Annotated in this window: 51 protein-coding genes, 1 tRNA gene, 4 pseudogenes and 2 other annotated features (1 of these 58 only partly in view); of the genes and pseudogenes, 20 read left to right on the top strand and 36 right to left on the bottom strand. The window is 37.4% G+C overall.

Going from position 1 to position 57,671, the window contains the following annotated elements; all coding sequences use genetic code 11:
- Window positions 1–153 precede the first annotated feature (153 nt).
- From MUB24_RS11140 to MUB24_RS11150, 3 genes are read right to left on the bottom strand one after another with little or no spacing between them, the layout of a single operon-like run.
- On the bottom strand, window positions 154–2,055 hold the full coding sequence (locus MUB24_RS11140) for a PTS fructose transporter subunit IIABC (protein WP_244703998.1): 1,902 nt from the start codon (window positions 2,053–2,055) through the stop codon (window positions 154–156).
- Window positions 2,056–2,089: 34 nt separating this feature from the next.
- Window positions 2,090–2,959, bottom strand: coding sequence for a ketose-bisphosphate aldolase (locus MUB24_RS11145; protein ID WP_244704000.1), 870 nt, complete (start codon window positions 2,957–2,959; stop codon window positions 2,090–2,092).
- A gap of 20 nt (window positions 2,960–2,979) precedes the next feature.
- Window positions 2,980–4,836 carry a BglG family transcription antiterminator gene (locus MUB24_RS11150; protein ID WP_244704002.1) on the bottom strand — a complete coding sequence of 619 codons (1,857 nt, stop codon included), beginning with the start codon at window positions 4,834–4,836 and terminating at the stop codon, window positions 2,980–2,982.
- A 544-nt stretch (window positions 4,837–5,380) separates the two neighbouring features.
- Between MUB24_RS11150 and MUB24_RS11155 the strand changes: the two genes are divergently transcribed.
- Window positions 5,381–5,453, top strand: a tRNA-Lys gene (locus MUB24_RS11155).
- A 130-nt stretch (window positions 5,454–5,583) separates the two neighbouring features.
- On the opposite strand, the gene MUB24_RS11160 is transcribed toward MUB24_RS11155, so the two are convergent.
- The 8 genes from MUB24_RS11160 to MUB24_RS11195 form a co-directional block, all read right to left on the bottom strand.
- Entirely contained in the window at window positions 5,584–5,964 is a 381-nt protein-coding gene (locus MUB24_RS11160) for a hypothetical protein (RefSeq protein WP_244704004.1), read from the bottom strand.
- Window positions 5,965–6,112: 148 nt separating this feature from the next.
- The gene (locus MUB24_RS11165; protein ID WP_244704006.1) at window positions 6,113–6,490 is read right to left on the bottom strand and encodes a hypothetical protein; all 378 of its coding nucleotides are present in this window, start codon (window positions 6,488–6,490) and stop codon (window positions 6,113–6,115) included.
- Between the two features lie 239 nt (window positions 6,491–6,729).
- Entirely contained in the window at window positions 6,730–8,529 is a 1,800-nt protein-coding gene (locus MUB24_RS11170; RefSeq protein WP_244704008.1) for a BlaR1 family beta-lactam sensor/signal transducer, read from the bottom strand.
- The gene (locus MUB24_RS11175; RefSeq protein ID WP_244704009.1) at window positions 8,529–8,918 is read right to left on the bottom strand and encodes a BlaI/MecI/CopY family transcriptional regulator; all 390 of its coding nucleotides are present in this window, start codon (window positions 8,916–8,918) and stop codon (window positions 8,529–8,531) included. The genes MUB24_RS11170 and MUB24_RS11175 overlap by 1 nt, the downstream gene beginning before the upstream one ends.
- Before the next feature lie 87 nt (window positions 8,919–9,005).
- Entirely contained in the window at window positions 9,006–11,048 is a 2,043-nt protein-coding gene (pbp4, locus tag MUB24_RS11180; RefSeq protein ID WP_244704011.1) for a penicillin-binding protein PBP4(5), read from the bottom strand.
- A gap of 414 nt (window positions 11,049–11,462) precedes the next feature.
- Window positions 11,463–13,631: an anthranilate synthase component I gene (locus tag MUB24_RS11185; protein ID WP_244704013.1), complete on the bottom strand. Its 2,169-nt coding sequence runs from the start codon at window positions 13,629–13,631 to the stop codon at window positions 11,463–11,465.
- A 61-nt stretch (window positions 13,632–13,692) separates the two neighbouring features.
- Window positions 13,693–13,927 (bottom strand) — a binding site (T-box leader).
- A 208-nt stretch (window positions 13,928–14,135) separates the two neighbouring features.
- Complete coding sequence (locus tag MUB24_RS11190) at window positions 14,136–14,828, bottom strand: AIM24 family protein (protein WP_244704015.1); 693 nt, start codon at window positions 14,826–14,828, stop codon at window positions 14,136–14,138.
- A 201-nt stretch (window positions 14,829–15,029) separates the two neighbouring features.
- Entirely contained in the window at window positions 15,030–15,581 is a 552-nt protein-coding gene (locus MUB24_RS11195) for a hypothetical protein (RefSeq protein WP_244704017.1), read from the bottom strand.
- A gap of 490 nt (window positions 15,582–16,071) precedes the next feature.
- Between MUB24_RS11195 and MUB24_RS11200 the strand changes: the two genes are divergently transcribed.
- Window positions 16,072–16,233: a DUF4177 domain-containing protein gene (locus MUB24_RS11200; protein WP_244704020.1), complete on the top strand. Its 162-nt coding sequence runs from the start codon at window positions 16,072–16,074 to the stop codon at window positions 16,231–16,233.
- Window positions 16,234–16,764: 531 nt separating this feature from the next.
- Here MUB24_RS11200 and MUB24_RS11205 read toward each other — a convergent pair.
- Both MUB24_RS11205 and MUB24_RS11210 read right to left on the bottom strand, forming a co-directional pair.
- A complete protein-coding gene (locus tag MUB24_RS11205; RefSeq protein ID WP_244704022.1) occupies window positions 16,765–19,923 on the bottom strand; it encodes an MMPL family transporter in 3,159 nt (1,052 codons plus the stop codon).
- Window positions 19,920–20,369 (bottom strand): MarR family winged helix-turn-helix transcriptional regulator, encoded by a 450-nt coding sequence (locus tag MUB24_RS11210; RefSeq protein ID WP_244704024.1) that lies wholly within the window; start codon window positions 20,367–20,369, stop codon window positions 19,920–19,922. Before MUB24_RS11210 ends, MUB24_RS11205 begins: the two co-directional genes overlap by 4 nt.
- 226 nt (window positions 20,370–20,595) lie before the next feature.
- Between MUB24_RS11210 and MUB24_RS11215 the strand changes: the two genes are divergently transcribed.
- Complete coding sequence (locus MUB24_RS11215; protein WP_244704026.1) at window positions 20,596–21,270, top strand: uracil-DNA glycosylase; 675 nt, start codon at window positions 20,596–20,598, stop codon at window positions 21,268–21,270.
- A 305-nt stretch (window positions 21,271–21,575) separates the two neighbouring features.
- On the opposite strand, the gene MUB24_RS11220 is transcribed toward MUB24_RS11215, so the two are convergent.
- The 3 genes from MUB24_RS11220 to MUB24_RS11230 all read right to left on the bottom strand — a co-directional run bounded on the left by MUB24_RS11220 (window position 21,576) and on the right by MUB24_RS11230 (window position 24,805).
- On the bottom strand, window positions 21,576–21,875 hold the full coding sequence (locus MUB24_RS11220; protein WP_244704028.1) for an RNHCP domain-containing protein: 300 nt from the start codon (window positions 21,873–21,875) through the stop codon (window positions 21,576–21,578).
- Window positions 21,876–21,966: 91 nt separating this feature from the next.
- Window positions 21,967–22,142: a sequence feature (16S ribosomal RNA rRNA prediction is too short), on the bottom strand.
- Between the two features lie 152 nt (window positions 22,143–22,294).
- Window positions 22,295–23,899: an amidohydrolase gene (locus MUB24_RS11225; RefSeq protein ID WP_244704030.1), complete on the bottom strand. Its 1,605-nt coding sequence runs from the start codon at window positions 23,897–23,899 to the stop codon at window positions 22,295–22,297.
- A 702-nt stretch (window positions 23,900–24,601) separates the two neighbouring features.
- On the bottom strand, window positions 24,602–24,805 hold the full coding sequence (locus MUB24_RS11230) for a hypothetical protein (protein ID WP_244704031.1): 204 nt from the start codon (window positions 24,803–24,805) through the stop codon (window positions 24,602–24,604).
- Between the two features lie 220 nt (window positions 24,806–25,025).
- On the opposite strand from MUB24_RS11230, the gene MUB24_RS11235 reads away from it, so the two are divergent.
- Complete coding sequence (locus MUB24_RS11235; RefSeq protein ID WP_280516957.1) at window positions 25,026–25,673, top strand: AGE family epimerase/isomerase; 648 nt, start codon at window positions 25,026–25,028, stop codon at window positions 25,671–25,673.
- 3 nt (window positions 25,674–25,676) lie between these two features.
- Here MUB24_RS11235 and MUB24_RS11240 read toward each other — a convergent pair.
- Window positions 25,677–26,577, bottom strand: a pseudogene (locus tag MUB24_RS11240) (SDR family oxidoreductase).
- Window positions 26,578–26,877: 300 nt separating this feature from the next.
- Here MUB24_RS11240 and MUB24_RS11245 point away from each other — a divergent pair.
- Together MUB24_RS11245 and pabB are read left to right on the top strand one after the other, a co-directional pair.
- Window positions 26,878–27,462, top strand: a complete 585-nt coding sequence (locus MUB24_RS11245) for an anthranilate synthase component II (RefSeq protein ID WP_244704036.1) — start codon at window positions 26,878–26,880, stop codon at window positions 27,460–27,462.
- Complete coding sequence (pabB, locus tag MUB24_RS11250) at window positions 27,455–29,197, top strand: aminodeoxychorismate synthase component I (RefSeq protein ID WP_244704037.1); 1,743 nt, start codon at window positions 27,455–27,457, stop codon at window positions 29,195–29,197. Before MUB24_RS11245 ends, pabB begins: the two co-directional genes overlap by 8 nt.
- Before the next feature lie 178 nt (window positions 29,198–29,375).
- Here pabB and MUB24_RS11255 read toward each other — a convergent pair whose 3' ends face one another.
- The 11 genes from MUB24_RS11255 to MUB24_RS11305 form a co-directional block, all read right to left on the bottom strand.
- A complete protein-coding gene (locus tag MUB24_RS11255) occupies window positions 29,376–29,549 on the bottom strand; it encodes a hypothetical protein (protein WP_244704039.1) in 174 nt (57 codons plus the stop codon).
- A gap of 52 nt (window positions 29,550–29,601) precedes the next feature.
- Window positions 29,602–30,099: a GNAT family N-acetyltransferase gene (locus MUB24_RS11260; protein WP_244704041.1), complete on the bottom strand. Its 498-nt coding sequence runs from the start codon at window positions 30,097–30,099 to the stop codon at window positions 29,602–29,604.
- A gap of 131 nt (window positions 30,100–30,230) precedes the next feature.
- The gene (locus MUB24_RS11265; RefSeq protein WP_244704043.1) at window positions 30,231–30,776 is read right to left on the bottom strand and encodes a methylated-DNA--[protein]-cysteine S-methyltransferase; all 546 of its coding nucleotides are present in this window, start codon (window positions 30,774–30,776) and stop codon (window positions 30,231–30,233) included.
- A 260-nt stretch (window positions 30,777–31,036) separates the two neighbouring features.
- The gene (locus tag MUB24_RS11270) at window positions 31,037–32,305 is read right to left on the bottom strand and encodes an Rpn family recombination-promoting nuclease/putative transposase (RefSeq protein ID WP_244704045.1); all 1,269 of its coding nucleotides are present in this window, start codon (window positions 32,303–32,305) and stop codon (window positions 31,037–31,039) included.
- A gap of 818 nt (window positions 32,306–33,123) precedes the next feature.
- A complete protein-coding gene (locus MUB24_RS11275) occupies window positions 33,124–34,305 on the bottom strand; it encodes an MFS transporter (RefSeq protein ID WP_244704047.1) in 1,182 nt (393 codons plus the stop codon).
- Between the two features lie 139 nt (window positions 34,306–34,444).
- Window positions 34,445–34,747 carry an ArsR/SmtB family transcription factor gene (locus MUB24_RS11280; protein ID WP_244704111.1) on the bottom strand — a complete coding sequence of 101 codons (303 nt, stop codon included), beginning with the start codon at window positions 34,745–34,747 and terminating at the stop codon, window positions 34,445–34,447.
- A 426-nt stretch (window positions 34,748–35,173) separates the two neighbouring features.
- Window positions 35,174–36,862 carry a hypothetical protein gene (locus MUB24_RS11285; RefSeq protein ID WP_244704049.1) on the bottom strand — a complete coding sequence of 563 codons (1,689 nt, stop codon included), beginning with the start codon at window positions 36,860–36,862 and terminating at the stop codon, window positions 35,174–35,176.
- A gap of 232 nt (window positions 36,863–37,094) precedes the next feature.
- On the bottom strand, window positions 37,095–38,192 hold the full coding sequence (locus MUB24_RS11290) for a sensor histidine kinase (protein ID WP_244704051.1): 1,098 nt from the start codon (window positions 38,190–38,192) through the stop codon (window positions 37,095–37,097).
- Window positions 38,189–38,875: a response regulator transcription factor gene (locus tag MUB24_RS11295; protein WP_244704053.1), complete on the bottom strand. Its 687-nt coding sequence runs from the start codon at window positions 38,873–38,875 to the stop codon at window positions 38,189–38,191. Before MUB24_RS11295 ends, MUB24_RS11290 begins: the two co-directional genes overlap by 4 nt.
- A 91-nt stretch (window positions 38,876–38,966) precedes the next feature.
- Window positions 38,967–39,527, bottom strand: coding sequence for a class I SAM-dependent methyltransferase (locus MUB24_RS11300; RefSeq protein ID WP_244704055.1), 561 nt, complete (start codon window positions 39,525–39,527; stop codon window positions 38,967–38,969).
- A 153-nt stretch (window positions 39,528–39,680) separates the two neighbouring features.
- The gene (locus MUB24_RS11305; protein ID WP_244704057.1) at window positions 39,681–39,929 is read right to left on the bottom strand and encodes a helix-turn-helix transcriptional regulator; all 249 of its coding nucleotides are present in this window, start codon (window positions 39,927–39,929) and stop codon (window positions 39,681–39,683) included.
- Between the two features lie 115 nt (window positions 39,930–40,044).
- Here MUB24_RS11305 and MUB24_RS23825 point away from each other — a divergent pair.
- A pseudogene (locus MUB24_RS23825) lies at window positions 40,045–40,155 on the top strand (TerC family protein); the annotation flags it as partial.
- A gap of 40 nt (window positions 40,156–40,195) precedes the next feature.
- Here the strand turns inward: MUB24_RS23825 and MUB24_RS11315 are convergent.
- On the bottom strand, window positions 40,196–40,945 hold the full coding sequence (locus tag MUB24_RS11315; protein WP_244704059.1) for a CPBP family intramembrane glutamic endopeptidase: 750 nt from the start codon (window positions 40,943–40,945) through the stop codon (window positions 40,196–40,198).
- 88 nt (window positions 40,946–41,033) lie between these two features.
- Window positions 41,034–41,480, bottom strand: a complete 447-nt coding sequence (locus MUB24_RS11320) for an NUDIX hydrolase (RefSeq protein ID WP_244704061.1) — start codon at window positions 41,478–41,480, stop codon at window positions 41,034–41,036.
- 317 nt (window positions 41,481–41,797) lie between these two features.
- Between MUB24_RS11320 and MUB24_RS11325 the strand changes: the two genes are divergently transcribed.
- From MUB24_RS11325 to MUB24_RS11350, 6 genes are all read left to right on the top strand, one after another.
- Window positions 41,798–42,163 (top strand): lmo0954 family membrane protein, encoded by a 366-nt coding sequence (locus MUB24_RS11325; protein ID WP_244704064.1) that lies wholly within the window; start codon window positions 41,798–41,800, stop codon window positions 42,161–42,163.
- A 4-nt stretch (window positions 42,164–42,167) separates the two neighbouring features.
- Window positions 42,168–42,806 carry a PspA/IM30 family protein gene (locus MUB24_RS11330; protein ID WP_244704066.1) on the top strand — a complete coding sequence of 213 codons (639 nt, stop codon included), beginning with the start codon at window positions 42,168–42,170 and terminating at the stop codon, window positions 42,804–42,806.
- Window positions 42,807–42,858: 52 nt separating this feature from the next.
- A complete protein-coding gene (gene liaF / locus MUB24_RS11335; RefSeq protein WP_244704068.1) occupies window positions 42,859–43,581 on the top strand; it encodes a cell wall-active antibiotics response protein LiaF in 723 nt (240 codons plus the stop codon).
- Window positions 43,578–44,624, top strand: coding sequence for a sensor histidine kinase (locus MUB24_RS11340; protein WP_244704070.1), 1,047 nt, complete (start codon window positions 43,578–43,580; stop codon window positions 44,622–44,624). Before liaF ends, MUB24_RS11340 begins: the two co-directional genes overlap by 4 nt.
- A 156-nt stretch (window positions 44,625–44,780) precedes the next feature.
- Window positions 44,781–45,416 carry a response regulator gene (locus MUB24_RS11345; RefSeq protein ID WP_244704072.1) on the top strand — a complete coding sequence of 212 codons (636 nt, stop codon included), beginning with the start codon at window positions 44,781–44,783 and terminating at the stop codon, window positions 45,414–45,416.
- Complete coding sequence (locus MUB24_RS11350; RefSeq protein WP_244704074.1) at window positions 45,417–45,854, top strand: hypothetical protein; 438 nt, start codon at window positions 45,417–45,419, stop codon at window positions 45,852–45,854.
- Between the two features lie 61 nt (window positions 45,855–45,915).
- On the opposite strand, the gene MUB24_RS11355 is transcribed toward MUB24_RS11350, so the two are convergent.
- From MUB24_RS11355 to MUB24_RS11370, 4 genes are all read right to left on the bottom strand, one after another.
- Window positions 45,916–46,950 carry a glycoside hydrolase family 18 protein gene (locus MUB24_RS11355; protein ID WP_244704075.1) on the bottom strand — a complete coding sequence of 345 codons (1,035 nt, stop codon included), beginning with the start codon at window positions 46,948–46,950 and terminating at the stop codon, window positions 45,916–45,918.
- A 134-nt stretch (window positions 46,951–47,084) separates the two neighbouring features.
- Window positions 47,085–47,321, bottom strand: coding sequence for a 3-keto-disaccharide hydrolase (locus tag MUB24_RS11360; protein ID WP_244704077.1), 237 nt, complete (start codon window positions 47,319–47,321; stop codon window positions 47,085–47,087).
- Window positions 47,322–47,666: 345 nt separating this feature from the next.
- Complete coding sequence (locus MUB24_RS11365; RefSeq protein ID WP_244704113.1) at window positions 47,667–49,847, bottom strand: type IA DNA topoisomerase; 2,181 nt, start codon at window positions 49,845–49,847, stop codon at window positions 47,667–47,669.
- Window positions 49,848–50,045: 198 nt separating this feature from the next.
- Window positions 50,046–50,414, bottom strand: coding sequence for a hypothetical protein (locus MUB24_RS11370; RefSeq protein ID WP_244704079.1), 369 nt, complete (start codon window positions 50,412–50,414; stop codon window positions 50,046–50,048).
- 333 nt (window positions 50,415–50,747) lie between these two features.
- Between MUB24_RS11370 and MUB24_RS11375 the strand changes: the two genes are divergently transcribed.
- The 5 genes and pseudogenes from MUB24_RS11375 (at window position 50,748) to MUB24_RS11395 (ending at window position 53,527) form a co-directional block, all read left to right on the top strand.
- A complete protein-coding gene (locus MUB24_RS11375) occupies window positions 50,748–50,930 on the top strand; it encodes a hypothetical protein (protein WP_244704081.1) in 183 nt (60 codons plus the stop codon).
- Window positions 50,931–51,117: 187 nt separating this feature from the next.
- Window positions 51,118–51,261 carry a hypothetical protein gene (locus MUB24_RS11380; protein ID WP_244704084.1) on the top strand — a complete coding sequence of 48 codons (144 nt, stop codon included), beginning with the start codon at window positions 51,118–51,120 and terminating at the stop codon, window positions 51,259–51,261.
- Between the two features lie 572 nt (window positions 51,262–51,833).
- A pseudogene (locus MUB24_RS23650) lies at window positions 51,834–52,295 on the top strand (NUDIX hydrolase); the annotation flags it as partial.
- A gap of 42 nt (window positions 52,296–52,337) precedes the next feature.
- Window positions 52,338–52,886 (top strand): annotated as a pseudogene (locus tag MUB24_RS23655) (nucleoside-triphosphatase); the annotation flags it as partial.
- 152 nt (window positions 52,887–53,038) lie between these two features.
- On the top strand, window positions 53,039–53,527 hold the full coding sequence (locus MUB24_RS11395) for an NUDIX hydrolase (RefSeq protein ID WP_244704086.1): 489 nt from the start codon (window positions 53,039–53,041) through the stop codon (window positions 53,525–53,527).
- 409 nt (window positions 53,528–53,936) lie between these two features.
- Here MUB24_RS11395 and murA read toward each other — a convergent pair whose 3' ends face one another.
- Complete coding sequence (gene murA, locus MUB24_RS11400; protein ID WP_244704088.1) at window positions 53,937–55,235, bottom strand: UDP-N-acetylglucosamine 1-carboxyvinyltransferase; 1,299 nt, start codon at window positions 55,233–55,235, stop codon at window positions 53,937–53,939.
- Between the two features lie 274 nt (window positions 55,236–55,509).
- Here murA and MUB24_RS23280 point away from each other — a divergent pair, with 274 nt between their 5' ends.
- Window positions 55,510–55,632, top strand: a complete 123-nt coding sequence (locus MUB24_RS23280) for a hypothetical protein (protein WP_280516958.1) — start codon at window positions 55,510–55,512, stop codon at window positions 55,630–55,632.
- Between the two features lie 275 nt (window positions 55,633–55,907).
- Here MUB24_RS23280 and MUB24_RS11405 read toward each other — a convergent pair whose 3' ends face one another.
- Window positions 55,908–56,396 carry a GNAT family N-acetyltransferase gene (locus tag MUB24_RS11405; RefSeq protein WP_244704090.1) on the bottom strand — a complete coding sequence of 163 codons (489 nt, stop codon included), beginning with the start codon at window positions 56,394–56,396 and terminating at the stop codon, window positions 55,908–55,910.
- A gap of 256 nt (window positions 56,397–56,652) precedes the next feature.
- Here MUB24_RS11405 and MUB24_RS11410 point away from each other — a divergent pair, with 256 nt between their 5' ends.
- Window positions 56,653–57,671 carry the 5' portion of a L,D-transpeptidase family protein gene (locus MUB24_RS11410; RefSeq protein ID WP_244704092.1) on the top strand. It continues 421 nt past the right edge of the window, so only the first 1,019 of its 1,440 coding nucleotides appear in the window; its start codon is at window positions 56,653–56,655; its stop codon lies off the right edge, out of view.

Below are 57,671 nucleotides of genomic sequence, written 5' to 3' on the forward strand. Positions count from 1 at the left end.
CTAATGTTTGGATCTAGCTCCAGCGCCTAGCCCCTCGAGGTCAAATAACCCTGAACCTATGAAGGGAAAGATCGCCCTTCCTAGGTTCAGGAACATTTGCTTGTCGGGGCTGAACAAGGCGCTTGCGCTTTTCTTATTAACTCATTCAATCTTTTAAATAATACTACTCATTTGTTTAGCACTGTTTCTTTCTTTCTCAGATAGAGGTTTTTTCATAAAACCAATCATTAAGCAAGTGATGAACGAGCCCAGAAGTATACATCCAATATAAAGTAATGGTTTATTACAGGCAATCGGGATAACAAAAATGCCACCATGAGGAGCCTGTAATGAAATATCCATTGCCATACACAATGCCCCACCTACTGCAGCCCCGATTATATTTGCAGGAATGATCCTTAATGGATCAGCAGCAGCAAAAGGGATCGCCCCTTCCGTAATAAAGCTTGCTCCTAATACATAGCTTGCTTTTCCTGCTTCTGCTTCTTGATTAGTAAATCTGTTTTTAAAAATGGTTGTAGCTAGTGCAATTCCAAGTGGAGGTACCATTCCGCCAACCATTAAAGCAGCTGATGGTTCAAAAATATTTGCAGCAAACATTGCTAAACCAAAGGCAGATGCTGTTTTATTAATAGGTCCGCCCATATCAGAGGCCATCATTCCAGCTAATAATGCCCCAAGAATAGCTGCACTAATTCCAGTAAGACTTTTTAACCAGTCTTCCAAAAATTCATTTAGCATGGACATTGGCGTATTTAATACAAAGAACATGAATGCACCAACAATAAGCGTACTTAGTAATGGAACAATGAGAACAGAAACTAAACCTTGAAAGGACTTTGGTATTTTAGCCATCGATTGACCAATATACTTCGCGGCAAAACCGCCAACAAATCCGGCTATCATTCCGCCAAGGAAGCCAGAACCACCTATGCTGGCCATCATACCACCAATCATTGCCGGGGCTAATCCTTGTTTGTCTGCAATACTATAGCCAATAAATCCAGCTAATATTGGAACCATTAATGCAAAAGCTGCTTCGCCACCGACTTGATTAAAGAAATCAGCGATAACATTATATTGATCACTCTTAGGATCTGCCGCATAAATACCGAACATAAAGGAAATTGCAATAAAAATTCCTCCGACAACGACGAATGGAATCATATACGAAACCCCACTCATAATATGCTTATAGAAATTCAATCCTGTTTTTTCCTCTGACTCCGGCTTGTCTTCTATCGCTGGCTCATCACCATTATTTTCTTTTATATTATAGGACAAGGCTTGATCAATTAATTGATCCGCATGACTGATTGCCTTTTTTACGGGGACATCAATATATCGTTTATCTCCAAAAATAGAGGTATCCACTCGCACATCATGAGCTATAACAATGGCATCTGCCTTCTGGACATCTGCTGTAGTTAGCTTATTCTCAGGACCATTGGCACCATTGGTTTGAATTTTGACCTTCATACCTCTTTTTTCGGCCGCCTCTTTCAAAGACTCCGCAGCCATATAAGTGTGTGCGATCCCAGTCATACATGAAGTAATGCCGATTAAATACTTTCCAGAAGCAGATTCGTCATTAGAATCTGCTTCTGTTAATTTTTCTTGTTCTTCAATGGCTGTCATAATCTCACTTTCTGATGTGGCTACGAGCAGCTTTGCTCGAAATGTTTCACTCATTAAAAATGTCGATAGTTTTGACAAGAGAGATAAATGTTCATTTGATGCATTTTCAGGAGCTGCAATCATAAAGATTAAATGGGTATGTTGACCGCCGTAATCTATTCCTTGAAGTGTTCGCCCCATTATAATAGTGGGTTTGATGACCGATTTATTTTTTGCATGAGGAATCGCTACCCCATAACCCACTGCAGTTGAAATTTCACTTTCCCTCTTATAAATTCCTTCTTTGAACATTTCAGGGTCATTTATAAGCTGGTTCTCATCTAACTTATTTATTAACTCATCAATGACAGCCGATTGATTATCTCCTCTAAGATTCAAAATTATATTATCATGGGTTAAAATATCGGTGAGTTTCATCTTTTTCCCTCCAATCAACGTTTGAACGTCTCAGTTATTTAAAATAGAGGCTCGCATGATTTGTCGAGTTAAATAAGTCCATTTTCCGTTTCACTACTTCTTTTGCTGCATTACGAGCACTTGGCATAATGACATCTGGCTCGTATGCTCCCGGATTATCCGTCAAAAAACGTCGCATTTCCTGGAAGAAAGCACTTTTCATATCTGTTGATAAATTAATTTTTGCTACCCCATGAAGATAAGTTTGTGAAATCTCCTCATCTTTATTATCACTTCCACCATGAAGAACAAGAGGAATTCCGACGTTTTGATTAATTTCAGCAAGCAAATCCAATTTTAACTCTGGTTTCCCAGCATGCTTATATTGTCCATGTGATGTTCCAATCGCGACGGCTAACGTATCTATGCCTGTTTCTTCAACAAACCTTTTTGCATCATTTACATCTGTATATAAGATTTTATCTGCGCCACCTTCAGAGCTTCCTTCATTTGAACCAATCGTTCCTAACTCAGCTTCAACCGAAACATTCACGTCATGTGCGATTTTAACAACTTCCTTCGTGATCGATATATTATCCTCAAATGAAGCATGGGAGGCATCAATCATAACGGAAGTATAACCATTTCGAATTGCTCTCATTACATCCTTTATAGATGCACCATGATCCAAGTGAATAGCCATAGGAACTTTTGTATTTCTACATTTTTCTCGAACATAGGCAATAAATTCATCTCCAACTAATTCAATCTCATTCGGATGAATTTGAATGATAGCAGGTGCATTTTTTTCCTCGGCAGATTCAATCACAACTCTGACAAATTCACTATTTGCCACGTTAAAGGAACCTACTGCAAATTTATTTTTGTATGCTACTTCCAATAGATCTTTCATATTCATTAACATATTTATCGCTCCTCGTTGTTTTATATTTGATTCCATGTTTCTCTAAATTCTTTTTCACTTACTGCATGAACAAGTTTTCTTACATTTTTAATACTTTTTGTTTTTTGAAAGACTTCAGTAAATGTGTACTCATTTCGTTCAATATCTGAGGAGGGAATGTAAATAATGATGAGCTGAACAAGTTCATCCCCCCATCTTATCGCTTTATTATTAATCCCAATAATCACCGTCTCTTTATACTCCTTCATCTCTAAATACGGATGAGGGATTGCCACTAAATTCCCAATAGACGTATAAGATATCCTCTCTCTTCTCATAGTAGGTTCATAAAAATGCTCCTGGTTATTGAGTGATAGCAGATGGCGAATAGCTTCCTCAGGGCTATTTTCATGAATCCAATAAATAGACGCCTGCTCAATAATTGAATTTTGTGCTTCAAGAAAGAACCTTATTTTTTTAATATCGCTGCTTTGGAAGCCGCTTTGGATTGCAATAAAATCTGCTGTGGTTTGGGGTGTAAACGATAAATTTATTCCAATGTATAGATAGGAAGGGTCAAAAACATAGTCCGTTGAACACTTTTCTATTCTACAAATTTCAAGTTCATCAAAATACGTTGCTATTTTAGAAGCAAGCAGCTTTGTTCGCTCATAGCTTCTACTATAGAGAATGATTGTCTTTATTTTCCTTTTATCCTTTGAGTCAAGAATAACTTGAATATGATAGGCTAAATAAGCAATTTCACTATCCTGAATTTCCACAAGAAACGCTTTCTCGATTTGCAAAGCGATATTAGAAGCGATACTAAATGAAAAGAAATATTGTGACTTCGCTTCTTTTACAAACGGATTATAAATAAGCAAATTATGTGAAGCAGGGTAGATAATTCGATAAATGTGATTGGATATGTTATTTCTAAAACGTTGTTTAGAATGAACAGGTACATGATAGGTTTGTTCTACTTGAAGCAAAATGGCTTCAATTTTACTGATAATTTTTGGATCCTTATTTTCTATGATCGATCCATTCAAACCTAGCTGTAACGATATTAAATAATTGGTTAAAAAAATGGCTTCCTCATCCGTCATCTTGACATAATCGCCTAACTGAGATCGAAAGGCTTCTTCAACCTCAAACTCTTTAAAACCCGCTAAATTAGTTAGTTCTGCATCCTCAATGCTAACTAGAGCGTGATGATTAATTTGATGAATAATGATAATTAATTGGGCCGTAATTTTTTTATATACCTGAAATTCTAAATTCAGTTTGAATCTTATATTGATTTCATCCACCATTTCAAAAACGTTTTCAATCACTTCCGCATCTACCCATGAGCGAAAAGCTTTTACGACAAAATCCTTATACACTTCCTTCTTTATAGAGATGGATGTAAAGAATCTTTCCAATAAAATTCTTTTTTGCATTTCTGTACCGATTAATTTAATGCCTTTAAATACCTTTGCATCTATCACAACATCAATACCTAAATTCTGAATATCCATTGTCAGCTTCTGAATCCGACTTCGAATTGTCTGGGGTGAATAAAAAAATTTGTCAGCAATTTCATCGTAAGTCGTATAGTTGTTTTTATTCATTAAGAACTGAATAATTTGAAACTCGAGAAATGCTTCTTCTAACTCTTTTTCATTAGCGTCTACCCTTTCTTGAACAATTGCACGATTGTCAACCGTGCTAATCGCATATCCCTGAGATGATGAGGTGATGACAACGTCACTAGAGCTATCGTTAATTTCCTTCACATAGTTTCTAATTGTACGATCCGTCACACCCAATATTTCAGCTAGTGTTGTAGCGGATACATAGTCCCCGTTTTGATTGAATAGAAAGTCAATTAATTGATTATGTTTTTTATGCAAACCAACCACAACCTTTCTATGTCTTTATTTTAAAAGACAGCAATGGGAAGTGCTATACCAGTATAATTTCCTATCCATAGGAAAATTAGTTTTCTAAAATCTTTTAGTTTTTTATCGGATATTAATGAGATAAATGGAAATGACTGACTTGCCCCATTGAAGGAGGAAAGAGTGGTTTTTACTTAAGTTGTAGTCAGTTCTTTATTGTCCTCGCGTAATTGTTCCCCTCGCCCATTTAATAGGTTCTGTCATTTTTTATTCGTGTTTTGCGGTATTCGTTTAGTTTTCTATCATTGATTTTCTGATATATTTTCTCCCATTTTGTATCTTCTTATGTATTGCATTTCTATTTTGCTCTAAATTCAGGATTCGTTATAGTTCCCCTTTCACTTCCCCATCAGTTTGAAATGGTAGTCTATCGTGTGTCAAACACTATACAAAGGATTAACATGAGCAAGGAACCGAACATGTTTAGTAATATACGGTAAAAGCAAAAAAATTATTGCATTTATAACGATATTGCGTTATTATAATATAGTCGAAAGGGGTATTAGCTCAGTTGGTAGAGCAGTTGACTCTTAATCATCAGGTCGTAGGTTCGATCCCTACATGCCCCATCATTAATTTTAAAGCCTAGTATGAGAATCTCATACTAGGCTTTTTCATGTACTTGGCATGCGCCGTTCTTTATTTATCGATCAAGTCCTGAATTCCGTACGCATCAGTAAGACAACGGTGCTTATAACGCTATAGAACCAATTTTCCAACTTCCACCGATTTTGGGCTCTTTGTCCGCGTTAAAGCGAGTTTGTGAAGTTCTTCCAGCAACCCCATAAGGGACTTAACCCCTTGCTCGATCACATCCAAGATTGAACGCCATTCCTGTCTGTCTTCTACCGTAAAAAAGAAGTCGTTCTTACTAACAAACAAACCAGATAGATCTGGCGTTTGCTTCGTTTTTATGCTAAATTTTGTGTCGGCGAGGATAAAAATCGGGGCGAGATTGGCTCTTGCAAATACTGAGAAGTCAAAAAAGTTAATCGGAAAAACGTTTGGCAATAACATAAATTCGACTGGGATCGGAAAAAAATCGGGCCATCTGTATTGACCTGTGATCGCTAACATCATCCGAAAGTGTTTTCCCTGCAAAGGTATTAAAAAAACTAAATAGCAGACAGGTAAATGAAGATAACACAATATACGAAACCCCTTTTATTTCCTTCACCTCTATTAGTATTTAGCTTTCAAATTTTGATTTTATTGGTTACGATAAGACCTAATTATTTTTTTTATGATGATAAACAGCCATATGTGATGAGCCCGTTAAAACAACAACCATTCCTAAAACAGCGGCAATGAATATAGTTGATTTCGCCGATACAATGACGGAATAAATAGGAATATATAAAATAAACAGAAAAAGAATTGTATAGAAAACGACTGACAGAGCATATTTTTTATCACCTGCAATAAGAATGTACAAGGCAATTGGCACAGCCACAACCAAAAGCAATATGAAATAGCTTAGGTCAAATAATCCATTTGCAAATAAAAAGGATCCTTTTATCCCCTTCATAATTAAAGCGGCTCCATAAATAAGAATGACCGAGCAAATAATACTTCCTACCAGCAAAGCTAACTTTGAAACTTTCATACTATCCCTCCATTGACTAATGGTCTTTAGATACAATCATACACAAACTATATGTAAAAACACTGCTAATTTATGAAAATCCTGTGAATTTCCCATAACAGGAGTATCCAACCTGATCCTTTATTCCACATAATCAACATCATATTGAAATACTCACCTAAAAACTACAAGGCAGTTTTTTAGGTGAGTAAAATATCCATAAAGGAAGAAAGATCCTTTGTAGGGTAATAAACATTCAATTAATGCGGAAAAATGTCTTTATCCTGTAAGATATGTTTCGCAATTTCCGCCGCCTTCGTTCCATTCGCTCCTCCGTTATTTTGAATATTAACCGCAAAATAATAATCATGCCCGTCTTTTTCCACGAAACCAATAAACCAGCCATTCACGTCTTGGCCATTTATTGTACCCGTACCGGTTTTTCCAAATAATTGTCCATGCTCATGCTTTTCAATCGAGAGTGCTTGCTTAACGGCTTGAATATTTTCCTCTTTAAAGGCAAATCTATTTTCTTTTAATGCAAGTAATAATTCCACCTGTTCAATGGGTGAAATTTTTAGTGAGGATTCCATCCAGTACTGATCGATCGGACCCGAAAGATTTTCGTTCCCATATTTTATTTTGTGAAAGTAATATTGTAACTGTTTTTTTCCAACTGCCTGATCAACGTTTTGGAAATACCAATTCACTGAACTTGCCAGTGCCGTATTTAAATTGTGATTTTTATTCCATTCTTTATAAGGATGAACATTTCCATCCCAAACCTGTTCATTGTTATTCGTAGAGATCACATTAGATTCCAAGGCAAATAAGGCAGAATAAATTTTATATGTGCTATTAGGAGAAACTCTTTGTTCACTCTTTTCACGATTATAAATTTGATATTGTTTTTCAGAGGCATCATATAAAACAAAACTACCTGTATATCCAGCAAAATAGTCACTTAAATCTTCATATATCATATTTCCCCCAGAAAATTTATACACATCATCTGAGCCGGCTGCAACATAGGTGAGGGGAGAAAGGCATAATACAAAAATTGCTAGAGCAGTACAAATGGCTTTGCTTTTCCATTTTAATAATGGAGAATCCTTGGAGTACTTAGCAATGTTCATAATTCTTTGTTTTATTTGCTTTTTCGTTCCCCCCATCCCTGAGGCAAACTGCCGATAATTCTGATCATATTTTCCATTTGCAAAATGAATGATTGTATACCCGTATTCGACATAACCACGCTCATCTATGAGATCCAGCACAGAGGCATCACAAGCCAATTCTCGGTCTATTTTCATACGTTTCAAGGCATACCAGACAAATGGATTAAACCAATAGATCATTTGAAAGATCCACATGATCTCATTCACAAGCACATCTTTGTTTTTTTGATGGTTTAACTCATGTAAAAAGACATATTTTAATTCATTGAATGAAAATTCCCCTCTTGTCTTTATTGGTAAAAGTATATACGGTTTAAAAATCCCCAGAGTAATAGGAGAGCTAATCAGCGAAGTCTCCCGCAAAAAGATGTCCCTTCTTACACCAACAATCGCTTTACACTCATCTAACAATTCATTAACTTTTTGATCATTTATACACGATGCTGACTTTTTTATCTGCTGGATTTTGTAATGTGAATAAATGATCCATCCAACTAAGATGAGCATTCCAATCACCCAAATGGTCATACCTGTATGGGACACGAAATCTGATGTCGGCTTGTGAACGGATATGGAGAAATCACGTAACAAATCACTGTTCTCCGCATGAGAGAGTACTGATCCATCCATTCTTTCTTCGTTCAGTGAGGTGATTTTATTTCGAGCCACTAAATTTGTCAAATATTCTGGTATGGCTCCAAGTTTGAAAAAGTCCCAGGGAAAAAAGGGGATAATTAGGGCCCCGGGTAGAAAATACCAGATTTGATAATGCATTTTAATCGACATGTGCTTGCTACATACTTTTTTTAGCAAGAGGATCGTTAAAGCAAGCAAAGTCACCAAAAGCGTACTTAGCAAAAATCGCTGTATAAAGGTATCCATTATTTTCCCCCTTTTTTCGTATCCCTCTCCGATAGTATTTCTCTTAGTTCCGCTAGATCTTCCTTCGACAACTGATCATTTTCAATAAAATTTAATACCATGGAATTTAATGCCCCATCAAAAAATTGTTTGAGAAATAATTTACTTTTTTGCTCCACATATTCATGTTCTGGAACAAGTGATGTGTAGATAAACACTCTGCCATCTTTTCTCGTTTGCAAGGCCTTTTTCTTTACCAGGCGTGTCAGCATGGTTTGAATCGTATTCGGTTTCCAATCAATTTTTTCCATCACCTTCTCCACGACTTCTGGAGTAGAAATTGGCTCATATTTCCAAACAATTTTCATTACTTCATATTCTGCTTCCGATATTGGTGGAATCTCTCTCATTACGATCTCCCCTACTCTTACATTTGTAGTATTTATTATATAAAATAAATAGGTAGATGGTCAACTAGAGTTCCTCCGCTTCTAACCTCATCTCCCCAAATTTTGGAAATATGAATATAACTGTTCCATAAATGTTTGATTTAACTGGGTTGCCGAATTCCCCGGTGTATAATTTTCCACAAGTGAAACAACCAAAAAATCGTCATTATCAGTATCGAAAGCTAGTAAAAAACTGTTTTCACTCCCCTGTTCGCCTTGTTTCATTTTTAATTCTGCCGTTCCGGTCTTAGCAGCTAAATGATGCTGCGGATTGTATAAAGAATGGGCCGTTCCATTTGGATCACGAACCACATTAACCAAACTTTCCTCTATTTCATTTGCTGTTGAACTTGTGAATGCTGATTTCGTTTTTCTTTCTTTTTGGTCTTTTAATAATCGCGGATAAACGATATCCCCATCGTTCTGAAAAACAGAATACATCACCGCCTGCTGAATAGGAGTCATTAATAATTCCCCTTGTCCATATGCCGTATCCGCTAGTAAGATGTCTGAATCGAATGAAGCTTGATTCGAAATTTGCGCGGGATTCATGGCGATGGGTAAATCTAATTCTTCGCCAAAAATAAATGGTTTTAAACCATTTCTAAACGTCTTCTCTCCCATTTCTAAGGCTTCCTGTGCAAAATAAATATTATCCGAGTAAATGAAGGCTTGTCTCATATCCACCTTTTTTACATCAGAAACACGGGTAACCGAATAACCTCCCCAACTTTCATCCTTCTGCCAATTTAAGCCATTTATTTCCCTAACCTTATCTGGGCGTGTCACATTCGCATCAAGACCGATGCCTGCGGTAATCGTCTTAAATGTCGATCCAGGTGCGTAACCAACTGCAAATCTAGAAATAAATGGCTTATCCTCATCATTCGCATATTGATTATATTCTTCTTGAGATACACCTTGAACCATTTTATTCGGATCAAATGACGGAGAACTAACTAATGCATAAAGACCCCCGTCTTTAGGGTTCATAACAACCGTTGAACCCGCTTTTCCCTTTAGATGTTCAAATGCCTCCTTTTGGATATAAGCATCAATTGTTAGCTGGATATTTTCCCCATCAACTTTTTCTACCTTTTGTATTTCTTGCTTTTGCTCCCCTTTCTCATCTACAATAATGAGTTCTCCACCATCTTTTCCTCGTAGCTCCTTATCATAGGCTCTTTCTAATCCCATTTTCCCAATCATACCCTCTTGAGGTAGATTTGGATTTTTTTCCAGATCCTCCTTTGTGACTTTCCCGATATAACCGACTAAATTGGCGGCTGCCTCCTTTAAAGGGTAATAGCGAAGTGTAACATTTTGATAGGCAACTCCAGGTAATTCTTTTACTTGGTCTGGTTCAATTACTTTAAGGGGAACAAATAAATCCTCTTTTACCCAGCTTTGCTGCAATTTTTCATTCAACTCATCAATGGGAATATTGAATTGTTCACTAATTTTTTGAAGTCTATTTTCTTTTTTCTTTCCTTGAGCTAATTCCTTCGGGACAATTCCTACCTGTTTAAAATCCTCATTGCTTGCCAATCCATTGCCTAAATGATCGTGAATCTCACCGCGTTCGGCGGGGGAAGTACGGAAAGCAATTTTATCCTTTCCTTCCATTCCCGGAAAAATAAGAGAAGGATCCCATTCGACAAAATAGTCATCATCCTTTTTAATAACCTTTGTTTGATAGTTTACATTTTCTAATTTTCCTAAAGGAGTTGTGAGACTTAATTGAAAAGAGAGCATTTGCTCATCGTGATTTATTTTTTCTACTGTTATTTTAGAGGCGTGTATGTTATCAATAGGGATACCATTAAAAATATGATCATATTTATCTACCACTTCGTCAAAAGTATAACCAAGCGAAGTGTATGATTGCTTATCAAGTACACCATGCAATTTTTCATACTCTTTCTTCTCTAAAATTTGCAGAAAGTTATGTGCCACTTCTTCAACTTGGTGACGATCATCCCCATTTATAAATTGAAATAAGCCAAACCCACCAGCTCCTATTAAAATGATGAACCCGATCACTACATAAGGAATAAATCTTCTCTTTTGTCTCTTCATTTGACGATTCATATATCATTTCATCCTTTTACTTTATCGACTTATTACTACATATGTAGTATTTTCCTCGAAACTACATGTGTAGTAATTGGTCTTATTATAGCATAGATTAAGTAAGGAGCCAACATAATAATTATCCCTGCCCTGTTATAATGAAGTGATCGCTCTCTTCCATATTCCCCAAAAAACAAATATTTACATCTTCATCCCTCTTAAGATATGCTTTGCTTATTCAAACAAAGTCAAGGACATCTCTATCCTTGACATTCAATAACGCTTTCTATAAAAGGGTTCTTTTTTCTTTGTGTAGGTGTGTGGATTGAAATTTTGTTTCTTTTTCCAAGCACAAGCATGATCCGGTATAATGCATCAGTCTTATCTATTCATTGGTCTTCTTCATCTTCTAGTAAAATGGGCATCCCCTTATCACTCTGTCGATATCCGTATGATGTTTTCAATTATTTTCAAGCCAATGTTATTACGAGTGGTTAGGATCGACTCGGGGTGAAATTGTACGGCCGAAATCGGTAACGTCTCATGTTCCAACGCCATAACGATTCCATCCTCTGAGATAGCTGTAACCTTTAAGCATTCTGGTATATTCTTTGCATAGAGAGAGTGGTAACGGCTTGCCTCAAACGGATGCTCAATACCATTCCAAAGTTTACTTGGTGCAGTAACAGATATAATGGATGATTTTCCATGTTGAGGGTACGTTTGATAGTCTAAAGTTCCCCCAAAGTATTCCACAATCCCCTGTAAGCCTAAGCAAACCCCAAATATTGGAATTCCATTCTGTATACACAAGTTTATCGTGTCCTTTAGAGAAAAATCACTAGGGGTTCCTGGTCCCGGAGAAAGGACAACTAAATCAAATTTCTCTGTTTCTTTTAAAATCTTTTTGGCTAAGGCAATTCTAGCCGTAAAAACTTCCGCACCCGTTTGTTTAAAATAGTTCCCTAGCGTGTGGACAAAAGAATCCTCATGGTCCACAATCAGAACTTTTTTCCCTTTTCCTACTACATGACTTGTAGAACTGGAAGATTCTGAATACTGTCTAGCCCCTTTAAGCGCTTGAATTAAGGCCGCTGCTTTCGTAATCGTTTCCTCTTCTTCGTCTTTAGGTATGGAATCAACAAGAAGCGTGGCGCCTACCCTAATTGTAGCCAATCCGTCTTTTATATTCATTGTCCTTAGCGTCAATCCTGTATTCAAGTTACCATCAAACGTCAAGTATCCGACTGCCCCTCCATACCAGCCACGTGGAGAGTCTTCATTTTTTTCTATCCATTTAATCGCATTGCGTTTTGGTGCACCCGTAACAGTAACCGCCCACATATGTGTGATAAAAGCATCTAATGCATCATGCTCTGGCTTCAAATAACCTTCCACATGGTCAACTGTATGAATTAAGTGCGAATACATCTCAAGTTGTCGTCTACCTATTACCTTGACTGAACCTGGAAGACAAATCCTAGATTTGTCATTGCGGTCAACATCCGTACACATCGTTAATTCTGCTTCATCTTTTGCAGAATTTAATAATTCAAGGATACGATCTGCATCCTCCACCGCATTGTTCCCCCGTTTTATTGTTCCCGATATAGGACAGGTCTCTATTCGATCCCCTTCTACCCGTACATACATTTCTGGCGAACAGCCGACAAGATATTCTGTACCTAAGTTGACAATGAATCCATATGGACTTGGATTAATGGACCGCAAATGAGCAAAGATTTCCGAAGGCCGATTGGAACATGTTTCATAAAATGAATGGGAAGGAACGACCTCAAACAAATCCCCTTTGCGGAAAGAATCGATTGCTTTTTCCACTAATTTTGCATATTTACCTTTTTGATAAGGTTTCTTTTCTAGACTGTTGTCATTATGGTTGTAGGGAATAAATGCTCCCTCTCTTGGTAATCCCTTTGTAGAGTGGTGAGATGTGTCAAAGTCATACGATAATGAATAGGCACAACCTCGTTGATGGTCCACAATCGTTAATTCGTCTGGAATATAGAGGACCAAATCAGGTTTCTCTTCATTTCTTTCATGATGTAACTCCATTGCTTCTAAATGAAAAACTAAGTCATAGCCAAAGGCGCCATAAAGACCTAGAAAATGGTCTTGTCCAGAAGCAAAAATATGTTGAATTGCTCTTATTACGGTAAAAATAGATGGTTGGCGAGTCCGTTCTTCCTCCATAAATAATTCATCACTTCTATTCACAACACCTGTCAGCAATGTTGGGCTACTCTCAATGAAGGTGATTTCCTTGATTGTATTTAACTTCTCACATATTTCTTCTAAAAGAATGGTCCCTCTCTGATTTAAGGCATGAATAGTAAATGTATTTGCGTAAGAACGTATTTCTATCACTGGATTAATAAAGCCAATATCCCAGCGCGTATATCGACCTGGATATTCATAGCTACTTGATAAAAGGGCTCCTTTTCGGTGATCGATTTGGTTTAGAATATTATCCATTGCTGTTTTTGGCGGAAGCGGGGTTACACTCCTGGTTACTTGAATCCCTGACTTCGTTGTATATATTTCTTCTTCGGATTGAACTTCAAAATTTGATAAAATACTCAATGGTATTTCCTCCTTTGTAGCGCAAATTTACAATCAAAATAAAAAAAGGCCCCCCATCCTGGTAAAGGACGAGAGACCCGTGGTGCCACCTTCGTTCGTTAAAAAACGCACTTATGTACAGAAACAAAGTGTTCGATACATTTTCTCTTTTATCGGTAAGATTTTCCGCCAAACCTACTTATCATTCAGTTTGGTTACTCAGAAGTCCATTCAACAAAAGTCCCACACTGATTCTCACCGACCATCAGCTCTCTGACGTGTTCTTCCTGTTTACTCCTCTTCTTCATCGCAAAAAATATGAACATGATCGTTTTTCATTTATTTTTTCTATCATATTGTATCGTTTGATAATAGTCAACTATATTTTTTTAAGTTTTTTCCGAAGGACTTGTTTGAGATGACGGTTCAAATCGCTCGTGTCTGCAAACACCACATAGGGAGTGGCTTAAATTCCCCCGGAAGCTTTAAGATTACTGGCTATATGACTTCCACGTAAACATCTCTTTAACTGTTGGAACTCATCTCCACCTCTTCATACGGTTGGACAACGACAAATCCGTCTCCTTCAAATTTCATTTGGATTGATTCGCCACTTCCCCGTCCTAAAAATGTTTTGAACGTAATATCCGTTTGAAATTTCGGCTCTAAATTGCCTGACCAAGCAACCGTGGCATTCGGATCCGTAATGACAGGTTTTCCAGGGGTTACCCTTAGTGTGAGTGGTTCATAATGAGTCGTAATCGCAATCATCCCTGTTCCCTCACATCTGACATTGAATAGGCCGCCAGCCATCATCCCCGCTACACGCTTCATTAATTTGATATCCCACTTGACACTTGGTTCAAAAGCTAGCAAATCATTCCCATTGACAAAAATCTTATCATTTTGCAGATGTAAAATGATGATTTTCTTCCCTGTGTCGGCAAGATACAATTTCCCTCGACCCGTTGCTTTCATTAAGGATGTTCCTTCACCAGTCAACGCCTTTTTGAACGTCTTTCCAAGTCCATGTTCTAAAATTCCTTCTCGCTCAAACTTGATTTTCCCTTCATAAGCCACCATTGAACCTGCTTTTGCCCAGACTTGATCTTCTAAATTCACTTCTAACAGGCGAGGGGTTTCTAATTCAAACAAACCTTCTCCCTTATCCTCCTGTTCCGTTTGCTTCAAAAACTCTTCCATCGAATATTTCGTCAATGCCCACACATCCTTTCGTTACGTGTATATATACGTAGAAAAGCTGTTTTGGTTTCAAAAATAATTACGTTACACCCACCGTCCATCATTCGCCACAACTTCTTTATTCCTTGGGGCCCGATAGTAAATTGGGGATGATCAATGATCCAATTAGAATCATGATACAGTTAAAAATGGTTCCACCCACGATACTCCCTCCCCTTAAATGGCATGTATCATTTTTGGATGTACCTCTGTATAAAAATCTGATAGTTTGCCTTGAAAGATCAATTCGAACCGGGGTGATGCTTGTAAATCATGGGGAGTTATAAGTGATAGAGGCTTATCAAATTTTATGACATTAGACTCCAACAATACCGTGGCAACAAATTGAGAACAGAAAAAGGCATTTCTTCTGTTAAAGGGCTTATTAAGAGCCACGGCAAATAACCCTATTAAATTGTAGCGATAGATCTCTGCCTGAGCCTCAATTCGATGAATATAATGATTCATTTTCTCTATTTGAGCATCTGTAACTGTACAACAGTAAATAGAACATCTTGCTTGTTTAAATAAATCCCCCTGTAGATCTTCCTTTACAAATCCACCCTTAAATGGATTATAGGGATTGATTCTACCAAAGCTGTAAACTTCCAATAAATTTTGATCAAAAGCGATTGAGGCATGATTATAGGGTTTCTTCGTATATAACTTGATCAATCTCGTAAAAATGGTTCCTGTATCTGAAAGGAGAATATAGACCCTTTTCTCCATCTCTGCAAATCCTCCTTCTAGGTAAAAGATGCTGGTTTTCGCTTTTTTGTCTTAATGTGATAAGTTAGTTTTCAATTTAAAATTTATCACATAGTACTATCCATAGCAAGGTACCTCATAGAAATTACAGTAGTTAGATAAAAAGAAGATGGACAAGCCCTTTATTAGACTATGCACATGACTTTCATTCAAAGTATTCCGTCACTTCCAACAACACTGTAGTTTTGTGGAGAGATTAATCTTGTTTTGAAAAGTAAAATACAAGAGAAAAGGTTCATTAAGGTATTAACGGGAGGTGTTAGCTTTTAGTTCTATAGAGGATCATGTTCACCATAAAACACTCTAAGCGCCCACCCGTCTTTGCGTGAGCTCCCTGATATAATAAACTCAAGCTCACTTTTAATGATGCAATCATTTTTAGTTTACCTCATATTAAGAATGATCGTTTCAAGCTATAATTGATCATCTGTAAACAATAGGGGGTTTTTAAGTGAAGCAATTTGAATACAAAGTGGTAGATATTCAGGTTCAATTAAAAGCAGATAATGATTTCAAAACTGCAATGACTGAAAAGTTAAATTTCTTTGGGAAAGAAGGATGGGAATTATCAGGAGTCAATGGAACCATTTTCTACTTTAAAAGACAAATTTAGTAATTCGTAATGGTTGGTTGTATGACGGCATACAATTGTAAATAAGGATAGATGTAAATAGGTATTCTTCTTTTCCATATTAAAAAATGATGTTAACATATTAAAAGATGACGTTGCCGTTTTAAAAAGTGATGTTGCCGTTTTAAAAGAGGATGTTGCCGTTTTAAAAAGTGACGCTTCTTATCTAAAAGAAACTCAGCAAAAACATGATGTGATGCTTGCTAAATTGGTTAAAGGCCAAGATAAACAAAATTTAATTCTAAAATCATTGGCATTAAGATCCATAGAACAAGAAAATGAAATCGATGAATTAAAGTTCATCACGTCAAAAAATTAACTTAGGTTTCTCACCCTATTTTCTCCTGCAAATATAAATAGCTTCGTTACCATTCATCTTGAGCTTAAACTTCTAATCTGAAAAACGTCTGCCATCGTTACCCTTGGAAAAACTGAATTTTCATTCAAACAACGCTTGAATCCTTTGAACCCAAGCGTTGTTTTTCTTTGATTGTCTTCTATTGTAGCATTTTGTTAATCATATTTCTTTTGAAATGGCCACCAATTGGCATTGCCGAATAGGCGAACCATGATCGGAATGAATATAGGTAACATGACAAAAGCATACATGAACAACCCGATCAGAACGACGGTAGCAATTTGCAAGATGGATAGGACGCCAGACGGTAGCATAGCCCCAAATGTTCCTCCCAAAATGACGGCAGCCGAGATGATGACCGTTCCCATATTTTTCATAGCCGTAAGAAGGGCTTCTTTGATACTACCATTCCGATATTCATTAAATCGGTCCATCAAGAAGATACTGTAATCAATTCCAAGGGCCATCAACATGACGAAGGAGAAAAATGGAATCGCCCATGTCAATCCGTCATATCCCAAAATATTCACGAAGATGATTTCCGTAAAGGCCATGGACGTAAAATAAGTTAAGATCAATGAACCTATGAGGTAGAGCGGCATAATGAGGGACCTGAGCATAATAATTAACATGATAAAGATTCCAGCAATCATAAGGAAAACCGTTCTGGAGTAATCTTCATCTGAAACATTTTGCAAGTCATTGTTCGTACTACTGATACCTGCTAATAATGGTTCACTATCTTCAAATATCGTTCCTCTTTTGGCCTCATTGGCTTTATCTTTGATTTGATCCACCATTTTAATCGCCTTTGTTGAATAAGGGTTGTCATCCAACACAACATCAAATTTGGCAATCGTTTTATCATCTGAAAGGTAAGGCTTTGTTCCTTCGATGAATGCCTCATTATCAAGTGCTTCTTGTGGAATCATGACAACAGGATTATTCTCATCCATATTAAAATCTCCGAGATAAGATTGAATTTCCGTTAATCCATCCTTCACTTGACCGAGGCCGTCTGCCCCTTCTGTTAATCCACTCGATAATTCACCAAGCAGATCTTGCATGTCGGAAAAAGCTGTTTTCAGCTCTCTTTGTCCACCGTAAATTTCGGCCAATCCATTTTGAAGATTAGGAAGGTTATTCACAACCTGCCCTTGACCATTTGCTGCCTGATTTAAACCAGATTGCAATTCATTTATACCATCAATAAGCTTCCCGATTCCAGCGGATAACTGTTTTTGTCCTTCAATCGTTTGGCTAAGGCCCTTATTCAGCTCATTCAATGGACCGAGGACTTGTTCCTGGAGTTGCGCCTGAGCACCGCCAAGTTTGCCTAAGGCGGCTTGAATTTGTTCAATACCCTGTAACGCTCCATCTATTTGTCCAATCGCTGTTTGGTAGGCGGTCATATAGTCAGGATCTTGTTCTAGTTCAGGATTCGACTCCAATGCCTTTTGATGGACAACTTCCATATTTCCTTTTGCGCCTTGTAACGCTCCAGATAATTTCTTTATATCTTCCCCATTAATGGATTCACCGCCACCAAAGCCCTTTAACCCTTCTGCGATCGCTTTATAACCCTTTAGTAATTCTTGGTTCCCGTTGATGGATTGGTCTAAATTATCTTTAATGGTTTGTAGATTTTTCTTTATTTCATTTGCCCCAGAAGAACCCGATTGAATTCCTTTTTGAATCTCGGTTAACGCCTTACTTATATCCCCGATGCCGTTTTTTGATTTGTTCGTTCCTTCCATAAGTTGATCGACACCAGATTTTGCTTCATTCAATTGAGGGGTTGCCTTCTCCATCTCAGATGCGGCTTCACGTAGCCCATTCTCCACTTCACCAATACCATCTGAACTTTTGCCAATTCCATCCGCAAGCTGGCCGGTCATATTATCCACTAAAAAGTCTGAGATAACTTCTCCAGCAGGTCTTGTTGCGCTGCGAACTTCTTTTACTCCATCCATCTTAGCCAATTCTTGAGAAATGGTTTCAATGTCTTGATAATCTACTGGCTGTTCAATCGATTTATTCGATTGGATGACAACCGTTGTCGGCATCGTTTGTCCTGGTCCAAAACTATCAGCAATCATATTAAACCCTTTTACGGATGCATAGTTATCCCCAATTTCCTCCAAAGAGTTATAAGATTTGTCACCGTCATATACAAGTAAAGCCGGGACCGTAATCACAAGAATGATAAGTAAAGCGATGACCGGTCTCCCCCATGCAAAAGCGCCAGCCGTACCCCAAATCTTACTTTCTTTATGTTCTACATTTTTATGAAAGGGCCAAAAAAGCTTTTTCCCCAATACGACAAGGAAAAACGGCACAAGTGTAGCGATCGCAATCAGTACGGTAGCCACTCCCACTGCAACAGCCACGGCTGATTGATAAAGGGAGAAGGTAGATAATCCAATCGTCGAGAAGCCTATCAACACAGCTAAACCAGCAAAGAAGATTGTCTTTCCACCTGATTTATAGGTCGTGATGACGGCATCTTCTAATGAATCATGTCTAGCAATCTCTTCCTTAAATCGGCTGATTAATAGAATACAATAATCTGTTCCAATCCCAAACATAACGGCGACCATAAACATCTGCGTAAATGTCGATAACGGAAAGTTCACTTTATCGGCAAGGATAGCAACGACACCTTGGGCAGCCAAATAACTAATTCCCACTGTTATCAAAGGGATGAACGGTGCAATCACCGACCGAAAAACAGCAAATAAAATAATTAAAATTAACCCGACTGTAATAAGTTCCGTCTTCTTCAAGCCCTCTTCAGAATTTACAATAATATCTTGGTTAATATATTCTTCCCCAGTTAAATAATGGTCAATTTGTACATCTGAAAGTGCCTCATTCATTTTCTCTCTTGATTCATCGATTTCCTGATTTTCTAAAGAAAGCGAAAAAGGGACAAGTATGGTTTTCCCATCCTCGGAAACGGTTTGCTCTTCGATTGCCGGGTCATCCGAAAAAGCCAATATATCAGAAATTCCTAAGCTCTCTTTTTGATCTTCAAGGAGATCGATTGCCTTTTTCACTTCCTCTTTTCCAGCATCATCAAAACCAGCATCATCATGAAAGACGACCACGGCGCTTGTTTGGCTGCCATTATTATCCTTAGACATTTGATTCAATAACTGTTGGGCTTCTTGTGATTGTGAATCTTCTGGTGCAGCGATTTGCCCCTTCTCCCGGACGAGATCTTGTAAATTAGGTGCCAAGAAGAATAGGCCCACGGCCACTGCGATCCAGGCCACTGCAATCCACCATCTGAAACGGATAATATGTTTCATGAATATCTCCCTTCTACTCTTTCCTCCATTAGTTTTGCTAATTCTTCCAATAAACCAATAAATTTCTGAATATCTTCTATATTGAAATGCGCTAGTTGTTTGTAAATCTCTGGGTACAATTTGGTTTCCGATAATTCGACAAGTTCCTTGCCTGTCTGCGTCAAGTTTAAATAGACAATTCTCCGATCCTTCTCATCCCGTTTTCGCTCAATGAATCCCTTATCATAAAGTTTATTGATCTGCGCGGTGACAGCACTCTTTCCAATACCGAATTTTTGGGCAATTTCTGTACTCGTACATCGTCCATTGTTGCGAATATATTGTAATGTGGAGAATTGATCGGTTGTAATTTCTGGATCGATCTTCTCTTTTAATATCTGATTGACGCCACGATAAACAGAATTCATGGCCGCTTGGTAACGATCAACCAATTCTTTTAGCTCCATATTCCACACCACCTCCCGAGATATAAGTTCATCTAGTGAATAGTTCTATCGGTGAACTATTATAGAATAACAGGTTATGAATCGAATCACAATAAAATGCCTATTTGTCAATAAACGGACAAATTTTGGGCAATGAGGACTGTCCCCTTTAATCAAGCCCCTCCTTATGATATGCTTTGCTTATTCAGTCAGATTAGAAGACAAATAGCTTGTTAGGAAGGGTATTATGAGTAAACAAATTTTAAAAAATGATTGGGCAACAAGAATCGGAGAGGAATTTAATAAATCCTACTATCTCCATTTAAGGAAGTTTCTCAAACGGGAGTATGCTACCCATATCATTTATCCTCATATGAATGATATTTTCAATGCACTGCATTATACTTCTTTTGAACAGGTAAAAGTGGTGATATTGGGACAGGATCCCTATCATGGACCAAATCAGGCCCACGGCCTTAGTTTTTCTGTGCAGCCTGAGGTCAAACAGCCCCCATCTTTGAAAAATATTTTTATCGAATTGGAAAATGACCTCGGTTACCCACCACCCGACCATGGCTATTTAGTAAGCTGGGCAAAGCAAGGGGTGCTATTATTAAACACAGTTTTAACCGTGCGCCAAGGACAAGCACACTCTCACCGGGGAAAAGGTTGGGAAATATTTACGGACCGTGTCATTGAAGTATTGAATGAAAAAGAGACACCGGTTGTCTATATATTGTGGGGAAGTGCCGCCCAAAGCAAGCAGGCGCTTATTGATACATCCAAGCATTTTATTATTAAGTCCCCCCATCCGAGCCCATTATCTGCTTACCGTGGCTTTTTCGGGAGCAAGCCCTTTTCAAAAACAAATGAAATTTTAAAAAAGACAGGACAGCAAGAAATCAATTGGCGTATAGAATGATAGTATAAAATAGGCTCTGATCTTCATTAAAACGATCTATTAACAATTGTCGGGGCCTGTCCCCCGCCACGTTAATCATTTAAATTTAACGTAACGGGAGACAGGCCCTAGTTTGTTAATTCGGGATAAATATTTGATTCAGGTCTAATTCGAATTCAGTTAAACAGGGAAATCCCTTTAATTTAAGCGAGGAACAGTAAGGTAACTCTTTCCATTCTCTACTCTTAAAATAAAAGGACACATAAGGTTAAAAAAGAATCCTTATGCGCCTTCAATATAATAGAGCACAGTAATAACTTGACCATTTAGATTAGGGATTGCATAAATTCAATCAAGCAATCTTCCTGCACCGTGTCGACGGCCATTTTATTTCGACTGATTTTTCCACATTTTTTACAACGTTGAATAATTTGGTAGCCTTTTTTACCAGAATAATCGATCCCAATCGGCTTCATCAGCCCACCACAGTGACTTGTTCGATCACCTAGAGTATTGTCTAGATGCTTTGAATACAAACAATACGGGCAATGATTTCGGAAGCTACCATTCGTCAAAGGTGCTACTTGGGAACCGCAGTGTTCACATTGAAAATCCAGTGTTTTCACTTTGTCTGCTCAATTGTCATTCCTCCAAGATGATATTCATCATTGGAGAAAGGGTTCCGTTTTGTTTTTACTACAAAGGTAGCCTCAGGCTTTTGGGGAGAATGAACCGATTCACCGCCAAGCTTTACTTCGCGATTACTTCTAGTTCCTGCTTCACATAAACATATTTCATCTTATGATCCGGACCTCGATTGACTTTGTCAATTTGTATCAACCACTGTAAGACAGATATTACTCCATCTTCCACTAGTAGGTGTTCTTCCCCAATCACTGACTTTGGCATTCGTCCCCTAATAGACAATGAGAGCCATAACGCTTATTTTCAATCATTTTTCACTCCTATTTTACTGTGCCTGAAAATAATTATAACAAATTCTTTAAAGCCATTGACAAATAACTTCTGTATTATGCCAATAGATTTATAGCAGATTTTTAATCATACCGGCACGGCTGTCAAATACTGTACGTCCTGCCACAACAGTTTTCACTGCTTGAGCAGCAAGCATATCTTCAGAGGTTCCTGCAAATAAATCTCTGTCAAATATCGAAAAGTCGGCTACATAACCTGGTTTGATTAATCCACGCTCATGCTCTTTACAAATAGCTTGTGCACTGCCAATTGTATACATTTGAATCGCTTCAAAGCGAGACAATTTCTGTTCGGGTATATAGCCTCCATGCGCTGCAAATGGTTTTTTTCGTTCTACTGCAGCATATATAGAGACTAGCGGGTTTATCTCCTCTATTGGCGCATCTGTACCAGCCGCGCATATAATACCATGATCCTTTAGTGTTCTCCAAGGATAGGCCAAATTAAGACGATCTTCTCCTAGACGATCTGCCACCCATGGAAAATCAGATGAAACGAATGCGGGTTGAACATCTACAACAATTGGTAAGTTCGCCATTCTTTCCACTAAATCGTCACGTAACACACAGCAGTGAATGAAACGGTCTCGTTTTCCTTTTGGAGCTGGATATTTTTCAACAATATGGAGGACTTGTTCAATAGCCGCATCCCCAATCATATGGACCGCAACAGCTTCCCCATACGTACGAGCTAGTTTGACCAACTCCTCTAATTCCTCATCCGAATGAATGAGCAAGCCTCTATTGTTCCGCTGATCTGCATAAGGTTCTGATAATGCCGCAGTGGAACCACCTAATGCACCATCCGCAAAAATTTTCATCGCTCCTGCTTCAATAAAAGGTTCATCAAATGTGGGATTCGCTTTCATCATTTCTTCAAAAACTACGTTATGACGCAACAGGTGGACGCGGAATTGATGTTTTTTCCCCACGACATGATGAAACGCTGTCAATGGATTTCGAAAATCACCAAAATAATGCATGTCTTCTGTATGCCCGCCTGTCAAACCATAAGATAGCATTTGCTCAATGGCAAGATCCAGTGTTTCTACTAATCTCTCAATATACGCTTCTCCTTCTTTCGGTATTGCTTCTGTCACAGCATTGATGGCTTGGTCATATAATAGGCCATTTAATTTCCTCTGACTATTACGGCCAATGGCACCACCTGCTGGCGGTTCGCTATCCTCGGAAATTCCTCCCGCCGCCAGTGCAGCAGAATTAGCTAATACAACATGGTGACAAACTCTTGTAAGCAGAATCGGTTCTTCGCGAATCTGATCAAGCTCATCCAATGTCGGAATCCGCTTGTCTGCAAAATGATTTTCATTCCATCCTTCTCCAAACAACCATGTACCCTCAGATGTTGTCTTGGATGCTTCTTTTACCATGTCCAACAACTCTTCGGATGAACGGGCTTTTGATAAATCTAGCCGAATGAGCTTTTCTCCCTGAAAAATCATATGAAGATGGCTATCCACAAAACCGGGATACATAACAGCATCCTGCAAATCAATGTGTTCGTCTGCTTGTCCACAAAGCTCTTGATAAGAGCCAGTTGTGAGAATTTTGCCATTCTCAACAAGCACGGCTTCAACCGTTTCATTTTCTTGCTCCATTGTATAAATGGTTCCGCCATACCAAAGTTGTTTCATAATAAATATCCCCTTTTATCTCCGTCTTTTAAATAAAACTTTTGGTCTAAACCTCTGAAATTGGGCAAAAACTCTGAAATCGGGCTTTTAGAAAGGTTCTTAGAGACCAAAATAGGGCGAAATCTCTGAAATTGGTCTTTTAAAAAGGTTCTTAAAGACCAAAATAGGGCAAAACCTCTGAAATTGGGCTTATAAAATGCTTCTTAAAGACCAAAATAGGGCAAAATCTCTGAAATTGGTCTTTTAAAAAGGTTCTTAAAGACCAAAATAGGGCAAAACCTCTGAAATTGGGCTTATAAAATGCTTCTTAAAGACCAAAATAGGGCAAAACCTCTGAAATTGGGCTTATAAAATGCTTCTTAGAGACCAAAATAGGGCAAAACCTCTGAAATTGGGCTTATAAAATGCTTCTTAAAGACCAAAATAGGGCAAAACCTCTGAAATTGGGCTTATAGAAAGCTTCTTAAAGACCAAAATAGGGCAAAACCTCTGAAATTGGGCTTATAAAATGCTTCTTAAAGACCAAAATAGGTTTAAACTCCTTAAATTGGTCTTATAAAGATACTATATTTTACGTGGGAGTGTAAATGAAATTATGATCCTCACTATCATATCATCGATAAATTGATATAGAGTCGTATATTGCTTTTCTTGTTATTGGGGTTAGGGGGACTCTAACTTGGTTGTGATTGCTTCCTAAACTTAGACAAAATAAAAAGAGCGATCATCCATTTTATCTGCGGATGACAGCTCTCCATATTTGTCTTGATATTGCTTTTCGCGTTTAGACTTGCTTCGCCTTGTCCTTAAGTCAGCCAAGGCATAAATCCCCCTATTTTTGGCGGGGTTCCTATATCCTTCTCGGACCATTTTTTCTCTCATTTTTTTGGCTTTGCTTTTCGCCATCATGATCACTCCTAGTGATTGATTTTTCCCATGATTCTTCCGATAGTGCTGCGTTCCAGCTCTACCTTCTCAGTGAATTCTCTTAGACTGAGAACTCACTACGAATATAAATCTTTCTATTCCTCTTGTCAATTACGTAACGGCTCTTGTCATCGCCTAACTTCGTGAAATCCTGTAGAATAAAGAGATTTGGCCATGTACAAACGTTTCTTTTTATTGTTTGCATCTATGCGAAGCAATGATGACGGCTTTTGAGGCAACCGGAAACAAGCGTTATCTTGAGCGAGCGAAACGCATTGCTGAGTCGGTGATGTTTCGGCTTATTCCCCAATCCGGATCTCTCATTTGGGAGCATTATCACGAAGACTGGACCATTGATTGGACCTACAATTATGGGAATACCAAAGATGAGATTCGTCCCTATGGTTTTATTTTTGATCATTCGATTGAATGGAGTAAGCTGTTACTGCTTATGGAACGATTGGAACCTAGTCATTGGCGGGTACCGATGGCAAAATCATTGTTTCAGTCTGCTCTTCACTTAGGAGTAGATCGTATCAATGGAGGAATTTACTATAGCATGGCCCCCAATGGGTGTATTATTGACTCTGACAAATATTACTGGGTCATGGCCGAAGCAATAGGAGCATCGGCCCTGTTTTCCGTCTATGATGATAGCAATCTGTATGTTTATCATCACTTTTTTGCTTATAGTTGGACCTATTTTGTTGATCAACAAAGAGGGGGCTGGTATCAATTGCTGAATAAAACCAATCATCGCTACAGCAATATAAAAAGCCCACCTCCCAAAACAGACTATCATCCGATAACGAATTGCCTGATCGCATTAACTTCTTTATACCCATGACAATTATGAAGCGACAAAACCTCCACCGTTAATATGAATGGTCTGACCCGTTATATAAGAACCATCGCTTGAAGCAAGCAACACATAGACAGGGGCCAGTTCATATGGCTGACCTGCCCGTTTCATTGGTACCTCACTTCCAAACGTTTTGGACCATATCAGGTGAAAAAGTGGCAGGAATAAGTGGCGTCCAAATTGGACCTGGAGCAACAGCGTTGACCCGAATCCCCTGTTCAACTAGATTATTGGCAAGGGCCCGCGTAAAACTGACGATCGCCCCTTTTGTAGTCGTATAATCGATCAAATCCTTTCGGCCAATATAAGCATTAATCGAAGCTGTATTAACGATACTGCTTCCCGCCGTCATATGGGGAAGCGCCGCCTTTGTCATGTAAAAAAAAGGATGCAAATTTGTGTCAAACGTTGTATGCCACTGTTCATCGCTAATATCCAAAAAACGATTTTGAATAAATTGAACGGCTAAATTATTAACGAGGACATCTATTCTGCCGAATGTTTTAAGGGTACAAGAGATCACGTACTTACAATGGTCTTTGCTGCGCAAATCCCCTGGAATTAGAAGGCATCTCCGCCCTAATTGCTCAATGGCCTGCTTCGTTTCTTTAGCATCTGTATGCTCATCAAAATAGGCAAGCACTAAATCTGCTCCTTCTTTCGCAAACGCTACAGCCACAGCTCTGCCAATTCCACTGTCACCTCCGCTTATGATCGCAACCTGATTATTCATTTTTCCGGTTCCAATATAGTTGGGGTTGTCATAAATAGGTCGAGGAATCATTAAATATTCCAATCCCGGTTGTTTTGCCTGCTGCTGAGGTGGGAATGTATGGAGAACCTCTTCACACTTTATTTCTAATCCGTAATAGTAAGGATTTGAATCCATGGTGACACCTCTTCATTTTTACCACTAGTCTATTCACCTAAAAAAATAACGTTCATTTTCACTCCAATCATTTGGTATTCCTATTACTCAGCCATTGGTTTTCCTATTTGATGTTATTCACTGATGATACGAAAATCAACTTAATATTGATCCATTTATACACGACACATTAATGTGGTCTAGTAAAATTTTAGCTCCAATCTTTAGGTTTTTTTGCAACGATTCTGCATAATCTTCCCGCACTCGTTCCCATATTTGCTATAATTCTTGTAGATCATCAACGAGAGTAGGTAACAAGACATGATTGTCGTAATCGATAACTATGATTCTTTTACATTTAATTTAGTTCAATACATAAAACAGTTGGATCAAAAGGTAGTCGTGGTGCGAAACGACACCATAACTATTAAAGAAATGATCAAAATTAATCCTTCTTTCATCCTAATTTCCCCTGGTCCCGGGAATCCTGATGAAGCTGGTATTAGTTTGCAAGTAGTCAAAAAGCTATATAAGCAAGTTCCTATTTTAGGTGTCTGTTTAGGACATCAAACGATTGCCCAAGCCTTTGGTGCATCGATTGTGAAAGCAAGTGTCCCGATGCACGGAAAAGTGTCACTCATACAACATGATGGCAAGGGAATGTTTTATTCGTTGGATAATCCGCTTCGCGTTACACGTTACCATTCACTGCTTGTTGATACCGCTACATTGCCTGACTGCTTGGAGATTAGTGCTGCAACCGATACGGGGGAGATTATGGCTATCCGCCATAAAATTTACCCGATTGAAGGAATTCAAGCACATCCAGAAGCCATCTTGACAGAGAACGGCATGCAACTTTTAAGCAACTTCTTCCTTCGAAAGGACGGGAAATCGTATGCATGAAATAAAGCTATTATTTGAGTATATCGATTATCTTGGTAAGAAAAATCCCTTGACATTTAAGAACCCAAAGAAGATTATAATCGCAAAAACGGTTGATGAGGTTTTACCGTGCTTGGAAAAGGTTGAAACAGCCATTGAAGAAGGATATTATGCGGCTGGCTTCTTGACCTACGAAGCCGCACCAGCTTTTGATCGTGCCTTTAAGGTAAATTATCATGGGAATATGCCGCTCCTGTGGTTTGGCGTATTTGACGAGCCGGTAAATGAACCATTAAAAGGAATAGGGGCATTCCACGTTTCCGAATGGAAGCCATCTGTATCCGTTGAAGAGTACAAAGCAAACATCGGAAAAATTAAAGATTATATTGAAAACGGGGATACCTACCAAGTAAACTATACGATTCGTTTTGATGCGCATTTCACAGGCAATGCCGAGGTATTTTATAAGCAGTTAGCCCAAGCCCAATCGGCAGGGTATGCCGCTTATCTAAATACCGGGGATCATTCGATTCTATCTGCCTCCCCTGAGTTATTTTTTCAACTAAACGATGGCAAAATAACGACAAGACCAATGAAAGGAACAGTGAAAAGAGGGAAAACGGCTGAGGAAGATATCCAACTTGCGGACTGGTTATATCATTCGGAAAAAAATCGGGCGGAAAACGTGATGATTGTTGATTTATTGCGTAATGATTTAGGGACGATTGCCAAAACGGGGACGGTAGAGGTTCCACAATTATTTACAATCGAGCAATATCCTACTGTCTATCAAATGACATCGACTGTTACGGCGGAGGTTGTTGATAAAAGCTTAGTCGACATTTTCAAAGCGTTATTCCCATGTGGCTCGATTACAGGTGCACCGAAAGTGAATACGATGAAGATCATCAACGAACTGGAAACCATGCCACGTAACGTTTACTGTGGGACAATCGGATACGTGACACCGAATAAGGAAGCGGTATTTAATGTGCCGATCCGTACCGTTATTATTGACAATAAAACCGGAGATGCTGTATATGGAGTTGGCGGTGGTGTTACTTGGGATTCAAAGGCCGATGATGAATACAATGAGGTGCTGACGAAAACCAAATTATTGAAGGAACTACCAACCTCATTTGAGTTATTAGAAACAATGAGGTTGGTGAACGGGAACTATACTGTTTACGAAAACCATTTCGAGCGTCTGAGAAACTCTGCCGCATTTTTTAGTTTTCATTTGAATGAAAAGGAGATTCACAACCAGTTATCCACGATCGCCAAAAAACATTCTGTTGGAAACTTTCGCGTACGGCTACTTGTCATGAAAAATGGAATGTTTTCTATTAAAATTACACCCTTTCAGATTGGGAAAGGTTTACCGCTTCAAGCAGTATTGGCAAAGGAGCCTATCCATCCAGATAATATTTTTCTTTACCATAAAACGACCAATCGGACCGTTTATCAACGGTTTCAGGAACAGCACCCGAACGCATTTGATGTTTTACTCTGGAATACCAATTGGGAATTGACCGAGTTTACCCTTGGAAATGTTGTTGTCGAACTGGGAGGCGAGCTTGTAACACCACCAATTGAATGTGGCCTATTACCGGGCACTTATCGACAGAAGCTATTAAAAGAAGGGAAAATTCGCGAACGTAAGGTGACGGTTGATAACTTGGATGATTGTACACGAATATGGTTGATTAATAGTGTTCGGGAATGGGTGGAGATTCGTCTTCCCATCGATGTTTAAAATGAGGCCCGGGCGCTTTTTTCCTTTTTAAAACACCTGTATCTAACTTTACCGCTCTTACCTGTTAATGAAGGTGAATTTTGACATAATAATATATTGAAAAAGCAATAATATTTATTTTATATATATAAAAACGGAGAATGCCCTCCATTTTCAACATCATTCTCGTATGATTTGATTATATATTGAAGGCATTCTCCAACTCATTTATTTCCTTATCTCCTATTTTGTATATATTTCCAAACCCGATTGTAGAAATAAATGCTTTGGCACTATATTCAGCAACCTCTAATCGGTCAAAAGCATTTATCAGGCTTGTACCTGTTACTATTAAACAGTCATTTTGGACCATTGCAAGCGGTGTATCCTTAAAAATACTCTTTTTCCAGAATAGAAAAATAGTATTAATCCACCCATTTATTTTGCCAAAAAAGTTCTTCCTTAAAAATAGCTTCCCTTCTCATACCAAGATGTTCCATCAAAGCTGCGGAGCGTGTATTATTGGAATTGCACATCCCAATTACTTTATGTGCCGCTAACTTTTCAAAAGCAAATTGTAATAAAAGTTTAGCCGCTTCACTTCCGTAACCCTTTCCCTCATATTCGGGAAGTATGGCAAAACCAATTTCCCAGCTCTTTCTGTATTCACTATCATTCCATACTTGTGCTAATCCAATCGGGGTTTTCTTCTTATCCACGGCTGCCGTTACGATAAAATCGTAACTTGTTGGTTTTTCTTTTTCTTCCATTCTTTGTATGTATTCTTCACGTACAACATTTTCATCTGATTCTACATATTCTTCAAAGTACCATAAATTTTCATCACATTCTATCCTGCAAATAAAGTCTAAATCATTGATTGATACCCTTGATAGCCATATTTTTTCTCCGGAAATCTCCATCATACTCCTCCCTAGCATCCCAAATCACTTAGATTATGATTGAAAACATTAAACTCATTAACGGGCACCTAACACATGCTTTAGGGAGGGAAACTTCTGCCTTGGGTCTTTAAACGGTAGAAATGAATAAGTTAAAAGTTAAATCGGACATGTCCTGAAGCATCATATTGTTCCATCCCTTCAAGTTGTAAAAGGGTTTCCTTGAATCGTAATCCGCCCCTAAAACCGGTTAGAGTGCCATTTTTGCCGATCACCCGGTGGCACGGAATAATAATAGGAATGGGATTTTTCCCATTAGCTGTACCTACAGCACGTGTCGCTTTCGGGTTGTCGAGCGCAATCGCGATATCAAAATAACTGCGAGTTTCACCGTAGGGAATCTGTCTCAATTCATTCCAAACAGAGACTTGAAAGGGGGTCCCCCGTAAATCTAAAGGCATTGAAAAAACGGTTAATTGTTTCTGGAAATACTGATGTAATTGATTGGTATAGAACTGAAGACCTTGATCACTTCTCACCAAGACAGGTGATGAAAAATGGCGGAAAATCCATTGCTCCATTGTTTCAAACGACTCGTTTGGTAATGCGACATAGCATAACCCCTTATCCGAAGCAGCTACAAATAATTTTGTAGATTGATATTCAAATGGTGACCAATAAATCTTTTCTTCTGTCATATCTTCTACCTTCCTTTCCTTGCCATTGTGATATTCGTTACACGAAGACCATTCTCCAAAAAACCGAGATGTTCCACCACCTTTACAGCTAGCCTTTAGTCAATGGACAATACTTGTTGGAATTCAGCCAAGGCTTTCAATCTTTTCGTCCTATTCAAAAAAACATCTAAGATTGGCCAATTCAGCGGTTAAGATGATGGACATTTCGGGGTACGATCTTCTCTTTTCTGAATTTAGAATTTAACTCTTTCTACTAACGTTTATTTTTTCATATCTCGCTGGATTTCAGCGACTTGTTCTTTTGTGAGACCAGTAGATTCAACAATCAAATCCGTTTCGACACCTGCTTTTAGGAGTCGAATGGCTACTTCTTCTTTCGCTATTTGTACCGCTTCCTGTTCTTTTTGCTTCGCTTCTTTTATCTTATGCTCAGCCATTTTTTCTTTCCGTTCTATACTCTTTTCCCTTTGCATTAACCTCTGTTTTTCTTCCTCAATCCTTTGGCTTTCTTCCTCAATCCTTTGGTTTTCCTCCTCAATCCTTTGGTTTTCCTCCTCAATCCTTTGGCTTTCCTCCTCAATCCTTTGGCTTTCCTCCTCAATCCTTTGGCTTTCCTCCTTATTTCGCTGTTCTCCTTCCATAATTTTTTGTTTCAATTTATCCATTTTCGCCTGGTAAGCTTCCTCATCCAAAATGCGCTTCAGCCGATCTTCATATGCACGAACTTCTGATTCAGCCAGACTTAGATTTTCCCATCCTTCAAAAGCGGAATGCAATGTTTTATCATTCACGGCAATCGCCTCCAATTCCTTATAAATATCTTCATAAACTTCTCCATTTCGATGATCAACAATACCGAGCAGCAATAGCCATCGGACTAAAATATCGTTCCATGGGTCCAATTGTTCTTTTTTCCAATCCTTTAATAGCTTTGGCATTTCGATAAAATGAAATTCCATTACATTAGTCAACCTAAATTTATCTTTATCTTCATGCAAATGATACATCGTATGAAAGCGTTCCGTTTGATCAAATATATTATAATTAAGAATATTAATTGAAATCACTGTTCTCAGCTCATCATAATCCATGCTCTTGTTCAATGTTTCGGCGTATAATCTTGACCAGTAAAATAAAGAACGCTTAATCATATTATATTTATTCGAAAATTGAATTTCCATATTGATTCGTTCATTCTGATTCGTTGTCACCAGCACATCCAATCTGGATAATTTATCTTCCGCATACTCTCTGCCTATTTCTGAGTTTAGGAAGGCAATTTCCTTTATCTTGCCTCTCCCCGCCTTCTGTAAAAAAGCATTTAAAAATACGACTGTTATATGCTTATTCTTTTCACTGCCAAACAACTGCTTAAATGAATAATCAATTTTTAAATCCATTAATTTGTTTAACGGAACCCGTTTAAGCAATCTTGTACTTGACATTTTCCTGTTGTAGTGTGTGGTATCCTCGTTGATTCGAAAATGTGGGCCGACAGGGGCTTTATAGAGTAGTTCAGTTTGTGTCACATCAAACACATCCTTTGTTATTTATGGAGACTAAACCGGGGTGTATTTCTAATAGAAGTATAGCAAAAATTCGTTCGCGAAACAAGAGTTCCCTAAACACCTCTGTTTTTCGCATGAATTCTATTTCCCCTTGTTACTTTAGGAGTTATTTTGCACCTGTTTTAAGTGCTATTTTGCACTATATATATAAAAAGTCCAATATCCCAACATTAGATTTAAGAAATTGGACTTTTATCATTACTTCGGAATATCGCGCGATTATGGAAGATCATAAGCATATTTCTTGTTTAACTAAAAATGGGCCCCCTTTAGTTAAAGGGTAATACTTCACAATCTTTAGTTTTATATACATGTTCAATAAATTTTGATCAATCATTTTACTTTTGCTACACCTTAAACAAAATGACTCCAAAGTATATTCCCAATTAATTCAGCTTGAGATTCTTCACAATTAATAATTAAGATTATTTCAGAGTGTTTGCCTTTTAAAACTCTTTTAGTTTTTTTACAAGCAATTCTATAAAAAGCCGAATAGTAAAGCTAAGAACAAACCCAACGAATGCACCTATAAGTTCCCAATACATTGGAACCAAAATAATTTAAATCCTATACATGCTCCAATAACCGAAAAAGCGGTTGAAAGCTCCATACCTATATCAATAAGGGGTGAACCACCCGACCGATGCAGGGTATCAAAAGTTTTGCGGTCTTCTTTTCGATTGTCTAGAGTCAACGCAAAGTGAGAAATCCTTATTACTTACTTTAAAATATAAATTCAACACATTTGACAAAAATATACTGTTCTAATTGTACTTTTATTACTGGTTCACTACATTATAGTCATCTAATATTTTTTTAGAAGTAGCACGTGAAGCCAATATTGTTACAACGATTGCGATAGCAACTCCCAAAGCCCCTACCCAAGTAATGGAAGATAGGGAAACTCTCTCTACAAAGATACCTCCAATAGCTGCACCTGCAGCCATGGCCAATTGCATCATTGACTGATTGAGACCTAGTAGTACACCTGATGACTCTGGCTCTATTGTAGCTAGGTGATATTGTTGAGTCGGGCCAGAAGACCATGCAGCAAATGACCATAATATTAAAATGATCAACACTCCAACATAAGAATCGGTAACTAGTGAGAACAAAATTAGCATGATGATATGTAATGTCATTCCGCTAATCAGTGTAAAATTCACACCCCATCGGTCGGTACTAAATCCACCAAACTTTGATCCAACTAGACTGGCAATACCGAATATAAGGAGAACTCCACTCAGCAATTTGTCGCTTACACCTGATATATTTAAAAGGTAAGGGGATAGATAGGTATAGGCAATCGAATATCCACCAAGCCAGAAAAAGGTGATGGCTAATCCCAGCACAACTTTTGGTTTCTTAAATAGAGTGAGTTGTTGAGTTAAAGATACAGGTTTATCCCCTTGAATTTTAGGAATTGTAAGAGAAATGACAACCATTGCTAATAATCCAAGTAAGGCGATTCCTCCAAATACAGCTTTCCAACCAAGTAAATCACTAGTCATTCTGCCAAGTGGGACTCCGATTATTAATGATGCAGTAAATCCCATTACTACTGTAGCAATAGCACTACCCTGCTTACCTTTTGGTGCAATTTTTTCGGCGATAGTTAATGCTGTTACTACGACCATCCCTGCACCAAGAGCCATAATAATTCTTGAGACAATAAATAATCCATATCCTGGAAGGACGAATGCAAGAATATTTCCAATAATAAATACGCCAAGTGAATATAACATTAACTTGCGTCTATTCATTCCTGATGTCAAAGCCATTAGTACCGGTGTGAAGATGGCGTATACAAGCGAAAAAATGGTAATTAACTGCCCAACTGCAGCTAAAGTAATTCCTAATGATTCTGAAATATTATCCAAAATACCAGAGATTATATACTCTGAAGTACCAACTAAAAAACTTACGATAGCTAAGATGTATATCTTTACAGTGTTTGACAAAATAGTTCACTCCTCAATATGATGAATTGATATATCTAGATTTGTTAATATGCATAAGTAAAAAAATACATATTCAGATATGTCGATTTGTATTTGTTAAATGAAACTGAATTCTGATTTATGAATTCAGTTTCATTTATTAAATCTTTTCTTCGAGAATAGTGGCAAATTTTTTTATGGCATCTTCATCTCTTTTATAATAAGTGTATTTACCTATACGTTCTGTTTTAATTAACCCAGCTCGTAGTAGAATAGAAAGGTATTGAGATGCTGTTGATTGCGTCATTTTCAATTTATCTGTTATTTGACTAACACAAACCCCTGTAGTATTCATATCAATCCCTTCGTGGGGCGTAAAATGACGATCAGGTTCCTTCAGCCATTGTAAAATTTGCAATCTTGATTCATTGGATAAGGCTTTGAAAACTTCAATTGGTTCCATACAAACCATTATATCGAGAAATAACGATATGTCAACATGTTTTATTTTGATATCTCCCAAAAATCTTTCTCTTTTCCTTCTTTGTCTTGTCCAAAGCTAAAGAGGTATCTCAATGAATAAAAATCAACTGGCTAAGTGGTTGGAAAATCAGGGAGCGAAATCTATGAATGATTTAAACTGAGATTTTTTGTTAAAAAAGGTTTGTCCCAACGCTGGAACAAACCTTTTTCCCCCTTCTTTTTTATTAGAACTTCCTACAAATGATTTTTCATTTCAACAACCATCAATTACTTAATCTCGTTCGCCAAAAAGCTTTTCTAAACATCGCTACAGTTATTTCCGCTTTTCCTAGCTTTTTTCCTCGTTTGATATTTCCCTCAAATAATCCAAATTCTAAACTGATCACTAAAAGCGCATCAGATTCCTCTACAACTCGGCTACCCGTACTGCATTGGTGATCTCTCTCCTGAAAGCCGAATACCTTGAATATTTGCCCCGATATTTCTCAATAAAACCAAGCCCGTCCTGTTTATTTCCTCGATTCGCCAACGTTTCAGCCATAGCAACTAACATCTTCGCTGCTTTATCATAACTCCCGCGATATTGATTGCTGACAATTGCATCTACTCGGCGTCCAGTTTCTTTTTTACACCACTCCAAATAGAAATCCTCTTGTTCTTCAGTTAAGTGAATAGTGCTTTTAACACGATTCATAATTTCAATATATTTATCTACATTCGTTCCTTGTCCACTATAATACCCACGGTTTACAGCATATGTCCACTGATCATGGAGAACGCTGGAATATTTGCCATCCTTGGATAGAACATCCATCAAAAAAATAAGCATAATTGGTTTCGGGTGTGCACTGGAGCTCCATCCAAGCGGGCCTTCTCCTTTACACATTTCAAACACTTGCTCATAGCGTCCACCTAGAAGGAGCGCTTGGATAAAAACTCCTTCATCTATGGAAGAAAGTTTTCTTTCCGGATCACGATATACATAATCGTTTGTACTTCCCTTCTTCTTTAATTCTTTCATTCGCTTTTCCGCTCCATCCCTTATCTCATCAAAACAGCCTTCTTCCTCTGCTAAAATATATAAATCTAGCAAATATTTCATAGATGGCTTGGAGTAAAAACTCTCTCTTAGCCCTCTTAGTTTCAATAGATGATCACCACGTTCTTCACCAATTGTTGCCAGCTTTTCCGCTACTTCTGCTCTTACCTCGTAATGGCTTGGAATGATTGATAACCCTTCTGTAGCAGCTTGGAGAATAGCTTCTGTATCACCTTCCATTTCCAAAGCCGTGATCCAGTCCATATACGCCCCTGGAAATTTATTGGCATACGCTCTCGCAAACTCTGAAATTGCAGGAATCCCCCCCTGAAGAAAAATCGCTTCTCTCAGTAGCTCACTAATATGAGCAGATGGTTTTTCTTTTAAAAATTCAATCCAATTGACCAAAAAGCCATTGAAATCAGGCAGCGTTGTATCTAACGCATCCTTTACATCTATCAATTTTATACTAGGTGAAACCAAGTATTGATATTCCTGAATTGATTCATATAACAAATCTGGCCGCTCTTCTGAATCAGCATTTATATAAACAGCCCTCAGAAAAAGAGCAACATGTTCGCGCAAGTCTACCTCCAGCATATTACTTGGGTCCAAATCCCCCGGAAGATGTCCAGGTTCCTCTCCCATTTCTAATATATCGAACAATTTTCTATAGATCTTTTCTGCAATCTCAGATTGGCCTTCGCGAAGTAAGTTTCTAGCTTCAAGAAAAAATCCATCCATTTCCTGAGCCCAACTTTCATCACCAAAATCTCTTTCATCTAGAATATCTGGGTCCCAACCATAGCCTTCAACATAAACACCTTCGTCCACATCTTCGGCAAAGGCTTCAATTTCATTCAGCAGCGCCTCTATATTCATGAGAGACATTTTTCCCTGACGGTCATTACCTAATTTATTCAAGAAGTCTTGCCTTTTAGACGGAGCTTCTACAGCGGCCCATTCCAAAACTAAGGTTTTCAGTTCTTCTTTTGAAAAATGATCCAGTCTCTGTTTCACTTCATCTATAAATCCTTTATAGCTTAAATGATCCATAAAGTTCTCCTCTCCTTTTCTTTACCTACCTATTTTAAAGGAGAATGACTGCGCATACAAATATTGCCTCCCTATGCAGCCAGAAGCGATTTTATGTATCTTTTCGTTTTAATTAGAAAATAATACTACTAAATTTCAGATCCCAATTTGATAAGATAAACAATGAAAAGCAAGGTTAAAACTCATGATCCAGTTCCCTGCAAAATATCCATTCGTTCATAATATCATCATTCTATTCCTGTAAGCCGCTACCTTTCAGTACTATATGTTCTATTGAAAAGGTCAGCCACCCTTCTTTATAGTCCACGTTTAAAGCTCCTCCATGGAGCTCCACAATTCTTTTTGAAATAGCAAGCCCAAGACCAGATCCTCCACCCTCTAATCTTGCTTGATCGCCCCTATAGAAACGTTCAAATAATTTATTCATCTCTTTAATTGGAGGGCCTTCTACTCGATTTGAAATGGAAAAAAATGCTTTATCCCCGTCTGAAGAAAGATTGATTTTTATAACAGAAGGTTTTAAACTGTAATTTTTCGCATTCGTAAGAAGATTATCATAGACACGCACCATTTTTTCTACATCCATAGTAATGAATAAGTCTTCATCCGGAATTGTTTTTTGAATAGACAACTCTTCCTTTTCGAAAATGGGAATATATTCACCTGTCATCTGTTCTAATAAATCGTTCAGTAATACATTCGTAAGGTTTAATTGGACATCTGGGCTTGTCAACTTGGTATATTCAAATAGTTCATCAATCAGTGTTTTAAGCTTTAGTGATTTGGAATAAACTCTTTCCATATAATTCACTAACTCTTCCTCATTTTTATACTCCTTTTTTCTTAACAAATCCAAGTAACCGAGAATGGATGTTAAGGGGGACCTTAAATCATGCGAGATATTTGTAATGAGTTCATTTTTGCTATGTTCAATCTGCCTCTCATGTTCAAATTTTCTTTCAAGTTCCCTAGACATCATGTTAATATTGTGAGAGAGTTGTGATAATTCATCATTCCCTTTCACGACAACGGTGGAACCTAGTTTCCCATTTGCTATATATTGGACGCGGTCGATAATATGCTTTAAATACTTTATTTTTTTTCGGATCAGGAACAAAAAACTTATAATAAATGATAAGGCAATAACGGTAAATACAAGGAGAACACCAAGATTGTATTTAAGCATGCCAATTTGATTAGGATTTACCAGATAATAGCGGTTAATCCATTGTGAAATGAAAATTGTGATAAGAAGTGCTACGGAAAAACTTATTGTAATGGCAATGAGAAGTTCAATACTTAACGTATTCCAAAACCGTTTTTTCCTCATATTTTATAACCTACTCCCCAAACTGTTTTTATATAGATAGGGTGTTTAGGGTCCTCTTCAATTTTATCTCTTATCTTTGTAATATGGACCATTACTGTATTATCGGACTTGAAGAAATCCTCTTTCCAAACAGCCTCATAGATTCGACCAACATTCAATACAATCCCTTTATTGCGCGCGAGCAACTCCAGAATATCAAATTCTTTCGGAGTAAGCCTTACTTCCTTTTCTCCCACAAATACTTGACGTGTATCTGTGTGAATGATCAAGTCTCCTATTTTAATAACGCTCTTATTGATATCTGCATCAGCATTATATTTTTTAAATCTTCTAAGCTGCGATTTGACTCTTGCCATAAGTTCCAAAGGATTAAACGGTTTGGTGATATAATCATCTGCGCCGGATGCGAGCCCTTGAATTTTATCCATATCCTCGGATTTAGCAGAAAGCATAACGATTGGCATATGCCGCTTCTCCCTAATTTTCATACATGCATCTATTCCATCCATTTCAGGCATCATAATATCCAAAATAACAAGATCAAACCGGTCCTTTTCTAAATACTCCAATGCCTCAAGAGCATTCTCAGCCATTTCCGTTTGAAACCCCTCATTTCCTAAATAAATCGAAATGATTTTTCTAATATCTGGATCGTCATCGACAATTAATATCTTTTCATTCAATATACTTTCACCATCCTTATAAGCATGTCGAGAATAAAAGGACACTTCATTTAATAAAATGGGATCTCACTGCCAGTTCATTCAGGATCAATCATTCATTGCTGCAAGTGAATACACAAGCGGGTGGTGTATTGCGAAATTCCCGCTTGACCTCAATGCGCTGAAAATATTGATGAATCATTTTTAGCTTATATCGGGTATATTGGAAAGCAACAAACTTACCATGGCTACCCAACAGTTGTTTTGTTTTTATTAAAATATCATTGGATACACACTTAGGCAAACTGGCAAAAGGTAGTCCAGATACCACATAATCAATATAAGGAAAACCATATTTAGATACATATTTCTCCACTTCGTCGGCCGAACCGTGAATAATGAACAGATTCTGTTCACCTTTATACTTTTCCTTTAAAAGCCTGTAAAATTCCTGATTCCTTTCGATCAACATAATACTTGTATTTCCACTTCTATTTTCGATGATTTGGTCGGTAAAAACTCCCGTACCTGGGCCATATTCAACGATATAGTCAGCATTTTCGAAATCAATATGATGGATCATTTTTTGGGCGAGATACTTTGAACTTGGCCAAACAGCCCCGACAGTCCTCGGTTGTACGACATATTGAAAAAGAAAAAGAAAAGAATTCATCATTTTTACCACCTCTAGATTGAATTTAATGAATGTATAAATAGAATAAAGGTCAATCCTGAAGAAATAGTGGTAAAAATTCTTAAGAATTCTTAACAAAAAAATGCTCACCTGACAAAGCTGCATAATGCGTATGCAAAAAAACGGAAAACATTATGAATGACCCGTGTCATCCTCCTCTAAAATAAACACTTCATCAATTGGCATATCAAAATATTTTATCAATTTTAATGCCAACTCCAGGCTGGGATTATACTTATTTTTTTCAATGGCATTTATCGTTTGACGAGTAACTTGAAGATCCTCCGCCATTTTAACTTGCGTTATCCCCTTTTTTTGGAAAAATGTGGGTCTCTCAACATTGGCAAGCAAGTTTTTTAGTGCATTTATGGCCAAATGCATGATGATTTAAAGCAACATCGGTCTTGTCAACATGAGGGAGCTTTTCGCATCTTTTTTAAAACACTATCCCATACTATAGGATAAGCTATATTTTTATTATGAAGGGGGGCTTTTTATGAATTCACTTTGGTTGGAGTATGCATGGACATTATTGGTTTTAATTGGTCTTGAGGGGATACTGTCTGCCGATAATGCACTTGTTATTGCTGTTATTGCTAAGCATTTAGTTTTCCAATCTTCCTATCACCCTCCTCCTATTTTCCTTCTCAGTAGACTCCAAATATTAGGAAGATAATAGGCATTGCACTGAATGCTATGTTAACAATGAAATGGCAAACGATTAGAGGGAACAACCTCTTTTGTTTATGATAGATGAACCCACTGCCAATTCCCCATACTAAGAAAGCCACTGCATAGACAATCGCTCCTTGTATACTTGCAGCTAACATAACGTGTTGGAACGCAAACCCAATAGATGGAATGAATATCCCTATCCACACTTTTTTATAATGCCTAATGAATAATGGTTGTGCATATCCACGGTACATCAACTCTTCAATTGGAGCATTTAAAAAGGGAAAGATTAGTGAGATACATGCTGCAAACCACATTAGCCATCTCGGTCTTGAGAAAGTACTCTCCACTTCTCCAGCAAAAACAGTTTGAAAGTTATGGATAAAATCAGATCCATACATGATAAACATCGTACACATAACAGCCAGAATAAATGGAAAATACAATACAAAAAGCCATAAGAAACCGGATAATATATCCTTTCCTAGACGTTCCGAACGAAAGTCTATTAATTCTTTAAACGAGCGCCCTTCATTTTTTAACATTCGGTGCAAAAGAAAAAAGCAAAATACATTTACAACTGTAAAGTAAATGGTCGATAGATCAGGGAAAAAGGGAAAGGTCGTTTCTAGTCCAAACCATTTGAACAATAAAAATAAAATAATCAACATAACAAACAGCAATGGAATTCGTATAAATGAGACCAGCCAGGCATTTTTCAATAAATTGGCACCTCTTTCCCTACACTATCAGGCATCATCTTATGAAAGACGACATACTATTAATACGACTAGTTTATCTTATCGAACTTTACTTTTCACATTCCTTATGATGAGAAGTTGCTGCCACTGCCTTCGTTAAAAGGCCAATCAAAAAATCCTTATCCTCTGGAAAACTAAAATCGATTGTCCTTAATTCATCTATGTCCTTCCAAGCGATATCATAAATTAAATGATCAGGATCTTGAATTTTTCTTTCGCCACCCACAATCTTTACTAAGAAATAATGAACCTCAAAAGAGATCTGTATTTCTTCATAACTACCTTTTTTCAGTTTTATTTCATCAACGATTTCCACACGATATCCTGTTTCCTCCTCAACCTCTCTTATACAGCATTCTTCCAACGTTTCATTCTTTTCGAGTCCACCTGATGGAACAGACCACTTTTTTTCCTCTTCAGGTTTTCCTTGTAATACCATTAACAATTGCCCTTTTTCACTGATACATACACCTGCTGATCCAACCCATTTTTGCATGGTTCATAACTCCTTCTATTTGAAACTCACAGCTTATCTAAATCGCTTACAATTATGACGTTCCTTTACAGCCTTTTCTCCATTTCACCATATGTTCACAGCATACATACGAGAAAATAATCGTTTTCTCTTACTCAATTTATTCCTTCCACTATATTTATTACGATAAAAAGTTACTCTTTCCCTGAACTTTTGATTTTTCCGATCAATTACATATATCCGTCTCTAGACTTAGATAAAAACAAGGCCGCGGGTCGTTAAAGGATGAGGTTGATTTCTTTATGATAAGGATAGTACAAATGGAAGGAGGAAAAGAAATGAAAAAGTTACTTATCTTTATCTTGGCGATTATTTTAGCCATCATTGCACTAGCAAATCTGGGGAGCATTATTGGTTTTGCGATTTGCTTGCTGATTGTTTATTATTCGCTCAAGCAATTTTTAAAAACGGAGTCAACAGGACAAAAAATCCTTTGGGGAATCATCGGTCTGATCGGATTGTCAGGCTTACTCGGGAATTTACCAGCTTTGGTAGGAATAGCAGCCGTGTGCCTTCTTTATGTAGGGTATAAGCATTGGAAAAAAGAAAAGGCTGAAGATGTTCATCAGGAAGATGATCCATTTACAAATTTTGAAAGCCAATGGAATGAACTTGAAAAAAGTCTAAACAGTAAAGGAGATTAAAAAAATGAATGATTTATTTGAAAGAATGAAACAGGCGATCAAAGAGGATTTTTACGAAATTACGGACAAAGAGAAAAAATCAAGTCCCGTTTCTCTCCTTAATAAATATTTACGGGAGTGCGAAGGGGAAGTGAAAAAGGCTGAAAAGCTAATAGAAAGACAAAAGCTTTTGAAGAATGAGTTTCACAATGAATGGCAGCAGAGCGAAAAAATGGCTGAAAAACGAAAACAACAGGGAGCGATCGCACTTGAAGCAGGTGCGGAAGATTTGTCAGAAATTGCCCTGCGTGAACAGGCCCAATTTGAAGAACGGGCAGAGCGTTTGAAACAGGCCTATGACCATTCCGTAAAACAATTAGAAGAACTTGAGCACAAATATAAGGAAATGCAATTAAAGCTGAAAGATATGCATATGAAAAGACTGGAACTGATGGGGCAGGAAAACATGGTCATGATGAAAAACAAAATGAATAAAGTACTGAAAGAGTCTGAATTTGGATTTGCTGCTGAAAATTTCGAATCCATTGAAAGGTCATTTGAGAGTGAGGAAAAGAAAGCAAATGATGAGTATGAAATCAGCATATTCGATGCCCGCATCCAACAGCTTGCAAAAGAAATGAACAAAGAAGATTTAGCGAAATAAAGAGGATCTTGTGATAAAATAAACACAACAGCAACCGATTGGAGGGACAATCTTGAAAAAATTAAGCCAAAAAAGTCGAATGGGCTGGTTTATGCTCCTTGTAGCAACTGGAATCACTTTGGAGCTTTTACTAAATTGGAAGTTATTCGTCCCTCTTCTCATCGGTTGTTTTCTCATTTATTATGGCTTAAGGAAAGCACGCCGGGAATCAAGTAAGGTTTATTTCATTATTGGTTTATTGTTCGCCATCATTCCCATTATGTCTACGTCCTTTTTCAAACTTTTTATGATCGTCGCAGTGATTTACGGTCTTATCCAGTACTCAAAAGCAAAAAAACAGCCACAAAAACGTAGCATCGAGACCGTCCCACCTGGTACCAATCCAAAAGTAAACAGGAAAATACCGTACATCAAAAACAGGCTGACCGGGAATCAAAGGATCGTAAATCAAGTATTTGAATGGGACGATATTAATATACAATGCGGATTCGGAAATACGATCATTGATTTGGGAATGACCATGCTTCCTCCTGGAGACAGCATCGTTCTAATCCGCGGCTTTATTGGAAATATTCAGCTTCTTGTTCCTTTTGATGCTTCTATTACGGTGAATCATTCCACGATCAGCGGGAAACTGAAAGTATTCAACCATGAAGAAGAGCTTTTGAATTCGAATGTCATTTACTATACAGACGAAAATGATGAAGAGGCATCCAGAAGGATAAAAATTATCACCAATGTTGCTTTCGGGGACGTAGAGGTGAGACGCACATGAAAATGGCCAAAACATTTTCTTTTTACTTTGCGTTATTAGCCTTCTGCACTTTTGTACTTGTCTTATTGATGTTGTTATTTACGGTAGATATAAATTGGGATCAGTTACTCATGCGAAAAAAGACTTTTTTAATCTCCAATTTGCTGTTTATATTCGTCATTTTCCCATTAATCGGTTTCATTATTGGCTATATGATTGGAATTTCGCTAGACAAAAAAGCGGAAAAGATAGAGTTAAGTCTTTTGGAATTAGAAAGAGGAAATTATGACGAGGATCATAGCTCTCTACTGAACAAAGGAGATTTTCCAGCTATTTGGCAAGGAATCGAGAACATCCGGATCCGGCTCAAAGAGCAAGCAGTGTTATATCAAAAGTTTTCCAATGAACGAACGAAGTGGAACAGTCAAATGAAAGAAGAGGTGCTGACGCAAGAGAGAAATCGGCTTGCGAGGGAGCTTCATGATTCTGTCAGCCAGCAGCTTTTTGCTGCGATGATGCTATTATCCGCCATTAATCAAAGCCCTGATCCGACGAGTGAAACGACTGCAAAACAACGGATCAAGGTCGAAGAAATTATCAATGAGGCTCAATCAGAAATGAGAGCTTTACTTCTTCATCTCAGGCCGATTCAATTGGAAGGCAAGAGCCTTAAAATCGGAATGCAGGAAGTTTTGTCTGAATTAACAGGGAAACTTCCGATGAAAGTGTCATGGAATCTGCAGGATATTCACTTGCAAAAAGGCATAGAGGACCACATCTTCCGAATCATGCAAGAGGCTGTTTCAAACACATTAAGACATGCAAAAGCAAGTACATTGGAAGTCAATATGATGGAAGTGGATCAATATTTATTTTTAAAAGTGATGGATGACGGAAAAGGCTTTAACGTCGATGATCAAAAAGCCGGTTCTTATGGATTGATGAATATGAAAGAGAGAGCGGCTGAAATCGGAGGAAACATCAAGTTAGTCAGCCTTCCGGGGAGAGGAACAAGCATTGAAGTGAAAATTCCTCTATTAAAGGATGTTCAAAAAGTCCGGTAAAAAGACATAAGCGAATTTCTTCGTTGGCTTGTTTCTACGCTGCTCATGTATTTAAAGGCATACATTCCGCTGCTCGAAACTACGCCGCCTCGAACTTCTTGGTCCTTTTTATCCTTCTTTTTGAACACGCACTATTAAATCAGAAGGAGAAGTGAAATGATTAAGGTCTTATTAGTGGATGATCATGAAATGGTCCGAATTGGCGTTTCGGCTTATTTATCAATTCAACCCGATATTGAGGTAATCGGTGAAGCAGAAAATGGTGCGCAAGGCGTGGAACTTGCCTTATCCCTTCGCCCGGATATCATTTTAATGGATTTGGTCATGGAACAAATGAATGGAATCGAGGCAACAGCTGCAATCATCGATCAATGGCCAGAAGCAAAAATCTTGGTCGTTACAAGCTTTTTGGATGATGAAAAAGTATATCCTGCCCTGGAAGCGGGTGCTGCCGGCTATATGCTCAAAACTTCCAAAGCAAGTGATATCGCAGATGCTGTTCGGGCTGCCTATAAAGGGCAAAAAGTACTGGAACCTGAAGTGACAGATAAAATGATGAAGAAGTTCCAACATAAGGAAAAACGTTCCCTTCATGATGATTTAACAAGTCGGGAAATGGAAATTCTCACGCTCATGACACAAGGAAAAACAAACAAGGAAATGGCGGATGAGCTTTTTATTGCGTTAAAAACAGTGAAAACCCATGTCAGCAATATTTTAAGCAAGCTGGAGGTTCAGGATCGCACGCAGGCCGTCATTTATGCTTTTAAAAATGGGGTCATTAAAAAGTGAATGTCGTTTATTTGGAAGAGTTTATTTTTTAACGTTAAGACAAAAAGGAGTTTTTGTGATGGTAAAAAATTTTCTATGGTGTTTTTGTCCATGATATCAGCTCTTATTGCTTTATTAATAGGTGCTAAAAACCCAACAGGGCCTAATACTGTTTCGTTCGATGAGCCAGCAATTTTATGGTTATCTATCGGAATACTAGTCGTGCTATTTTTACCTCCTTTCATTTTATCGCTTTTTAATCATCTTGCGGTGAGAATTATTTCTGCTATTTATCAATTCTTTATCGTTCTGAGTTTTCTAGGTCTTGTCTTAGCAGGTTTTATGATGCCTACTTATTGGGTAATGGTAATCGGGGCTATAGGTGCTATTGTAAGTATTTGTAGTATCTTCGTTACTATTTTTGCCGGATTAAAAAAGAGAAATTTGGTTACGAATTAAAAAATGGGCCTGATTTTATCAGATCCATTTTTGTGTTTTATGGTGATTTTTCTAATCGGGATTAGTAGTTTAGCGACTTATTCATCGCATCTAGAAGACGATGAGTATTGTCGCATTTGTATTCCCAAAACATAATCCCACCCAGTCCTTCACTTGCCACATATTTACATTTATGTTGAATCGATTCTTCGTCATCATATGTAATGAAAGTATGACCATCAAAAAGATAAGGTGCCTTCGCTTCGTCATCCCAAAAACGGGTAAATCCATTCACATTAATATAATTCGCTGCAAGCTCAGAAAAATCTGGACCATACCCTCCTGAGCCTGCAGTCATTTGATGTAAACCGTTATTTTTATCGGGCACATCCTTCCACATGCGAGAATAAAATGCGGCTCCGATCACAATCTTCTCACGGGGAACACCAGCCTGAACAAATAGATTTACAGATTGATGGACACTAATTCTGAAAAGATCCCCGGTTGGCGTATATAGATTCGTATGATGCCCTGTTAACGTTTGGAATCCCCCACGCATGTCGTAAGTCATCAACTGAACATAATCTACATACTTTTGAACCTCACTCATCTCGGATCCATCAATGTAATACTGATCAGCACCCGCTGCGATCGTCAGTAGATAATATGTACCTGTTTCCTTTTCGAGCTTATCCAATGCCTCTCTAATATCTCTCAATAAGTAGGTAAAGTTTTCTTTATCAGCTGGTGAGGAATGAATGCCTGCTTCACTATAGCAAGGATATTCCCAATCAAGATCAATCCCGTCAAAAGAATGTTCCTTTACTATTTTTACAGCACACTCTGCCATCAGCTTCCTTCCCTCGAAAGTGGAAGCCGCTTCTGAGAATCCCCCAGCACTCCAGCCGCCAACAGACAGTAATATAGTGAGATTGGGATTAATGGTCTTTAATGCCGCAAGGCGGTCTAGATTTTTCAAATGATCAATTCGAATCTCATCCTGTACAACATGGCCAAACGCTACATTTAAATGAGTTAATTTCAAAGCATCTTCGGTATGGATGCTGGGTAAAGACCCGTCTCCGGCATATCCTACTATTTTGTATTTTTTCTCCATTTGAATTCCCCTTCCATCAATTAGTGTTTGGATTTAGATTGCGAATCTTAATATTGCGGAATTCGGCATAGCCGCCATGATCTTGTAGTCCTATATGGCCTAAACGTGGGCGATCACGCCAAGCATAGGTAAACTTAGAAAAAAATACCGCTATTGACAACAAGCTCTGTTCGATATTCTAATTGCAAAATAAAATCTTCAAATTGATCCCTCGTATACAAATAACCATTCGTACCACCCTTACAAATGATCATTCCATTGTGCGCCAGCCAACCTTCTGGATGACTAGTTGCAGCCCATCCGTCTAATGTTTGGCCGTCAAACAATAATCTGTATCCTTGATTTTTTTCGGCTTCATTTAAAATGTTCAAAGTGAGCCCTCCTTTCTACGCGTCTAAAGAACCTTCACCATCTGAGTCCCATTTTCCTGCTTATCCGGTGAAAAAACACTGCAGAGCCTTTATTCGCCATTGGGATAGATTTATTCGTCGTTACTCGTTTTTATTCGTCGTCAGGCAACTTTTACTCGTCATGCTCTGTCTTTATTCGTCATCATGTCGTGTTTATTCGCCGTTAAGGCTTTCTGCTCTGATAAAATAATCTCGACTATAGCTTGACTTCACGCAGAACCGAGAAATTCATGTTCAAGCTTTTGTAGACAAAGGTAATCTTTTTAGCTTTAACACATTCGCTTTTCTCCATTATTTTTAATCACGTTAACTTTCACCTCTAACCTTTTGCTTTTCAGGAAACTCCATCTTCCAACTAAAATAGTCATTACCAGGATTTTTCTCATAACGTAAATAAGCATCAAATTTATTTCCTTTTTTACTTGTTAGTCCTTTAACCAAAACGACTCCATTTTTCAAAAGGCTTTTTACCATTGTTTTTGTTGGTTTCTTTTTCATCGATGCTAAATATTTATCATTTTTCCAAATGATAAATTTACAGCCGTTTTTCCAGTTGCTGCATCCAAAGCCTTTTTGTCCTTCGATAATTCCATGCCCACAAAGCGGACATTTTCCCAGAACCTCCATTGATTTCTTTTCATTTGATACTTCATTAATAACGATGTCTTTTTCATTTTTAATTGTTTTAACAGCATCAGTCGTAAATTCAAAAATTAAGTTCAAAAACCTTTCCTTTTTAAACTTTTGTTTTTCAATATCAGACAATGTTTTTTCCAGTCTGCCAGTGAATTCTAAATTAAATAATTCCTTTACTGGAAATGTTTCAACTAACTTTTTCCCAAGTTCCGTACAAATTAATTTTTTATGTTGAGTGGCAATATAGCCGACTTCTTTTAGCTTTTTAATTGTTTCAGCCCTTGTAGCTGGTGTACCTATGCTATAGCCGCTTAATACAGCCGCCATCATTTCTTCGCTTTCTTCATCTTCTTTGCCTTTGCCGCATGTTTCCATTATTCTAAGTAATGTTTTTTCCGTATGATGTTTTGGTGGTTTTGTCACGTGAGAAGTCAATTTATGGTCTATAATACTAACAATCTCATCTAAATTTACTAAAGGTAGGACAGTATCCTTCGATTCAATTTTCTCAACCTTTTTCCATCCTTCAACTAATTGTACTTTCCCTTTTGATGTAAACAGACCTTTAATTTCATCCGTATTAACTTTAGTCATTATTTTAGTTTCTTCATGTTCAGCAATAGGCATAAACTGCATAATAAAGCGATTTTTAATAGCACTATAAACAATTTCTTCATCGCTTGATAGTGATTTCGGAACTAAATACGTTGGTGTAATCGCACTGTGACTTTCTACCTTGGAATTATCGAAAACACGTTTCTTTTTTACAAATGTAATTTCATTTTCATATGGCAGACCTTTTTTTAGATTACCCAGTACCTTAGCTGCCTTATCTACTAAACTTTCTTCCAATACTACACTAGCAGTACGGGGATAAGTTATATATTTCTTTTCATAAAGAGATTGTGCTACTTTCAAGACTTTATCTGAAGTCCATCCTTTATATTTACTTGTGATAAAACCTTGTAAGTTCGAAAGGTTAAATAAATATGGGGGATATTCCTTTTTTAGTTCAACCTTTTTGTCTAAGATTGTGGCTGATTGATTATTTAGAGCTTGTTGTATGAATTCCAAAGTTTCCTTATTCTTAAATTTATCCTCTTCATCTTCTACATATGTCCCTTCGTACTCCTTACCATCTTTTGTTTTAAATGTAGCTGCTAATTTAAAGTAATCTTCAGGTACAAAGTTTTCAATTTCTTTATCCCGATCATATATAATTTTTAACGTTGGTAGTAGCACTCTTCCAATGTTCAGTGCCTTTCCAGAACCCTTCTGATACTTCAAAGTGGCCACAGATGTTAAATTAATACCAATTACCCAATCAGCCCACTGCCGGCCAATTCCAGCGTCAAGAAGCGGCCTCATTTCCGTATTTGGCTTTAAGTTTTGGAGCCCTGTTAAAACTTCATGTGGAGTCCATTCATTCAATAATAACCGATACACTTGTTTTTTTATCTTGAGATTATAAATAATTGTATCCCCAATGACTTGTCCTTCACGATCATAATCAGTAGCCGAGATTACTGTATCTACATCATTTCGTTTGATTAAGTCGTATATTATTTTCAACTGTTTTTTAGCACCAAGATCTTCTTTTTCTTTATTGCGGGGATCGCTTTTTACTTTGTATCGAAAATGGGAAGGGATAAAAGGGAAATTTTCCATTCTCCATTTCGCCATTCCCTCATCATAATCCTTCGCATCATAAAGTTGTAATAAATGTCCAAAAGCCCAAGTAACAATATAGCCTTTTCCTTCAAAGTATCCATCTTTTCGATTCTTAATATTTAACGCATCGGCGATGTTTTTTGCGACGGATGGTTTTTCTGATAAAATTACACTAACCATTTTTATACCTCCATTTACCCTCTTTTTTTGGGGAGGAAATTCCAATTTTCTAACACAGAAATTAAATACACCCAAATAAAATGGGGTGAAATTTGTACAAGCTATATATGTCGAAGTTTTTTCAAAAACGCCCAAATATTTAACGGATACCAGGACGCTCCCTTTTTGTCCCTGGTCAAAGGAAGAAATGACAGTAACCTAATCTCCCATTCCCGTATATAAAAACGCAACCCGATTTTCTGTTAACACATAACTTTGCTCGATTAATTCTTCCTTGTTTCCATTATATTCCCCAGCAAACAGCTGATTGATTTCGACTGGGACTGTCGTCCAACTCTCTCCTTGATCAAACGTAATATTCAACTGATTCATTTGCAAAGTATAGCTAACTGGATCCTCTCCATCGATCGGTTGTAATGGTTCTGATTGCGGTTTCTCAACTTTCATTTGTAGTGCTTGTTCATACCATAATTGCGGCTCTCTCTTAATGAAACGTCCGTAACAAATTGTAGTGACCAAGAGAACCGCCATGATCACGGTAGCCGCACTCCCTATCATTTTTTTCACTTCCAAACACCCTTTTCAGTTGTTTCATATAATCATATCATAAAGTTTCACAACTAAAGGATGCGTGACTCCCCCAGAACTTTAATCATTGTAAAAAGAGGAAAACGTAATGCACAGAGACTGGCAGATCGAAGTTTTCAAAAATTTTAAGATGAAGTAATAGGGAACAGAGCACGTTAAAAAGACTCTTCACATAAGGTCGTTTTTTACTTCATTAAAAATTCGCACTTCCTTCACCCCAACGTTATAATATACATATTGGTATATTGTTAGAGAATTAACTCATCAATATTATAACTTTGTCCATTTTTGAAAATAAGTAGAAGTAAAGAAATGGCGGTGAAAGAAGTGGAAAGAAAAATATCAAGAATCGGTAATAGTCATGGAGTATCTGTACAGAAATTTGTTCCTTTAAATGTAGACGTTTTAAAGGACATTGATCAAGATTTCTTAGATGGGTTGCAGGATTTGCTTGAAAATTACGATGATACGTTAAGAAATCTGGCAGACAGGTAGAGAAATGGTCCGTTATTTAACTGAACAATGCGGTCGTAATAAAAAAATATTACCCCAAATGAGCTAATAGGAGTCAAAAGTTAAGCGCATTAGGTAGACAAAGGCAATCCGTATTTGGTGAAGATGCGTACTCTGGAATATGGGGAACGCGTTTCATAACGGTAATAAAAGAACAGGATTTGCATCCATGAAACAATTTTTGTGGGTGAATGGGTATCAGTTTTGGGCAGATCAAAAAGAGGCTGAAGATTATACCGTTTTGTTGGTGGAACACAATCCACCCATTGAATATATTCCAGAATGGACAGAAACTTATGCAGAACTAAGATGAACAACTGATATGTTCATTTTTTAATCAAGCCTTTGTTCAAATATAAAACTTGTCTGAAATAGATAGAGTCTTTATATTCGAAATTTCCTAAACCTTCTTCGGGATATCACCCTAAATTTTAATAGTTAGGAGGCAACAAGTCTTTCATCCATCATCTATTTGCTCTTTACTAATTTCCCCTTCATGGATCCACAGTATCTTCCCTATCGCTACTTGTTGGCAGCAGGGTTTTTGGGTATCCCATAAAAAAAGGGATGGTAAATGGAATGCTCCTTTTCATCTTTCATATTTGGATGCTTTTACTTTATTTAGCTAGCCGTATCAGAGCCCCTATTAGGCACTTAAGCTAAGTTTCGACCATTTGACTATGAATCTAGAGGTTCAATCATTAGTTTTGTAACAAATAATAAAATGTGTACTTTTTAACCTTTTTTAGCAATCACCCACTTCATGAACTAAAAAAGAGGTTTTAAGGTATAAAAGAGAATTATATAGTAGTATTGGCTATCTACAAATCGTTTAGTTGGTAAAAACATCTAATTGTCAATAAATTGAATTGGTGGTGTTATAAGATGAATGAACAGTCAAAACATTTAATTGCAGTTTCAGCACTTGTTAAGAATGAGAATGGACATGTTTTAATGGTTCGTACACATTTGAGATCTGACAATTGGGAAATGCCCGGAGGATTTGTTGATGCTGGCGAACCATTAGATATAGCAGTTTGTCGAGAATTTCTGGAAGAAACAGGAGTTGTTATTCGCCCTTTAGGAATAACAGGAGTTTACTATAATGAACGTATTCATTTATTGTCTGTGGTTTTTAATGCGGAATATGTTAGTGGTGAAATAAAAATTCAACCTGAAGAGATTCTAGAGGCTAAATTTGTAAATTTGGATAATACTAATATTGATCAATATATAAAACGCCCCAATATAAAATCACGCACGCTCGATGCACTAAATACAGTAAACTCTGTCCCATACGAGACATGGAATTTGAATCCTCCCAATTACAAGTTGTTGTCAAGGTTAGACGAAGGACATAGGAATAATAAAAATGTTTTTTTACTTACGGGAAAGCCTAGAATGGGCAAGACAACTATGATAAAAAAAATAATTAATGAAATTGGATCAGCTAATTGTTGTGGATTCTATACGGAAGAAATAACCAATTCAAGTGATCGAATAGGTTTCAGATGTGTCTCCGTCAATGGAGAAAGTGTAGACATAGCAAATGTGGAAAGTCCTACCCAAACTCGAATTGGAAGGTACGGAGTTGATGTGGGTAAGTTCGAAAATTTCGCTACTAAAGTATTGCAAGACTCCTTGTCTTCAAAAAAAATAATTGTAATTGATGAAATCGGATTCATGCAGATGCTGTCCACCTCTTTCCAGAAAATAGTACAAGACATTGTTTCCGATAATCATATTGTTCTTGGGACGGTTCCTCTAGACAGTCAACCAGCAATAGACAAAATCAAATATTTGAAGACAGCAAAGTTAACACATTTAAATGAATTAAATCGTGATTGGATATCAGAACTTTTGATAAAGGATATTTTGAAAGCTTTAGATTCAAATACTTTGAAGGAAAACTCTAAGAAAGGCGTAGACATCCGATAACATTGCATTCACATAACTCTATTGAGATTGTGAAGTATTATACGTAAATTAACTGGCAGTTTAGTTGAACAAGGAATTTTGCTTATGAATGTGAGAAATAATTGGGGAAGATGGTTTAATAATATTTACAGTATACGAGGAGGGTTAAAAAGATGTCATTTCCAACGCATATTGTTGCCGCAGGTGGCTTTGTAGAAGATGAGGAAGGAAATATTCTTTTAGTAAAAACTCGTGATGGTGGTTGGGTTTATCCAGGTGGACAAGTTGAAGTTGGAGAAAATCTAATAGACGCTTTAGTTCGTGAAATCAAAGAAGAGAGCGGGATCGACACCACGGTAAGCTACTTAGTTGGTGTCTATTCGAATACAGGGGTTTTTAAATGGTATGATGGTGTAACTGATGTACCTACGCAAGTTATGTTTGATTTCGTATGTAACCCTGTTGGTGGGGAGTTGGCTATTTCAGAGGAAACAACCGATAGTCGCTGGGTAGCAAAAAATAAGGTCCTGGATTTCATTGAACACCCAGCTATTCGTACTCGCTATCAGGCTTATTTGGATTTTAATGGCGAAGTAAATTATAAGGAGTATGTAACGAACCCCGAGTTCAAAATAAAACATCAAACATTTATATCGAAGTAGATTCTCATTACTGAACAAAACTAGATGAGAGGTGGAGTTTTTGTTGAACGGGGGGCGTTAGATCAAGAAGACAAATAAAAAAGTAAAATAACGGTTCCCAAACGCAAGTAAAGGAACCTATTTTTATTTTGAAATTGCTTATTTTAGTCATTAGTAGGGTAGTAGTAGGACCTTACATTTTTTGGTCCCTTGTTTTTGATAGTTAAATAATTTCGAGTCATATTCTAGTAACCAAATAGATAATATAATATCAAATCTATAGTTTAGGTACATTACCTATTATGATGGGAAAGAATTAGATTGTTGGGTAACTGAAAAATGTATGAAATGTGTAGTTAAGCAGGATCGTTTGTCTTACAAGTAATAGTAAATTCCCCTTCAAACTTAAGTTCACTCAGACATATTGGATTTATGCTTGTTCTGATGAAACATATTTAATTTTTGCGCCTAACTCAAATAACTTATCAACCAAATTTCCATGACCGCGATGTAAGTGTTCTAATCCGCTTACATATGTAGTTCCCAAGGATGACAATCCTGCACAGACAAGACCAACTGCAGCACGAATGTCTTTTGCCTCAACAAAGGATCCTTTTAGTCTATTTACTCCATTAATTCTCATTAGATTTTTTGAACTATCTATATCTATTTGTGCTCCCATCTTTATTAATTCAGAGCGTATTGAAAATCTACTATTAAATACAGGATCTTCAATGATTGATTCTCCATTACATATGGTTGCTAAACTAACTACTAAAGGTTGTAAATCAGTGGATAATCCAGGGTAAGGCCCTGCCGTCACACGAAATGATGATAATTTTTCTGATGCATCAACAAGTATAGAGTTATTTCTGATAAAGGATATTGCTAAACCGACATCTCTTAATAAAGAAATAATTGCGTGATTGTGTCCTGGTATAACCCCATGTATAATCCCACTTCCTTTTGTCATAGCAAAAGCGGTAAGTAACGCGCCGGCTTCCAAACGGTCAGGTATTATTTGATATTGAATACCTTGTAAACGATTGCCACCCTGTATGATTAATTTCCTATCATCTGTTACTTTAATCTTTGCACCCATGCTATTTAAGAATTGAATTAAATCCATTATTTCAGGGTCCATAGCAACATTTTCTATAATGGTTTCTCCAGTTGCTCGACAAGCCGTAAGTAGAGACTGGACAGTTGCACCAAAGCTAGGAAGTCTTAATGTAATTTTCGTTCCTTTAAGAGGAAGTTGTTTTGCCCTAGCATAAACAATCCCATCATTTACATTCACTTCAACGCCAAATGATTCTAAAGCACTTAAGTGTATATCTATTGGACGAACACCAAAATTATCTCCTCCTGGTAAGTAAATAGTCGCTTCTCCTAATGTTGAAACAAGAGGACCAAGGAATAAGATCGATTGGCGCATTTTTGACATTAACGTTTCGCTTATGTGTCCATTTCTCAATCCATTACCTTCGATAGAAAGAGAAGCTCCCTCTCTATAACTTGTAACCCCAATTTCACGCATAATTTCAATTAATACATCAATGTCAGAAATAGAAGGGATATTTTCTAAATAAGAAACGCCCTCAGTTGCAAGACAGGCTGCAGGTACCAAAATTAAAGCGGCATTCTTTGCTCCATCTACTTTCGTCTCCCCAACTAACCTATTTCCACCTTCTATTTTCAATTTCTTCCCTTTAATCTGTGCACTCATCTAATAACACCTCAAATTAAAATATTGCTTACTCCATAATTAATAAAGAATTAACTATCGTTCATTTATGACCGTTTGGTGTCTTACTGAATCATGAAGAACCAGGTTGTATATAGTCAACTATCACACTCATTTTGATATCCCTCTAGAATCCTTACGGCAGAAAGTCTAAAGTATTCTCGGAATTTTATATTTGCGTTAACCTTTTCTATTTTGATCATATATTCGAATTAAACCAGCAATCTGATATAATTTAATAAAGGTGGTGGCTTTCATGTTAAAACAACCAAATAATGATTCCAATCGAAAATACGGATGGATTGATAAGTGGGTCAAGATGACCGGCGATCGAGCAAGAAAACCTATATTATATATGAAAAGAACGGGAAACTTGTAAAAGAATTTCCAGATGGCGAAATTACCCCTTTTAATCATGACGGTGACTCGTAATGCATGTACAGCAACCGATATTCTACGTATTCGCAGGTAATAATGGCAGTGGCAAAAGTACTTTTCGCAATTTGATCAGCGACAAAATCGGTTTAGATATCAATATTGATCCTAATGCAATTGCTCCAAATTCACTCGCCCCCTTTATGCAGGATTCAAGATTTTTAATATTATTGTCCTGCACCCTACGTTACTTCTTAAAATATCTCAACTTATAAGATTTTATGGTTTTAAATTTAGCCGCATATAACAATCCCCATCTTCGTCAATCTCTCCAGTATCAACAAATCCTAGTGATTCATATAATCTATAAGCAATCGTGTTCTCTTTTGCACAAGAAAGAATAATGGAATCTGCCTCTCCATAAGGAAGGGTTTTCATAATCTCAATAAACTTTACTAACGCTTGCTTTCCATAGCCATTCCCTTGATATCTTTGATCGATCATCAATCTGGAAATGTAAAAATTATTTTCGTCATCGCCAGGATCGTTCTGATCAATCGGCCGATAAACTGCCATTGTAAACCCAACCATCACATCGTTGTGATAAATAACGTAGGGCATAGGTATTTTATTTCCATCATTTTGTAATGCATAGGCCTCTGACAAACTGTAAGCATTGTTAGCGAGATATTGCCACTGTGCTTGTGTAAGATCTAAACCAATACACTCTTCAAAATTTTCGTCCGTTATTTTTCTTAATTCAATCATTAATCATCTTCCTCCCCTCATACATTCAAAAAGTTCACAGGGCATAAGCCTTTAATGAAGAGGCATCTATGAACTCTTTAAATAGTTTAACATAAATAGAGTTCCCTACATTTGTAGTGAAAAAAGAAATTTATAAATACCGCAAATTATGACACCATTCCCATTCGTGTTTCTGTAATATTATAGTAATAATTTTAATATTGTAGTAAACTAAGCTTAATTCTTCGGTAAAAACCAAGTAGCGGAGGGAATGTTAATGAGTCTGTTACACGAACCAGGTGTAGAAAATACGCGACCGAGCCGATTCAAACCAGGTATAAACCGTTTTTTCATTATAATCGGAATTATTACAATTGTCGCCGCCCTCATACTTGCAGGGCTAAGCTATTATCAGGCAACTCGTTTCAACTCGAAAATTGCCATTAATGATGTAAATGTAGGTGGGCTCACAGTTGAAAAGGCAATAAATAAACTAAAAGCAGCTACATTAACAAACAAAGTTTATGTAGGTGACGAACTTATTTTAGATGAGAATGATACGCAAATGGCATTTTCGGATCAAGATATGCCTGCAGTAAAGAAATTGTTAAAAAAACAGTGGACGTTTTTTCCTACCTCAGAGGAACAAAATTATTGGTTGATGCCGAAAAAAACGGATGAGTTTCGGAGCAAAACAATGACCAAACAATTAGAAGAGAAACTCCTATCCATTAATGAGAACTTAAAGGCTCCCCAAGATGCAGAGGTTAAATTGGAGAATGGTAAGGTTGTCATCTCCAATGGTATTGATGGAGAACAATATGATATTCCAGCTATATTAGAAGATTATAAGAAGCAGAAATATACGAGCGATATCCATCTGAAGCCAGCATTCTTAAAGCCTGTCAAATCGGACAATCCACTGGTTAAGGAATTGGAGAATAAGTATCAGGCTTTCTTGGAGCGAACAGTCGATTATAAGGTACAGGATAAAGTGTATACCTTAAAGGCAAGTGAATTAATCAAAAACGCTGCTATTTCAAATGATGATGAGGTGACAATCACCGCAAGTACTATTAAGGACAAGATCGATGAAATTAATCAGACTCAATCCACTTTAGATAAAAATATAGATTTTAAGACGCATTCAGGCAAGGTGATTTCCGTAAAAGCGCAAGGCTATGGATGGGCACTAGATGTTGAAAAAGAAGCAGCAATCGTTCAAAAGGCTTTTGAAAAAGGGGATAAATCCATTTCGGCCGCTAATATTTACGGACATGGTTGGACAAATGAAGG

The sequence above is a fragment of the Lederbergia sp. NSJ-179 genome (assembly GCF_022867885.1).
Taxonomy (GTDB): Bacteria; Bacillota; Bacilli; order Bacillales; family Bacillaceae_C; genus Lederbergia.

What these genes read in the sequence shown, in the direction of transcription:
- MUB24_RS11140 (WP_244703998.1), bottom strand. Translation starts at nt 2,055, where the DNA reads ATGAAACTCACCGATATTTTAACCCATGATAATATAATTTTGAATCTT.
- MUB24_RS11145 (WP_244704000.1), bottom strand. Translation starts at nt 2,959, where the DNA reads ATGTTAATGAATATGAAAGATCTATTGGAAGTAGCATACAAAAATAAA.
- MUB24_RS11160 (WP_244704004.1), bottom strand. Translation starts at nt 5,964, where the DNA reads ATGATGTTAGCGATCACAGGTCAATACAGATGGCCCGATTTTTTTCCG.
- MUB24_RS11165 (WP_244704006.1), bottom strand. Translation starts at nt 6,490, where the DNA reads ATGAAAGTTTCAAAGTTAGCTTTGCTGGTAGGAAGTATTATTTGCTCG.
- MUB24_RS11170 (WP_244704008.1), bottom strand. Translation starts at nt 8,529, where the DNA reads ATGGATACCTTTATACAGCGATTTTTGCTAAGTACGCTTTTGGTGACT.
- MUB24_RS11175 (WP_244704009.1), bottom strand. Translation starts at nt 8,918, where the DNA reads ATGAGAGAGATTCCACCAATATCGGAAGCAGAATATGAAGTAATGAAA.
- pbp4 (WP_244704011.1), bottom strand. Translation starts at nt 11,048, where the DNA reads ATGAATCGTCAAATGAAGAGACAAAAGAGAAGATTTATTCCTTATGTA.
- MUB24_RS11195 (WP_244704017.1), bottom strand. Translation starts at nt 15,581, where the DNA reads ATGGAGAAAAGGGTCTATATTCTCCTTTCAGATACAGGAACCATTTTT.
- MUB24_RS11205 (WP_244704022.1), bottom strand. Translation starts at nt 19,923, where the DNA reads ATGAAACATATTATCCGTTTCAGATGGTGGATTGCAGTGGCCTGGATC.
- MUB24_RS11210 (WP_244704024.1), bottom strand. Translation starts at nt 20,369, where the DNA reads ATGGAGCTAAAAGAATTGGTTGATCGTTACCAAGCGGCCATGAATTCT.
- MUB24_RS11215 (WP_244704026.1), top strand. Translation starts at nt 20,596, where the DNA reads ATGAGTAAACAAATTTTAAAAAATGATTGGGCAACAAGAATCGGAGAG.
- MUB24_RS11225 (WP_244704030.1), bottom strand. Translation starts at nt 23,899, where the DNA reads ATGAAACAACTTTGGTATGGCGGAACCATTTATACAATGGAGCAAGAA.
- MUB24_RS11230 (WP_244704031.1), bottom strand. Translation starts at nt 24,805, where the DNA reads ATGGCGAAAAGCAAAGCCAAAAAAATGAGAGAAAAAATGGTCCGAGAA.
- MUB24_RS11245 (WP_244704036.1), top strand. Translation starts at nt 26,878, where the DNA reads ATGATTGTCGTAATCGATAACTATGATTCTTTTACATTTAATTTAGTT.
- pabB (WP_244704037.1), top strand. Translation starts at nt 27,455, where the DNA reads ATGCATGAAATAAAGCTATTATTTGAGTATATCGATTATCTTGGTAAG.
- MUB24_RS11255 (WP_244704039.1), bottom strand. Translation starts at nt 29,549, where the DNA reads ATGGTCCAAAATGACTGTTTAATAGTAACAGGTACAAGCCTGATAAAT.
- MUB24_RS11260 (WP_244704041.1), bottom strand. Translation starts at nt 30,099, where the DNA reads ATGGAGATTTCCGGAGAAAAAATATGGCTATCAAGGGTATCAATCAAT.
- MUB24_RS11265 (WP_244704043.1), bottom strand. Translation starts at nt 30,776, where the DNA reads ATGACAGAAGAAAAGATTTATTGGTCACCATTTGAATATCAATCTACA.
- MUB24_RS11280 (WP_244704111.1), bottom strand. Translation starts at nt 34,747, where the DNA reads ATGGAACCAATTGAAGTTTTCAAAGCCTTATCCAATGAATCAAGATTG.
- MUB24_RS11285 (WP_244704049.1), bottom strand. Translation starts at nt 36,862, where the DNA reads ATGGATCATTTAAGCTATAAAGGATTTATAGATGAAGTGAAACAGAGA.
- MUB24_RS11290 (WP_244704051.1), bottom strand. Translation starts at nt 38,192, where the DNA reads ATGAGGAAAAAACGGTTTTGGAATACGTTAAGTATTGAACTTCTCATT.
- MUB24_RS11300 (WP_244704055.1), bottom strand. Translation starts at nt 39,527, where the DNA reads ATGAATTCTTTTCTTTTTCTTTTTCAATATGTCGTACAACCGAGGACT.
- MUB24_RS11305 (WP_244704057.1), bottom strand. Translation starts at nt 39,929, where the DNA reads ATGCATTTGGCCATAAATGCACTAAAAAACTTGCTTGCCAATGTTGAG.
- MUB24_RS11320 (WP_244704061.1), bottom strand. Translation starts at nt 41,480, where the DNA reads ATGCAAAAATGGGTTGGATCAGCAGGTGTATGTATCAGTGAAAAAGGG.
- MUB24_RS11325 (WP_244704064.1), top strand. Translation starts at nt 41,798, where the DNA reads ATGAAAAAGTTACTTATCTTTATCTTGGCGATTATTTTAGCCATCATT.
- MUB24_RS11330 (WP_244704066.1), top strand. Translation starts at nt 42,168, where the DNA reads ATGAATGATTTATTTGAAAGAATGAAACAGGCGATCAAAGAGGATTTT.
- MUB24_RS11340 (WP_244704070.1), top strand. Translation starts at nt 43,578, where the DNA reads ATGAAAATGGCCAAAACATTTTCTTTTTACTTTGCGTTATTAGCCTTC.
- MUB24_RS11345 (WP_244704072.1), top strand. Translation starts at nt 44,781, where the DNA reads ATGATTAAGGTCTTATTAGTGGATGATCATGAAATGGTCCGAATTGGC.
- MUB24_RS11350 (WP_244704074.1), top strand. Translation starts at nt 45,417, where the DNA reads ATGTCGTTTATTTGGAAGAGTTTATTTTTTAACGTTAAGACAAAAAGG.
- MUB24_RS11355 (WP_244704075.1), bottom strand. Translation starts at nt 46,950, where the DNA reads ATGGAGAAAAAATACAAAATAGTAGGATATGCCGGAGACGGGTCTTTA.
- MUB24_RS11365 (WP_244704113.1), bottom strand. Translation starts at nt 49,847, where the DNA reads ATGGTTAGTGTAATTTTATCAGAAAAACCATCCGTCGCAAAAAACATC.
- MUB24_RS11375 (WP_244704081.1), top strand. Translation starts at nt 50,748, where the DNA reads ATGGCGGTGAAAGAAGTGGAAAGAAAAATATCAAGAATCGGTAATAGT.
- MUB24_RS11380 (WP_244704084.1), top strand. Translation starts at nt 51,118, where the DNA reads ATGAAACAATTTTTGTGGGTGAATGGGTATCAGTTTTGGGCAGATCAA.
- MUB24_RS11395 (WP_244704086.1), top strand. Translation starts at nt 53,039, where the DNA reads ATGTCATTTCCAACGCATATTGTTGCCGCAGGTGGCTTTGTAGAAGAT.
- murA (WP_244704088.1), bottom strand. Translation starts at nt 55,235, where the DNA reads ATGAGTGCACAGATTAAAGGGAAGAAATTGAAAATAGAAGGTGGAAAT.
- MUB24_RS23280 (WP_280516958.1), top strand. Translation starts at nt 55,510, where the DNA reads ATGTTAAAACAACCAAATAATGATTCCAATCGAAAATACGGATGGATT.
- MUB24_RS11405 (WP_244704090.1), bottom strand. Translation starts at nt 56,396, where the DNA reads ATGATTGAATTAAGAAAAATAACGGACGAAAATTTTGAAGAGTGTATT.